We start from the raw sequence: 57,671 nt of genomic DNA on the forward strand, positions 1-57,671 counted from the left end.
TCTGCCAGACCTATTTTTTGACGGATAATGGCCCGATGAATGCGCCTTAAAGCACGTATATTCTGGGTGGTGGTATATGCTGTAGATGAAATTCTCATGATTCTGCCCTCTGTCTCTTCATTGAAATATCCAGTTTATTTTTATGATGTCTGTTTTGGATGTGGGCTAATGTACAACACAGTTTCGACAGGTTGTGTCAAATACATCACATATATTTTAATTTTTAGTAAAACTTGTACAGTTTAAGTAATAAACATCAATGTACTAACTTGAGATAAGCATAAAAAAGACCGGCTATAGCCGGTCTTTTTTAGATGCCGAATTAAATAATTTCTACCACAACCTTGCCAATATGATCACCGGTATCCATAGTCGCATGCGCTTCCTGGATCTGATCAAATTTAAAGGTTTTAAAAATCATCGGCAGACATTCACCTTTGCTCAATAATGGCCACACTGTGTCTTGCAAGCCTTGGGCAATTTCAGCTTTTTCTGCAGTATTACGCGCACGCATGGTCGAACCGGTAATGGTCAGGCGCTTCATCATAATCGGGCCAAGTTTCACATCTTTGGCTTTGGCACCGCCCAAGAACGCGATATAAACCAGACGACCATCACGGCGTAACAGGTTCAGGTTACGTTCCAGATAAGGTGCACCAACGATATCTAAAATAACATCGACGCCGCCATTGTCAGTCTGTTCATTAATCACCTGCTCAAAATCTTGTGTCTTGTAGTTAATGGCGGTGGTCAGGTGTGAAATAGCCGCAACTTTTTCATCTGAACCGACAGTCGCAAAGGTTTTCATGCCCAGCGCATTACATAACATCAGCGCTGTGGTGCCAATACCGCTGCTGCCGCCATGTACCAGTACTGTTTCGCCAGCCTTGGCTTGTCCCATCTGGAACACGTTTGCCCACACGGTAAAGAAAGTTTCAGGAATGGCGGCAGCCTGTACAAAACTCAAGCCTTCAGGAATGGTCAGGGTCTGGCTTTCCGGAACCACACAATATTCTGCATAGCCACCGCCATTGGTCAGGCCACAAACTTTATCGCCGACTTTAAATTTGCTGACCTCTGCGCCTACAGCTACCACTTCACCTGCCACTTCCAGACCCGGCACAGGTGTTACCCCTTTCGGCATTGGATAAAGGCCTTGGCGCTGCAAGATATCCGGGCGGTTTAAACCAAAGGCATGAACCTTAACCAGCACATCATTGGCTGCCGGTGTCGGAATAGCCACACTTTCATAGGCCAGTTTTTCCGGGCCGCCTGGTTCTGTAATAATGACCTGCTGCATCGTCGCTTGTGACATGGATTTTCCTTAATTGTTCAGTGCAAGTTTCTGTGCTCTATTTGAACATAGATAAATGACGGAATGAAGCCAAGCCGGACTTATGTATAATGAGATGTATATTTCGCAGATTGATAACTCAGGTGAGCCATGACCCAAGTCATCGACTATAACGAAAATAATTACAGTGAATTTGAATGGTTTGATGGCTTTGCCGTGATCCGCTTTTATGCAGACTGGTGTGCACCCTGCGTACAGAATTTTCCGGTGTTTGCCGAACTGGCCGGCTATTATGCCTACCATCAGCCAGAGATTAAATTTGGCAAGATCAATGTCGATCAATCTCCTATTCTCACCCTGCGTTATCATGTCTATGGATTACCTTCGACCCTGATTTTCAAGCAGGGACAGATCATCCACAGAATTGCAGGGGTCAAAAGTCTGACAGAGATGAAATCTATTCTAGCGCAGCTTTTGGATGATTCTTCTCAGCCTGTAGATTTAAGAGAATAAATGCTATTTTCTATTTCACTGAAGTTTAGATTGCCCACCTTAAAATTTAGTGGGTTAAAACCACGTCTGATCGCCCTTGAGCATACGCTCACCCCTCTCCTCCGGATAGTAAAGTAGTGAATAGTCATCCGCCCGATGATCAGCACTATGCTTAGCGCAGCGACTGCTATTTTTTGCACTATGATAAGCAGATTGAAAATTCTCCTGATCACTCTCGATGGATTTTTCAATTATTCGTCATTTAATCGTAACCACACTTTGATTGCTCTGCCTGAACTCTACTGGCACAGCCAAACATAAGCGCAATATAAATAAAATCTTGTGTATCTTCCCGCTCTACACCAGATTGTATAGAGTAAGAATATTCGCGTAGATCATTAAGTTTGAAATAGACACAGCAGTCCCACCAAGAATCTAAAAGCCATAAAAAAAACCCACCTTGCGGTAGGTTTTCTTTAACCAGCCCAGTCTTATAGACGAACCAGCTCCACAATTTTCTCAGCCAGTTCTTCAACGGCTTCGGTGCCATAGCTTACGTCAGTGCCTTCAGCAACATCGGTGACCACCACAACACCAGTTTCACGAAGTAATGCCACTTGATCAGCATTCAGACCCGCTTTTGCAATTGCAACTACACCTTGCTGAATCAACAGACTTTCCAGCGCTTGTGCATTTTCCAGTGCTTGTGCTGTTACAGTCACCGCAGCAGGTTTTTGACCTAAACGGGCAGCACGGTCTTCCGCAGTCACAGGTTCATCATGCGCAGTCCATTCTACCGCTGCTTCCACCATGCCCGCACCAACGGTCACGTTGCTTAAACGGTCAATGAAAATAAACGAGCCGGTATAACGGCTGTCCTGATAACGGTCAAATACCACTGGCGCATCAAACTCGATCTGAACATCAGCAATCGCGTTCAGTTCCAGCTGCTCTACCTGAGTTTTTTCCAGCGTATTCACGTTTACACGATAGTTAATTTCAGCAATTTTGGCAGGAACAGTTTGCGTACCGAGCTTAATGTTGTACAGCTTGCCTTTGACCAGTGGCTGATCATTCATCCACACCACAGTTGCGCGTGCAGAACGTGAAATTTCCGGTTGATCGCCCGCTTTGACCAGCAGGTTACCGCGTGAAATATCAATTTCATCATTCAGGGTAAGGGTAACGGCCTGACCGGCAAAAGCACGTTCCAAATTGCCATCAAAAGTTACAATGTCTTTGACGGTAGAACGTTTGCCTGATGGCAACGCGACAATTTCATCACCCACACGGATGTCGCCCGAAGCAATGGTGCCAGCAAAACCACGGAAGTCGAGGTTTGGACGGTTGACATATTGCACCGGGAAGCGGAATTCGTTTTTACCTGAAGTCCGGCTAATTTCCACGTTTTCCAGCGTTTCCATCAAAGTTTCGCCGCTGTACCACGGAGTATTGGCCGACTTGTTCACCACGTTATCGCCATTCAGGGCAGAAATTGGCGTGAAAATGATATTGGCCGGTTTACGGTCACCAAGCTGGTTCACGAACTCGTTATATTGCGCCTGAATTTCATTAAAGCGCGCTTCAGAGAATTCCACCAGGTCCATTTTGTTGATGGCAACAATAATGTTCTTAATACCCAGCAGGCTGGCAATAAAGGTATGACGACGGGTTTGGGTCTGCACGCCATAACGTGCATCAATTAAAATAATCGCCAGATCCGCAGTTGATGCACCAGTGGCCATGTTACGGGTATATTGCTCATGTCCCGGGGTATCGGCAATGATGAACTTACGCTTTTCAGTCGAGAAATAGCGATACGCCACATCAATGGTAATACCCTGCTCACGTTCTGCCTGCAGGCCATCGACCAGTAAAGCCAGGTCAGGTGCATCCCCTGTCGTCCCGACTTTTTTCGAGTCACGGGTTACCGCTTGCAACTGATCTTCATAAATCAGTTTTGAATCATAAAGCAGACGACCAATTAAGGTCGATTTACCATCATCGACGTTACCGCAGGTCAGGAAACGCAATAAGTCTTTATTTTCGTGCTGTTTTAAATAGGCCAAAATATCTTGGCTAATGAGTTCTGATTGATGAGACATTGCTCAAACTCCACAAATTCTTTAGAAACCGGTTTAATCTCCCTCCCCCCTTTTACCTAGGGGAAATTTTCTCTCTTTAGAAAGAGAAGTCGGGAGAAATTAGAAGTAGCCCTCTTGCTTCTTCTTCTCCATCGAGCCGGCTTCATCATGGTCAATCATACGACCCTGACGTTCCGAGCTGGTGGCCAGCAACATTTCCTGAATAATTTCGGGCAAGGTATCTGCGCCTGACTCAACTGCGCCGGTCAGTGGGTAACAGCCAAGTGTACGGAAACGTACCGATTTCATTTGTGGCACTTCGCCTTCATGTAAACGCATACGCTCATCATCAACCATAATGAGTGTGCCGCTACGTTCTACCACTGGACGTTCAGCAGCAAAGTACAATGGAACAATTGGAATCTGCTCGAGATAAATGTATTGCCAGATGTCCAGCTCGGTCCAGTTCGACAATGGGAACACACGAATGCTTTCGCCTTTGTTGACCTTACCGTTGTAAAGATTCCACAGTTCTGGACGCTGGTTTTTCGGGTCCCAACGGTGTTTGGAATCACGGAAAGAATAGACACGTTCTTTGGCACGTGATTTTTCTTCGTCACGGCGCGCACCACCAAATGCAGCATCAAAACCGTATTTATCCAGCGCCTGTTTCAGCCCCTGGGTTTTCATGATGTCGGTGTATTTCGAGCTACCATGATCAAATGGATTGATTCCGGCGTCACGGCCTTCCTGGTTCTGATGCACAATCAGATCAAAACCATGTTTTTTGGCCATGTTGTCGCGGAATTCAATCATATCTTTGAATTTCCAGCCTGTATCAACATGTAACAGAGGGAATGGAAGTTTTGCAGGATAGAAGGCTTTCAAGGCAAGATGCAGCATCACCGCAGAATCTTTACCAATCGAGTACAGCATAACCGGATTTTCAAACTCGGCAGCAACTTCACGGATGATATGAATACTCTCAGCTTCAAGCTGTTTCAGATGAGTAAGTCTTTCCTCATTTAATGACATGGACAACACCAGCTTAAATCAACGTGTACTTATTACACTTTATAAAATTTATATTCATTATAGAGATTTAGTTATCTGTACTATTGCTTGTTTTATTATATTAATATGCAAAAACGTCATATACAGGATTACTGATATTGCTATCAAAGTTTACTCATACCCTGCACAGCATCGCTAATTTTTAGCCTGATCACTATTTTCCAGTCGCCGTTTTTATGCTCACTTCTATCTATTGAGTTATTGTTAAAAGCTCTAATAGATCGCTTCATTTTTCAAGTGAAACACCTAAAATAAAACAAATTTTAATTTTTTCTGATTGCTCCCATGCCTTATAGTCATTACGATTTAGCCACCTTAAAAGCCCAGCTGGAACAGGCGCAGCTTGCCGGCTTTCTGTATCAGCATCAGCAGCACATGCTGGTGTTGCAGGAAGCGTTTGATGAAGATGGTTCTGCACTAAATACCTTTGTCCAGCACGAGTTCAGTGCCGATCAGATCGGGCTGCAATTTGGTCTACGACTTTCGGACCATAATATCGAGTTTTTGATTGGTCTGACCCACAGTAATCAGGATCGTGGTTATGAAATTGGTGCCGGCAATTTAAAAGGTGACCAGAAAGCCTTTAACCTGATGTATGCCTTTTATAATTATCCAAAGGCCTTTTATCTGGTCAGCATGCCACTGGCCTCCACCTCAAGCCAGCTGGAACAGGCCATTGAACAGCAACTGTTCCAGCGCCCGGAACTGGCCTTCCTCGACACCGCAGTCAAAACCAATCCAATGGGTGAACAGGTGCAGTGGATGAAATCGTTTATTGTGCAGCAAAGCCTGAACATGAAAGTGCGTATTCAGACCAGTTTAATCTAAGCGATTCTTCTGATCTGTGCTTTACGTATAGCTTGATGATACTCAAACAAAAAAATAACCCGCGAGATTCGCGGGTTATTTGATGTAGCAGATTTTAGTTCTTGTGACGCATATGCGGGAACAAAATCACATCACGGATACTTGGTGCATTGGCGAACAACATCACCAGACGGTCAATCCCGATCCCTTCACCTGCTGTAGGTGGCAAGCCATATTCCAGTGCTTCAACGAAGTCTGCATCATAGTGCATCGCTTCATCATCACCAGCATCTTTCTCAGCCACCTGTGCCTGGAAACGCTCCGCCTGATCAATTGGATCATTTAACTCTGAGAAGCCGTTTGCCAGCTCACGACCACCAATGAAGAATTCAAAACGGTCAGTGATGTGCGGGTTCTCATCATTACGGCGAGCCAGCGGTGAGGTTTCTGCTGGGTATTCAGTAATGAAGGTTGGCTGACGCAGTTGAGTTTCAACCGTTTCTTCAAACACGATGGTTTGCAGCTTGCCTAAACCAAAGCCCGGTTTTACCTGCTCTTTCAGTTCGTTTTGTACGAAGTTGGCCAGAAATTCACGGTCATTGACGTTTTCAGGCGTGAATTGCGGGTTGTGCTCAAGAATCGCATCAAACATCGAGATTTTCTTGAACGGACCTTTGAAGCTATACACTTCATCGCCATACGGCACATCGGTCGAACCCAAGATGTCGATGGCCAGTTTCTCCAGCATCTGCTCGGTCAGTTCCATCAAATCTTTGTAGTCTGCATAGGCCTGATAGAATTCAATCATGGTGAATTCCGGGTTATGACGGGTCGATACACCTTCGTTACGGAAGTTACGGTTAATTTCGAACACGCGTTCAAATCCGCCCACCACCAGACGTTTTAAATAAAGTTCTGGCGCAATACGCAGGAACAATGGCATATCCAGTGCATTATGATGGGTTTCAAATGGACGCGCCGATGCACCACCTGGAATCACGTGCATCATTGGGGTTTCAACTTCCATGAAACGTTTTTCAGTTAAAAACGCACGGATGCCCGATACCACTTTGGCACGAATTTCAAAAGTCTTACGGGTTTCTTCGTTTACAATCAGGTCCAGATAACGCTTACGATACTTCACTTCAGTATCGGTCAGGCCATGGAACTTGTCTGGTAATGGACGCAGCGATTTGGTCAGCAATTCAAAGTGCTCGATATGCACATATAAATCACCTTTACCTGAACGGCCGATATAACCTTTAACAGCAATAATATCGCCGAGGTCCAAACCTTTAATGGTTTCCAAGGTTTCAGGGCTAAGTTCTTTACGGGCCACATACAGCTGGATACGACCCGTCATGTCCTGAATTACGATAAATGAACCACGGTTGAGCATGACACGGCCAGCCACCGACACATACACCTTGTCGCCGCCTTCAATTTCTTCTTTAGATTTGTCGGCAAACTGTTCTTGTAAATCTTGCGCGTAATGTTCACGCTTGAAGGTGTTTGGCCATGGGCTACTGTTGCTTTCCTGAGCCTTTTCTTGGATTTGCTTTAACTTGGCATGACGCTGTGCAATTAAATCGTTTTCGGAAATAGTGGGTTCAGAAGTCGACTGAGCGTTTGGTTGCGTCATCTCTGCCTCGAAAATTACTAAAAAATGAAGTGCAATAGCATAGCAGATTTATTTGGCTTTTCGTATGCTCTGCTGAATCCTAAGCCATTTTTTTCATTTTCTAAACCTCTGCTAAACAGCACCTCACCTTTTGCTGAACTGTTAGACCAATAGCTAACTTCTTTCTTGCGTCACCACTCTTACAATAAGCAAGAGAAATTAATTGAAAAGGGAACTTTTCAACTATTCAATAGACGCTTGAGTGTGAATGAAAACAATGAATAGATGCACCTCGAAAATCCTATTTCTGCATGGGCTGGATTCCTCACGTGAATCGAGTAAGTTCCATGCCATCTGCGCAGATAAAAAATACTGTATTACCGTGGATTATCGCAATCTGAACTACCAGACGGTGGCCAGTTTCTATAACGATATTATTGTTAAAATCCAGCCTGAAATTATTGTCGGACATAGCCTCGGCGGCTATTGGGCCTTAAAGATGTCGGCGCTGCATGGTATTCCCTGCGTGATTGCCAATCCGAGTTTACAGCCCGACTTTCGACCGGACTATCCGCAGATTTCCGAACAGGAACTGGACCATGATATTCCGCAGCTGGCCTATCTGGAACTCGGCGATGAACAGCTGGACATGCACTGGGTACAAACCCAGCTGGAAAATTACATGCCAATTCATGCTTTTAAAGGTGGTCATCATCGGCTGGTGTGTCCGGAAAATATCAATCCTTTAATCTGGCAACTGGAACAGCAATCACTGCACAAATAAAAAAGCCTTGCACTCGGCAAGGCTTTCTAAGTTTCACAGGGTAGTGCCCAGACTTAAGCCACTGCTTCCACCGGCTTAGAGCGTTCATCCAGTACCGACCAGATGTTCAGACCCAAATCTGCGTGTAAATCTGGTAAATCCAGGAAAATGCTGGCACCCAGAATTTCATGCTGACATTTTTCCGCCAGTTGTTTCACTGCTTTTAAGGTACCGCCAGTCGCTAATACATCATCCACAATAATAACTTTCTTACCGGTGACATCTGCCGCCATTTCCAGACGGTCCAGACCATATTCCAGGCTATACCCCACACCTACTACCGGTGGTGGTAATTTACCGGCTTTACGCACCAGCAATAAGCCCTTGCCAGTACGCTGTGCCAACAGGCTAGCCAGCACAAAACCACGTGCTTCTACCGCAATAAAGCTGTCTACTTCAGCCAGTTTTTCTGCAGGAATACTTTCAATTAAAGCATCTGTCAACGGACCAATATTTTTCATGAATAAAGGGGTCAAGTCATAAAAACAAATACCGGCTTTAGGAAAGTTTTGGACAGTACGAATGTGAGACCACAACGTTGTAGACAGCTTGCTCATAAGGAGATCGGAGAGAGATTAAAAAGAATAGGTGAATTTTACAGCGTCTTGACCACGAAGACCAGCCAAAGTCCACCCTTCAGGTTTAAATAAAACCCGATTAAAATTAGTAAATCATTGTTTTTATTATTGGTATTTTTATACTAAATAACCAATATAGATTATCCTAATTATAGAATAGCCTATTTAAGCAAAAATAGCTGTCCGACTTTAGTCGAAATTTAGGTGATCTCTCATATATTTTGAAAAGATTTGCGCTGGTTTTTAGTGTGCATATTGTCCGACACTATGCAATGTTTGAGATTTTAAAGATAAATTTTGTCCTTCTTAGCCATTCAGCTTTAGAAATGAAGCATTAGACTCCGATATTTACTTTACTTTAACCTCATAACTGCGTAAAAATTTAAGCGAATATGAAGTGTTAAAATCATATCAACTGAGTCATGCTGGTTAGGGAATTTTTTGCCGGTCAGGTTTATTGAAGATCGGCTTTTGGAGAGTCAAATGAAAAAGTATCAATGCATCGTTTGTGGATGGATTTATGACGAGGCAGAAGGCTGGCCGCAAGATGGCATCGTCGCGGGCACCAAATGGGAAGATATTCCAGATGACTGGACCTGCCCGGACTGTGGCGTATCTAAAGTCGATTTTGAAATGGTCGAAATCTAAGTACGCCTCGAAGACCATAACTGCATGGTCTTTTTTTATGTCTTGAAACTTATGCTCAACCTTTTATGGAGAAAATAATGCATCCGATTGTCATCATTGGTTCTGGTATGGCTGGCTATACAGTCGCCCGTGAATTTCGCAAACTGAACCCTGAACAGGAACTGGTCATGATTTGCGCAGATGATGCAATCAACTATGCAAAACCTACCCTCTCCAATGCCCTGGCCGGCAAAAAAGCACCCGAACAGATTGCGCTGGGGGATGCCGCAAAAATGGGGGCACAGCTGAATATGCGTATTGAAGTGCATACCTGGGTCAAAGCCATTGATGCCGAGCAGCATCTGCTGACTTTAGAGAAAGATGGCGTCGAAAGCCAGCAAGCCTATGCCAAACTGGTACTGGCAGTCGGTGCCAACCCACTTCGTCTGGCCATTTCAGGTGATGGCAGTGATGATATTCACGTGGTCAATAATTTAAATGACTATAAAGCCTTCCGCGAACAGCTGGCAGCGCGTCAAGACAAACGTGTGGTGATTTTAGGCGCGGGCCTGATTGGCTGTGAATTTGCCAATGACCTGCAAAATACCGAGCATCAAGTCACGGTGATTGATCTGGCACCTCAACCGCTGGGCCGTTTATTGCCTGAATTTATTGCCACTGCATTTAAACAAAACCTGGAAGAAACCGGGATTCATTTTGTCTTGGGCACCACGGTCGATAAAGTATCAAAACTGGAGAAGGGCGATTATCTGGTGACACTGGCTGATGGCCGCAGCCTGAGTGCCGATGTGGTGCTATCCGCCGTCGGTTTGCAGCCGAATATCACTTTAGCCAAAGAAGCCGGCATTCATACCAGTCGCGGCGTGCTCACCAATGGCTTACTGGAAACCAACCTGGCTGATATTTATGCGGTGGGTGACTGCGCTGAAGTCAACGGGACTTTATTACCTTATGTCATGCCAATCATGCAGCAGGCACGTGCGCTGGCCAAAACCTTAAATGGTGAAACCACGCAGGTACACTACCCAGCTATGCCGGTTGCAGTGAAAACCCCGGCGGCACCATTAACAGTGTTACCTGCTCCGGTAGATGTAGAAGTGACCTGGCAAAATGAAGAACTGGACGATGGCATGATTGCAAAGGCCTTTGACAGCAATGCCACCTTACGCGGCTTTGTGCTGCTCGGGCAAACAGCCGGCAAACAGCGCCTGGCTTTAAGTAAACTTGTTCCTGACTTGATTCCAGCGGCAGTTTAGCGCTTTAATCCATCAGGGGTGCGCGATCACCTTGAAGAAAGGAATATAAGAATGAATAGTTTGCGGTTAAATGTTTCACCTTACAGCAGTTTTATGCACGAAACCAAAGTCGACTTGGGCAATGGCATTGAATTGCATGTCGAAATGGGTGGCGAAATTGGCAATCCGACCATTTTACTGGTCATGGGACTGGGTGCGCAGCTGCTGTATTGGCCGGACTTTTTCTGCAAGTCACTCATTGACCAAGGCTTTCGGGTCATCCGTTTTGATAACCGCGATATTGGCCTGTCCTCCAAAGTACGCCATCAAGGCGAGCGCTTGAATACCCTAAAACTGATGGGCCGTTTTGCCTTGGGTTTAGAAAATCAGGGGGCGCCTTATAACCTGTATGATATGGCCGATGATGTGGCCCTGCTGATTGATAAACTGGAGCTGGAACAGGTTGATGTGATTGGCGCCTCAATGGGCGGCATGATTGCGCAGATTCTGGCGGCCCGCTATCCGGACAAGGTCAGAAAACTGGCGCTGTTATTTACCAGCAACAACCAGCCTTTCCTGCCGCCACCTTTCCCGAAACAGCTGTTCAGCTTAGTGGGCAAGCCGGCATCCAATGATGAAGAAGGTATTATTAACCACAGCCTGAAACTGTTTAAAGTGATTGGTTCGCCGGGTTATCTGAATGAAATGGAAGCGGTACAGACCGCCCGTAAATTATATCAGCGAAGTTACCATCCAGCGGGTGTACTTCAGCAGTTTTTAGCAATATTATGTACAGGCTCATTGCGCAGTCTGGACAAGCAGATCCAACATCCTACGCTGGTTGTTCATGGTTCTCGTGACCGCTTACTTCCACCTGCACATGGTAAGGCTGTTGCGAAAGCAATACCTGACGCTAAATTTGAATTAATTGAAGGAATGGGGCATGATATCCCTCCGCATTTCATTCCATATCTTAGCGAATTATTTGCTCATCACTTTAAATTATAAGCATTAGGACACTATGGCTGCATTACCATCCTTAAGACAGCTGTCATACCTCGTTACACTGTCTGAAACGTTGCATTTTACAGAAGCGGCGCGCCGTTCATTCGTGACTCAATCGACATTGTCGGGCGGAATCATGGAGTTAGAGCGCTTATTGGGTGGCGTATTGGTTGAACGCGATCGCCAGAATGTACGTTTGACTCCTCTCGGTGAACAAGTTGTAGCCCGAGCGCGTGTTCTATTGGCCGATGCACAGGACTTGATGCGTCTAAGCCGTGAAATGAGCGAGCCCTTAACCGGCGACCTGCATTTAGGTGTAATTCCAACCATTGCACCGTTCATTTTGTCGCAGCTGTTAGATGAAGTGCATAAGCAACTGCCAAAAATCCAGTTACACCTGCATGAAGCACAAAGTGAAAAAATTGTAGAAAAACTGGAACACGGTAACCTGGATATGGTGTTACTGGCGCTACCGTTTGATACCCGCAGTCTGAAAGTTGCTGAAATTGCCAAAGAAAATCTGGTACTGGTCCACCATAAATCCGATGCACACTCGGCTCAGGCCAAATCTTTAGAAGATCTGGACCTGTCTCGCCTGATGCTGCTGGAAGAAGGCCACTGCTTGCGTGATCATGCCTTAAGTGCCTGCCCAATTGGCGAGCGTAAAAATGATCATCGTTTAAAAGCCAGCTCGCTACCAACCCTGGTGGAAATGGTATCAGCCAACCTCGGCTTTACCTTACTGCCTGAAATTGCCATTCATACCAATATGATTCAGGCCAATTCAGAGCTGGTGGTGAAACAGATTGACGCGGCGCCTACCCGTACCCTGGCCTTAGTAACGCGTAAGAGTACTCCGCTGCAAAGCGAATTTGATGTGTTATTGCAAATTCTGCAAAAAATCTCGCACAGCTAAGTTCTTCAATACCCATAAAAATAAGGAGCATCAGCTCCTTATTTTTTTAGCGGATAAAAGCCTGACATTCTTTAAATGTCAGGCTTGCTTCGCTTACTGAATCATCTCGATCAGGGTGCGCTGTGCATTGGAAGCCGGCTCACCTTCTGCGGCCTGTGCACGAATCCAGGTACCATCTCCCTGCAGTAGCCACGCCTGCTGGTTATCTTGCAGATAAATTTGCAGACCTTGCTGATAAATACGTTTTTTCAGTGCCGGATCTTCAATCGGGAAGCAGGCTTCCACCCGGTTAAACAGGTTACGGTCCATCCAGTCAGCACTTGAACAGTAAATACGCGCATCACCATTATTGCTGAAGTAATACACGCGGGTATGTTCCAGGAATCGGCCGACAATGGAACGTACCCGGATATTTTCCGACAGCCCCGGCAAGCCCGGACGCAGGCAGCAAATCGAACGGATAATCAGGTCAATCTGCACGCCAGCCTGGGAAGCCTCATACAGTTTATTGATCAGCTGCATTTCGGTTAAGGCATTCACCTTCACAATAATTTGAGCTGGTTTGCCAGCTTTGGCATTGGCAATTTCATCATCAATAAAGTTGATCAGCTGGGTATGTAGGGTAAACGGCGCATGCAGCAGCTTTTTCAGCTTGGCCATTTTGCCCATGCCGGTCAGTTCCTGGAAAATGCGGTGTACATCTTCACAGAGTTCCTTGTCTGTAGTCAGCAAGCCGTAGTCGGTATAAATCCGCGCATTACCGGCATGATAGTTACCGGTGCCCAAATGCACATAACGCACCAGCTTGTTGTTTTCACGGCGCACCACCAGAATCATTTTGGCATGGGTTTTATAACCGACAATGCCATAGACCACCACCGCGCCGGCCTCTTGCAGCACGTTGGCCACGGCAATATTGGATTCTTCATCAAAACGCGCACGCAGCTCAATGACCGCGGTCACTTCTTTACCATTACGCGCCGCTTCCGCTAAGACTTGTACGATTTCAGAATCGGCACCACTACGGTACAAAGTCTGTTTAATTGCCAGTACCTGCGGGTCACGCGCCGCTTCACGCAGCAGGTTAATCACCGGGGCAAAGGATTCAAACGGATGATGCAGCAAGATATCCTGCTTTTGCATGGCCGAAAAAATATTCTCGGACTTTTTCAACACTTTCGGAATCACTGGCGTATGTGAGTCATAACGTAAATGTGGACGTTTAAAGTTAGACAATAAACGCGCCAGATTCACTGGACCATCCACTTTATAGAGCTGGTCTTCATGCAGATCAAACTCATTTAGTAGATATTCATAAATCGGTTGCGGACAGTTCTGGGTCACTTCCAGACGCACCGCGCGGCCAAAACGGCGGGAGTTCAGCTCGCCTTTCAGCGCTTTGGCCAGATCTTCGACATCTTCGTTTAAGGCCAAGTCAGCATTACGGGTGACACGGAACTGATAACAGCCAGTCGCAGTCATGCCCGGGAACAGGTCCGATACATGCTCATGAATAATCGCAGACAGCATCACGTGATGTTCTTTACCACCGGTCAGTTCATCTGGTAAACGCACCACACGTGGTAAAGAGCGCGGCGCTGGCACCACGGCCAAGTCAATCTGACGGCCGAAGGCATCTTTCCCTTCCAGCGTCACAATAAAGTTCAGGCTTTTATTGACCAGACGCGGGAATGGATGAGCCGGGTCCAGGCTGATTGGGGTTAAGACCGGTGCCACCTGTTCCTGAAAATATTTTTTCACCCAGGCCGATTGGGCTGGCGTTAGTTCACCACGGCGCAAGAAACAGATATCTTCTTCACGCAGTTTAGGCAGAATTTCCTGGTTTAAAATACGGTATTGGCGCTCAATGGCAGCGTGGGCAGTTTGTGAAATCTGCTCCAGTACCTGTTTTGGAGTCAAGCCATCCGGGCTACGGCTTTCATTACCCAAATCCAGCTGTTCCATCACCCCTGCAACACGAATTTCAAAAAACTCATCTAAGTTACGTGAAAAGATGAGTAAAAAGTTCATACGTTCCAGCAACGGATGCAAAGGATCGACTGCCTGCTCCAGCACGCGCAAATGGAAATCGAGGATAGAAAGCTCACGATTGATGTATCGATCATTATAGGTATAGTCTATTTGCGCAGGGGTCGCGCTCGCTGCCGTATTCATATGCACCCTATGACTTTTTCTCAAGTATTCACTATTCATAAGTATGCTTCAATTTTGTGACAATTTCATAAAAAAAGCCCACTGCTGTGGGCTTTTTTTCAATTTTACAACTCAAGGAATCTCGCTGTAACGCATGTATTTACGGATCATGCGTTTACGTGGTTCCAGACCACGGCCGGAACGGTTGTCCTGATAATATTTTGGATTCGGCAAAATCGCAGCCAGAAAAATCGCTTCTTCACGACTAAGGCTGCGTGAAGACTTGCCAAAATAATGCTGGGTCGCGGCTTCAATGCCGTAAATGTTGTCGCCAAACTCTACCGAGTTTAAATACACTTCCAGAATCCGCTGCTTGCTCCACATGCGTTCCATCATCCAAGTGGCAATCGCTTCCTGGCCTTTGCGTAAAAATGAACGCTGGTTAAATAAAAACAGGTTTTTCGCCAGTTGCTGTGAAATGGTTGAGCCACCAGCCACCACCTGTCCCTGATCTTTATTGCGTTCCAGCGCATGCTGAATACCTTCCCAGTCAAAGCCATAGTGCTGCATAAACTTGCCATCTTCGGCAGCCACCACGGCTTTTTTCAGATATTCACTGATCTGGTCATAGTCACGCCATTCATGCCGGATGGGCTGGGAAGTATCTGACCAGTAGTCCAGACGCATCATCATGGTACTTTGTACTGGCTGGGTTCGCCACCAAGCCAGACTCGAGAAAATCCACAACTGGATCAATAAAAACAGACTGACAAGAATTAATAAGGTACGGACAATAAAAGCTTTCATGTCAGCTTGGGGCTCCTGAGGCGTGAATTTTTCGTGTTAAGCTTATAACGAAATAAATCATCATTGTATAAAAATAGCATGTCTGAATATTCACCGCCGCTGATTCACCGTAAACCCGAAACGCATTTATGGTGGCTGACGGCCCTGTTGATTGCCCTCAATATTGGTGTATTTGCCTGGCAAATCCTGACCGGTGTCGATGCCAGCCAGCCCAGCACCCGAGATGCGATTCTCTGGGGCGCCGACTATGCTCCCCTGACCTTTCTCGAACAGCCGCAGCGTCTGTTCAGCAGCATGTTTTTCCATTTTGGCATGATTCACCTGATGCTGAATATGTGGGCCCTGTATATTTTTGGCAGCGTGGCCGAACAGCTTTTTGGCCGGCCGTATTTTTTAGGTTTATACATATTGGCCGGACTGATGGGCAGCCTGCTCAGTGGCTATTTACAGATTCAGGATTCCTTACAGATTCTCGCGCATGGCCTGACCAGCCCGGATTTACTGCCAAGTGTGAGCGCCGGTGCATCCGGTGCGGTGATGGGTTTGGGTGCGTCCCTGACGGTTTTATCATTATTGCCACGTCTGCCAAAACAGCGTTTTCTGCTGGATAAAAAAACCTTATTGCTGGTAATGGGCCTAAACCTGTTTATGGGCTTTATGATTAGCGGAATTAACAATGCCGCACATATTGGCGGCATGGTGATGGGTGCAGCCTTGGCAGCACTTTGGTACATCGGCCAGAAGCTGCACAAGTCAGCGCTGTTTTCACTGCTGGCGCTGACCGGCGCCGCCATCATCAGCTGGCTGTTTTATCAGTACTGTCTGCAACAGGTACAGATGCTTGCCCCGCTGTGGCAGGAAATTCTACAGATGATGCGCCAGCAATTGCAGCTGTAACGCATACCCCACCATTTTAATGCAGAGATGAAACTTATTGATTCATCTCTCGCAGACTTTGCAAAGGCGGAATATCAGATAAATAACTAAGCCGATAACGGCCAATTAAAGCACACAATAAAGTCATTACAACCGGCAAGATTAGCCAGATTTCCCAATGTGGCTGAATTGCCAGTTCCATCCGGTAACTGGCAATCGCACTAATCACCTCGGCAAACAGACAGGCCACCACTCCGGCAATTCCGCCAATCAGGCCAATTTCCAGACTCATCATCCGTTTTAATTTCTGCTTGGAACTACCAAAAGAACGCAGCAAGGCCACTTCACGTTTCCGCTCATCCATCAGCAGGTTTAAACAGGCAATCAGCACCAGAATCCCGGACACGGCCACCAACACTGCCAGAATGGTAATAATCTGTACCAACACATTCACAATCCGTTTAATCTCTTCCAGAATCAGACTGACATCAATAAATACGGTATTGGAAAACTGCTGGATCAGCTGCACCAGTGCCGGCCGGTCCTGCTCCGGCACATAGAAACTGCCCAGATAGCTGCCGGCATTTTCATCCATGGTTTGCGGTGAAAAAATAAAGAAGAAATTCGGGCTAAAGCTTTCCCATTCCACGCTGCGCAGATTGATGACTTTGGCCTGCAACAAGCCTTCCGGCAAACTAAAGGTCAGCGTATCGCCAATCTCAATGCCCAGCTCTTGCGCAGTATTGGCTTCAACCGAGACCTGCCCGACCTGACTAAACTGTTCCTGTCCGGCCACAATCAGGTTGTCGGCCGGAAAGCGTTCGGCCTGGGTCAGGTTTAATTCACGTCGGAGCGAATTATTGTGCTGGATTAGCGCTTCAGCAAAGGGCTGATCATTTTTCGCTACCAGCCGCCCGCGCACATTTGGGTACAGCGGCGTACTGTGCCAGCCCAGCTGTTCAAGCTGAGTCTGAAACTCCGGCATATCAAACGGTGGTAAACCATAAACAAACTGGTTCGGCGTGCCTTCCGGCAATTGCTGCTGCCAGCGATCCAGCAGATCGGTACGTAATACTGCCAGCACGGTAATCAGGCTAAGGCCCAGCGCCAGTGCGGTAATCTGAAATGCAGTCTGATACGGCGTGCGCACATAGGCCGAGATGCCGCTTTTTAAATTGCGGATCAGTTTCAGGAAGCTCCAGACTACGGCATAGAGTACGCTGCACAGCAGGATGATGGCGCCCATGACCCATAGCGTTAGTACGATATTTTCAGTCAGCACCACACTAAACAGCATCAGGCTAAGTGTGCCGGTCAGCAGCATCCACAACATCGACTGAACCGATTTTTCCTGCTGGCGAATCACCCGGATTGGTGGGGTATTGAGCAGCTGCCACAGACTTGGCAAAATAAAGCCCAGCAGTACCACGGCACTGGTCAGCATGGCAATCGGGAGTGGCCCCAGCAGCATCTCGACAGCGGAAAACTGCAATTGCAAATGCGGAATCAGCTGTAACATCAATTGCAACAGCCCATAGCCTAGCGTAATGCCGACCGCACTACCGAGCAGCATCGCCAGTAACAGCACCACCGCCAACAAGGTCAGATAAGCGCCCAGAATCTGCTTCTTGGTCGCGCCAATGCAACGCATTAAAGCAATATGATCCTGATTCTGCTGCACATAGCGCTGGCTGGTTAGGGCAATGGCAATGCCACACAGTAAAATGGTGAGAATATTGGCCAGCTGTAAAAAGGTATCCAGATTGGCAATTGGACGCATCAAGCGGGTATTGCCTTCACTGGCATTGCGTAGGCGCAGCCCATCTGGTTCGCTAATATTCTGCCCATCGACTTCCTGAGTCTTAGGCAAGCTCTCCTGATACTGTTTAAAATCCTGCTCGAACTGGCGGGTATGCTGGGGTGTACCAGCCATCAGCAAGCGGTAATTAATCCGGCTGCCGACCTGAATGGCATTGGTACGCGCCACATCTTGCTGGGCAATGATCACCGTCGGTGAAAAACCGCTAAAGCCCAGTTCCTGATTGGAATCATGCTCGATGCTGGCCGTGACCTGAAAGGCGCCATCGGCAATATTTAAGGTATCGCCCACCTGAATTTTCAGCAGCTCCATCGCGCGCTGGCTAACCCAGACCTCGCCCGGTTGAATGGCAGCAGCAGGTTGGGGCGCAACCCGCAGCTCACCGCGTAACGGGAAGGCCTGATCAATGGCTTTGACATTCACCATCACAAATTCATCGCCGGTATGTGCCATCGAGCTAAACACCGTAACATGTGACTGCTTTAGCGCCAATTCATCGGCCGCCGCTTCCCAGCGCGGTGCAATCGGTTTATTGTCGGACAGCACCAGATCACCGGCCAGCATTTCTGCCGCCTGCAAAGCCACCGCATTTTGAATCTGCTCATTGCTGAATTTCAGCGCGGTTGTGGCACTAATTGCCAGAATTAGCGCAATCAGTAACAGATAAACGCCGGTACTTTTAAAACTTTGGGTCAGTAAAGGACGAAATAGCGGGTTCATCTCATCCTCCTGCCGGGTGTTCCAGCAGCTGTCCCTGACTGAGTTCAAAATGGCGCTGACATTGCTGCGCCAGTTTCGGGTCATGCGTCACCAGTACCAGGGTAGTGCCCAGTTCACGGTTCAGTTGAAATAACAGCTGTTCAATTTCTTTGGCGGTTTCACCATCTAAATTCCCGGTCGGTTCATCGGCAAAAATGATTTTAGGCTCACTGATTAAAGCTCGGGCAATCGCCACCCGCTGCTGCTCACCACCCGACAGGACTTTCGGGGTCTGCTCTGCCTGCCGTTCCAGTCCGACTTTTTTCAGTAAATTACGCGCCTTGTGTTCGGCCTCGGCAAATTTAAAATTCGGTTGCAAGCGTAGTGGCAGCATGACATTTTCCAGTGCGGTTAAATGCGGCAATAACTGAAACGACTGGAATACAAAACCAATATATTTCAGCCGCACCAGCGCACGCTGTTCTTCATTCAGCTCCTGAATTGATTCACCACAGACCGTTAACTGCCCGGCACTGGCCTGATCCAAGGTCGCCAGAATCCCCAACAGCGTCGATTTGCCTGAACCAGAACGGCCGGTAATCGCCACCTGTTCCCCGGCCTGAATCTCCAGATTTAAATTTTCAAAAATCGTCAGTGTTTTTTGTGCAAGTTGTATCTTTTGTGTCAATTGTTGGGCAAAAATAATGCTTTGTGGCATGATGGCGGTATCTGTAGTGAATTGAGTCATAGTATCCTTAAATGCACATTCGCAATTTCAAAATGAGTTGTTTTGCTTATTTCGCTGTGGCGGGGCTTGCCTTCATGCCCATGCTGGTGTCTGCCAAAACCATCATGATTCTGGGTGACAGCTTAAGTGCCGGTTACGGTTTGCAACCACAACAAGGCTGGGTCCATCTGTTACAAAAACGTTTAGAGCAACAGTATCCGAAACAGCATAAAGTGGTCAATGCAAGTGTGAGTGGCGAAACCACCAGCGGCGCGCTGGCACGTTTGCCCAAATTACTGCAAACGCATAAGCCGCATGTGGTGGTAATTGAACTGGGCGGTAATGATGGCTTGCGTGGTCAGCCACCGCAGCTGATTCAAAATAATCTGGCGCGGCTGATTCAGCACAGCCAACAGGCCAAAGCCAAGGTGATTGTATTTGGCATGAAAATGCCACCCAATTATGGCAGCGCCTACAGCAAGGCATTTGAAAATAACTACAAAGTGGTGAGTCAGCGTTATCAGGTCAAATTACTGCCCTTCTTCTTAGACGGTGTCGCCGGTAAAAATACCCTGATGCAAAAAGATCTGATCCATCCGACGGCTGCAGCCCAGCCCATTTTGCTAAAAAATGCCTATCCCTTAATTCAGGCAGCGTTAAAATAAAGCCGATTCAATGCTGAGATGGTTTTAATATCCAGATTTCAGCGATAAAAAAAGCGGGACATCAATGCCCGCTTTTTAATTATTTTTAGAATCAATTAAAAATCAAAGAAAGTTACTTCACCGGTTTCTAATGAATATTCTGCACCTACGACTTTCAGCTGACCCTGCTCAATCAGGTTTTCTAACACTGCAGAACCATGACGTAGCTGATTAACTGAGGCAAACACATTGGAACGAACCGCATGTTTCGACAGCTTGGCCAAATCATTTTTCAGCTCAGTCTGCAGCAGCGTTTCTACGGACGGGCGAACACGGTTCACAATTGACATCAGATTGGCGGATGGCGGACAGTCCGGGCACATCAAGGTATCAATGGTGGCCTGAATCGCGCCACAGTGGCTATGGCCCAAGACCACAACCACGGCGCAGTCATAACGCTCTGCCGCAAATTCAACACTGCCGACCTGAGATGGCGCAACAATATTCCCTGCCACACGAATCACAAACAGATCGCCGAGTCCCTGATCAAAAACCATTTCTGCAGGTACACGTGAATCAGAACAACCGAGCACAATCGCAAAAGGATTCTGGTCTTCGGCCATCTCTGCACGTTGATGGTGAGTTAGTTGTTTCGGATGATTGGTATTGCCCGAAACAAAACGTTGGTTTCCTTGTTTAAGACGTTCTAAAGTCTCTTGAGCTGTGAGCATTCTTGTTACCACCAGTTTTTGAATTTTCAGCATTTTAATCCTCTGCCGGGGCAAAGTCACTTGCAAAAAAATAGCTGATCAATTTTTATAAGATAAATTTTTTCAAATTTTCCCAAAGTAATTGCGATTTACATCACACTTCAAAAGCAGCACACCAACCCGATCAAAAAACAGCTAGGTGACATTTTCTGCAAAGCCCTTACAATAACCAGAAACAGCATTTTCAATTCGACTTAAGGCGAAAATTTACACAATTCAAACAAGCCAAGCCGACGCCTATTTAAAAAATATTCTTGGGGATATCGTCAATGAAGCAGGATTCTTCGCGATTTTTGTCTTGGCCACGACTGGCAGTCCTGGCACTGGCACTGTCTGCACCTCTGCTCAGCTCTGCCGCCAAACTCTCGCCTGAACAGCAAGTGGTGCAGCATTATTATCAGACTGAACGCCAGGCGGCGGGTCTGGTCTCGAAAAGCTTGAAAATTAGCAATATTACCTGGCGCTATAATGAAGGCGGCGATATTAATCGGCCAACCATTTTGCTGTTACATGGCTTTGCCGGACACCGCGACAACTGGAACCGGGTGGCCAAATTTCTCACCCCGTCCTATCATGTGATTATCCCCGATTTACCCAATACCGGTGAAACCCAGAGTTCGGGCAATTTCGACCTGTCTGTACCAAGCATGAGCGCACAATTGCGTCAGCTGGTAGAAACCTTGAATATTGCCGACAAGCTGAATATTGCCGGGCACTCATTGGGTGGCTCTGTGGCAACGGTCTATGCAGCCCAATATCCGTTTGATACCCAAAGCCTGTTCCTGCTGAACAGTGCCGGTATTTATAAACACTCCAATACGCCTTATACCAAAGATCCGCTGTTACTGAAAAATCTGGTGGTCACCGCGCCGGGCGATTTAGACCATATTGCGCATCAGCTGATGCAAAACCCGCCGAAAGTACCAGAGCAGTTTAAATCTGCTCAAGAAAAACTGTTAATTTCACGGGCCAGTCAATCCTTAAAATTTATTGATCAGATGGTGACCCTAAACCGGATTTACACCCCGGACAGCTTTGCCCGCCTCACCCGCAATATTGAAGCACCGACCCTGATTCTCTGGGGCAAGCACGATAAAATTATTAATGTTGAAGTCGCCAAAGAATTACAGGGTCTGTTTAAACGCGCGGAAACCCCGGTCATTTTAAATAATGTCGGTCATGTGCCAATGCTGGAAGCCGAACAGCAGGTGGTACAACATTATTTACCCTTCCTGGCCAAAACACAGAACCTAAAAAACCCGCTAGCTGATAAACTGATTCCTTTAAACTAAGTTCCAGAGATTGTATGCAGCAAAACCCGATGCTTGAGCAGTTGATTGAAGCTCATCTTGACTTTTTAGCACATGAGTTTTCTCAGCCTGAAACCGTACAGCAGGAATTTCTGCATTTTTATCACTGGTTCCGCAAGCAGCATCTGAAAGATCTCTGGAGCTGCGAACAGCTGAATGCCCTGCTGCAAAAACAGATTCTAGACACGCCGGCCAGCGCCTTTCTGATTGAACAGATTGCAGAACACATCCGCTTTGCCCTAGTGCATCCGGTGAATGACAGCGCCAAAATTGCCGATGTCATTCCGGTACTGACCATTGATAAAATTGCCCAGTATGTGGCCAGCAAAAGTGGTCATCGTCAGCGTCTGATTAAAACCGTAGTAAGCAATCCGGCCTTTTCTGCAATGATCAGCCAGTTAATCCAGCACTCGATTCAGGATTATCTGGACAATTCACTGATTGCCAAAAGCGTGCCTGGTGTATCGCGTTTTATGAAAATGGGTAAATCGGTACTGGAAACAGTGACCGATTCCAGTTTAGACAGTGCAGTCAGCGCCTATTTGCAAAAGAATATCTTAAAGCTTAGCCAGATGAGTGAATCGGTCCTGAACCAGCATTTTGATGATGACAAGCTCTATCATCTGCAGGCCAATATCTGGCACAAGATTAAAGACCTGCCTTTGTCGGTCTTAAAAAACTATATTGAAGTACAGGATCTGCCACAGACTGTGGCGCTGGGTCATGAAATCTGGGACTTTATGCGCCAGAGTGATTATTTAAAACAGCAGCTACATGATGGGGTACACGCCTGGTATGTCCGTAATCAGGAACGCACTTTTGACCTGTTATTGCGTGATCTGAATATTGATGAAGCCCTGATTCAGCAAGAATTACAGCAGCTGTTAAACCCCGTGATTCAGCAGATGCTGTCGCAGCAGTATTTACGGGAACGTGCGCGGCTCTATCTAGAAAAGTTTTATTATTCCGAGCCGGCACAGAAAATTCTGGACACCCGTACCTAAGCCTCAAAAAAAGCCGCAATTGCGGCTTTTTCTTGCTTGATCATTGAAACGTAATGTTTAGCCGTTGATGATTAGAACTTGGCCATCAGGCTAATGCCATAACGGCGGCCATCTAAAAGCTGATCACCATCACGGTCTTCAGCTTTTTCATCCAGCAGGTTATACACGCCAAATTTACCACTGATATTTGGGGTAAATTTATAGTTCAGACCCACATCTAAAAACTCATAACCCGGATTTGGCTGGGCAACAGAAGTCCGGCTTAAATAGGCAGATGTTTCTGAACGATAATGCAAGCGTGACCAGATATTCAAGGCATCATTAATTTCATGATCGACCGTAATATTCAGCATATGCTCCGGCATCTGGTTTACAGGCTGGCCTTTGAACTCACCTGTCTTAAATTCGGAATCGGTAAAGGTATAGTTGGCCATGAGCGTGGTGTAATCACTCAAGCTGGCTTCCAGAGTCGCTTCCACACCTTTTAACTCGGCTTCATCGACATTAATCCGTTCACTGATGAAATAAAACGGTGTATCGCCTTCAAAACATTTCCACTCCTGCCAGTTATCCCGGTTGGTCGAGCTGCCATCGGTATCGGTTTCGCAGGCACGCACTTCGGTAATCCGGTCTTTATACTGAGTGACATAAGCGGTTAAGGACGCCTTGACCCTGTCATTTTGCCAGTTCACGCCCAGCTCTGAAGACAGACTCGATTCCGGGTCTAGGTCCGGATTGGCGCGAATAATGCCGCGTCCGGTGGCTAACGGTGAACCACCACCGCCGGTGACGCTATAAAAGCCTTCCGTGGCAGCACGAATATCCGGCTGTTTATAACCGGTTGACACCCCACCTTTCACGGTCCATTGGTCATTCAGGCTATACACGCCATATAAGCGCGGCGAAACATGACCACTGTAGTTTTCGTCATGGTCATAGCGCAGCCCGGCGGTTAAATCGAAACGGTCACTCAAATGCCAGGTATCTTCCAGAAAAGCCGCGGCCGACCAGCGGGTTAATTCACTAAACTCCGGCGCATTCGGATTACGGTTGGTGGCCTTATCGGTGAGTTTCTCATCTTTATAATGCGCACCAAAAGACAGTGTATGATTGCCCAGCAACCAGTTCCACTGGTTATTAAAGGTCCAGGTATCCAGTTCAATGCCTTTGGTGCCCAACTGGGTATTACCACGATCGGGGTTTTTAGAATTTTCATACTGCAGATAGGTGGTACTATCAAGCTGATCGCTATAACGGCCATGATGGGTTAAGGCATAAACATGACGATAATTACGTGAACTGGAATCGGCGGCATTGTTGGCCGGTGCAACCGTTTTACCCACCGTGGTTTCCGATTCCTGCTGGACAAAATTGGCTTCCAGTTGCAGATCATGATTGTCATTGAGTATATAACTCAAGCGGCTATTCAGGCTTTCCCGTTCAGTCCCGCGAAAACCGCCAACATAGGCATCTTCTTCACGTTTTTGCTTATTCAGCGATAGCTGCAAGCCGAGTTTGTTCTCTAGTAATGGACCCGCCAGATAGACCGAGCCATTTTGAATATCGCCTGCATTGCCCTGATCTTGAATGACACTGCCCAGCTCGACACTGCCCGACCAGCGGTCACTGACTTTCTTGGTAATAATATTCACCACCCCACCCATGGCATCGCTGCCATACAAGGTAGAGGCTGGCCCACGAATAATTTCAATCCGCTCAATCGCGGAGACCGGCGGCAAAATATTTTTCTCAAAACCGGCATCATCGCCATTCGGGTTAACATCACGGCCGTATTGACGTTTGCCATCGACCAGAAACAAGGTGTAATTCGAGCTCATACCGCGAATGCTGATGGTTTGTGCCGAGCCAGAACCGGACACCACCACGCCGGGAGTATGTCTAAGTACATCTGTAATATCATTATATTCACGCTTTTCCAGCTCTTCCCGATCAATCACGGTAATGGACGCCGGCGCCTTGGACAGGTCCTGTTCATAGCCGGTAGCGGTTACCACAATGGTATTTAACTGGGTCGCATCTGCAGTGCTATTGTCTGGATTTGCTTGAGCAAGGCTGCTCATCACGGCAAGGACCGCAAAAGATAATGCTGACTGGTTCAGAGTTTTATTCATCAGGTTATCCCAATTTAATTAAGGAGAAATTCTGTGTATTTCGTTGCACATTGTAACAATCTTGACTGATAATTCAATTAATACTGATAATTATTATTATTATTATATTATATTATTTAAGACAGTAAAAAGCCTCCACGATGGGAGGCTCATTTGCTGAAGTGAAACTTATTTATTATTTAAAATAAGCACCTTCGGCCTGGCTGTGGTCAGTCTGGTCTACCACACGCATTAATTCAGGCACATGCTGTTTTAATGTGGTTTCCACACCCTGTTTCAGCGTGACATCAATCGCTGAACAGCCCTGACAACCGCCACCGAATTTCAGGATCGCGGTTAAACCATGTTCCGGATCTTCAACCACTTCCACCAAGGCACAGTTACCGCCGTGACCGGCAAGGCCCGGGTTAATTTCAGACTGTAATACGTAAGTAATACGCTCTTCGATTGAGGCATCCGGACCCACGCGTGGCACTTTCGAGTTAGGCGCACGGAAGGTCAGCTGACCACCAAAACGGTCTTTGTTGTAATCAATAACCGCATCCAGTAAATATGGAATAGACGGGGTGTCGATATAGGCCGGAAAATCCGGATAATCCTGCTTATAATCTGTTGGTACGACTTCTTCTGGCGCACTATAAGCCATACAACACTCAGCACGCGGCGTTCCAGGATTCTCAACAAAAACACGCACACCAATCCCCGGTGTATTTTGCTTTGCCAATAAATCTTTTAAATACTCTTGAGCATTTGGGGTGATCAATAAGTTTGGAATCTCTTCTGCAACTGCAGTGCTGTGGTTCTCAGTCGACATAACAATATTTCCTCATGCTGAAGTTGCCATTTTAACTGAAGATGCGGGGGAATTAAAAAAATTCAACTAAAATTGTCGGAATTATCCTATGAAAGTTCTGTTTCATTTGTTTTTTAATGGCATTATGATCAGGAAACCCGAAAAGAAGAACATCTGTTTATGTTAGATTTACCGTTTAATCATACTGTTACGCTGATTGTGATTACAGCGATTATCTCCTTTATTGCTTTTTCCAAAGAAAAAGTCATGAACCGGCTGATTTTCTGGCCACCGGCCTTGGAACGAGGTCAATATGACCGCTTCATTACCCACGGTTTTGTCCATGCCGATGGTACCCACTTGCTGTTTAATATGATTACCCTGTTTTTCTTCGGCAGCATTATTGAAAGTTTTTACCGTCAGTATCTATATGATCTGGGCTTTGTACTGTTTTATTTAGGCGGTCTGATTGCTGCAATTTTACCGAGTTATCTAAAACACAAAAATGATCATCGCTGGGCCAGTCTAGGCGCTTCCGGTGCGGTGTCTGCGGTGCTGTTTGCCTATATCCTGTTTGAACCGTGGAAACTGATTTTTGTGTTCTTTATTCCGGTTCCGGCTATTATTTTTGCAGTGCTGTATGTAGCCTATAGCATCTGGTCGGGTAAACGTGGCAATTCCAATATTAACCATAGTGCGCATTTGTGGGGAGCAGCCTATGGGGTGATTATCACCATCATGATTGAGCCGCGTTTAATTGCGCATTTCCTGAATAAACTTAGCCAACTTCCGTTCTAAATTTAAGCAATTTGAAGCGCCTGCGGTATATTTTGACAATTCATGACTACAAATTAATACAGTATGCCGCAGCGGTTGGTGTCTAAAATAACTCGAATAATAACGAAGATAGAAGATGAGAGATGAAAAAGTTATTTCTGATTGCCGGCTGTTTACTCAGCTTAAGTGCCTGTGCCGTCCATACCCCAGAAGGCCGTTTGGTGATTGATCCTGACTCACGTATTTATGGCCATCCGGGAGATTTCTGCCCACCAGGTCAGGCCAAAAAAGGCCGCTGCTAAGCCCATTTGCCCATTTAGCCTCCAGAATGGAGGCTTTTTACTGCGCCCTCATAAACTGCAATTTCATTGGATAATTCATACAATTTTGGTAGTTAATGCCACCCCATCTCGCAATTTGGCATAGATAATGTATACATCTGTATATTAATTTGCTTTCAAGCTGCGAGTTTTTGCATGTCCACATTAGACGGCCTACAATTTCCACATTTCGAAAACCAGAAACCCAGTACTTCACGCACAGGACGTGCGATTATTGCCGAGGCACTGGCCGGTGTTGCACCGCAACTGTCCCAGCAAACCCTGTCTGAAAAGGACTGGCGCAAACAGTATCCCAAATATTTTAAGGCGCTGGTCGAATACGGCATTCAGACCTGCCAGAACCCGATTCAGATTGCTGAACAGGGCCTGAATAAAGCGCATGGCAGTTTCGAGTTTTATCGACATGGTCAAAAACATTTACTGAAAGATGTGATGAGCCTCGATGCCCAGCCTTTGCACACAGTTAAAATTCAGGGCCAAAGCACGGCGGCGCCGGAATGGTATGTGCCGTATCAGGGACAGAAACTGCAAGGTCAGACACTGCTTGAGCAAATCCAGCGCTGGGAAGATGGCGGGATTATTGAACACAGTCATGCTCAAGCTTTACGTGCAGCAGTCGCTCATCCGGAATGGTTCGATTTATCAGACCGTACCATGGTGCTGTTTGGTGCTGCTTCTGAAGCTGGCCCCCTGACCTGGCTATCGAAATGGAAAGCCAATATTGTCGCGGTCGATTTACCCAATGCCCGGGTCTGGAACAAAATTCTAGAAACCGTGCAACAGGGTAATGCCACCCTGTATGCACCAGCGACTGAAGCGGTAGATGAAAACAGCACGACTGAGCTATTAAAAGAGCAGCTTGGCGCCAATTTACTGACTCAAACTCCTGAAATTGCCCAGTGGCTAACCCAGTTTGAACAGCAGCTGGATTTGGCTGCCATTGCCTATTTAGATGGTGAAAAACACGTGCGTGTGGTCATGGCGATGGATGCGATTATGCAGGCCGTCAGCGCGCAAAAAGCCGAGACCAGCCTGATGTTTATGTGCACCCCAACTGATGTCTATGCAGTGCCTGCCGATGTGATTCAGGCCTCAAAAGACAAGTATCAGCAACGCTCGAAAGCCCAGCAACTGCTGACCCGTGGGGTTTCAACGGTCACGGCGCAACATTTCTTCCAGAAAAACCTGCATGATCTGGTGCATTCAGACAATGGACAGGATTACGGGATTGCCGACTGTCTGGTGGTGGAACAAGGACCGAACTATGCGCTGGCCAAACGGATTCAGCAATGGCGCGCCACCCTCGCCCGTCATCAGGGACAGCGTGTCAGCATTAATATTGCACCATCAACCACGACCTATTCGGTGACTAAAAATCCGTTATTAAAAGCGGCATTTAATGGTGCCAGCCTGTTTGATGTAGAAGCTTTTGCGCCAGAAACCACCAATGCGATTATGGCCGCGCTCTGGATTCATGACCTGCGTAATCCACAGTCGGGGGCCAATCCGGAAGTGACTCTGAACCATCCTTTAGAGTTGATGATGGAAGGGGCCAACCATGGCGGTTTATGGCGTGTCGCATATTTGGCCCGTACTGCCCTGCCTTTTGCAGCCTTATATGGTTTTGCTACCGAGAAGCTGCCTAAAGGCTTACTGGCCAAGTTAAAGAAATAAGAGATTTTAATCTCTCTTCGATCGTTCCCTCTCTCTTGTGTAGCGGTGCTACGTATCCAAAACGGAGAGGGAGATTTTTTTAGAGACCTGCTGTCTACCTGAAAGATAAAAGAGTGGATAGGTTCATTAAAGAAAGAGAAGCTTTGATATTGCTTAGGCTATTTCCTTAACCCCAGCCCTCACCCCTTGAGAGAATGCATTGTAGATTTGCTGTCTATCTAAAAAATAAAGGACGTCACGACTTAGCATTTGGATCATCTGTTTCATCTACAGATATAAAAAAACGCTGCCCAGGCAGCGTTTTTTATTGCGGATGAACCGGCTTAGAATACTTTCAGGAATAACCAGAACAGGCCACCCGATAAACAGATGGTTGCAGGCAAGGTGAAAATCCACGCCGATAGAATGGTTTTAACCATCTGGAAATTCAGGCCAGATTTATTCGCCACCATGGTCCCGGCCACCGCACTGTTCAAGACATGCGTGGTCGATACCGGCATACCAAAGCCATCTGCTGCGGCAATGGTCGACATCGCCACCAGCTCGGCTGACATGCCCTGACCATAAGTCATGTGCTGTTTACCAATCCGTTCACCCACGGTGACCACAATACGCTTCCAGCCGACCATGGTCCCTAAGCCCAGTGCCAGTGCCACCGCAACTTTAACCCAAGTTGGAATATATTGCAGGAAGGAATCGAGATGGTCACGGTAATCATCGACCACTTTTTCCTGTTCCTTGCTCATGGCAGGTAAAGCTTCCGCTTTATCCAGACGCTTGAATGACGTGGTGCTGAGGTACATATCATTACGCAATGCTGCCACTTCTGCTTCCGGAATATTTTTCAAATCGCCGTATTGACCCACACGCTCACCTAAATGATCAGTCAAACTGGCCAAAGCCGGTACCACTTCCGGGGTGATTTCCTTGGTCTGGATGTACTTGGTGATTACTTCACGCGCCTGTGCATCCGGAATATCGGTATAGTTAGCATAAATTGCAGACGCAGTTTGTGTCGACAATTGCTGGAAAGACTGAATATGCTGGTTGTCCAGTTCCTTATTCAAGGAATAGGCCAATGGCACAATCCCAATCAGAATCAGCATGATTAAGCCCATGCCTTTTTGACCGTCATTAGAACCGTGGGCAAAGCTCACCCCAGTACAGGTAAAGATCAGGATGGCACGGATTAATGGCGGTGGTGGTTTGTTGCCTTCAGGCGGCTGGAACAGTTCCAGCTGACGTTTGAAAATCTTTTTCACCAGCAGGAACAGTACGGCAGCAAAGGCAAAACCAATTAATGGCGAGAACAGTAAAGCCTTACCGACTTTCATCACCTGTTCCATATCCACGCCGGATGCACCAGCGCCCGCATTGAGGATGTAGTTCATAATCCCCACACCCAGAATGGAACCAATTAAGGTATGCGAACTTGAAGCCGGAATACCGAGGAACCAGGTGCCTAAATTCCAGAGAATGGCCGCAATCAGCATGGCAAAAACCATGGCAAAACCTGCGCCTGAGCCGACATTCATGATCAGCTCGACCGGTAGTAAGGCAATAATACCGTAGGCTACGGCACCACTGGCGACCATCACCCCAAGGAAGTTACAGAAACCGGCCCACATTACCGCAACCGGTGCAGACAAGGCATTGGTATAAATGACTGTAGCGACCGCGTTGGCGGTGTCATGGAAACCGTTAACAAATTCAAAGCCCAGCGCAATAAATAATGCGGTGGCCAGCAGAATCACCGAATACAGGCTAAGCGCCGGAACATGCGATAAATCTGCCGATAACTGAAAGCCAATATAAATAAGCGTTGAAATAATAAGCGTTAGAAACACCGGCATAAAAAATTTCGGTGTTGGCACATGAACATTGGTCGACTTTTTCGGAGTCGACTGGTGTGCTGAATCTAGGGGAATTTGATTAGAATTCATGCAAGCAGGAAAAGAGGATACAAAATCCCCTTATTGTTCAGTTAAATTGTGACAATTATATGACAAAAGCAGGTTAAATAAAGTAATTTTTCTACTTTATTTGCCACAATTTCCTGATAATTTTATAGACAAAAAATCAAACTATTTAAAATAAATCAAAAACTTATAAACCACCATCTCATCTTCATCCGGTTTTCTGTCGCTGCTGTCATCTTTCATGAGCCTGAAATATTACAAGTACAGCAAAACCCGGCCCATTTTTAGACTCTCTCATACTGCCATAGCTATATGACAATTTTATGAATCCTTACAATGATTTATTTATAACGATGTGTATATTTTCAAAATAAGCCCATGAAAACGTATACTTTTTCAGCAAAGATGCCAAAAAGTTCCGTTCCATCCCATCAATTACGGAAAAAAGCAGTCGAACTCTGCTAAAATATTGCGCATTTCTGATTCATCAAAACAAGGGTTTTTTATGTCCACGCTTGCTACCCTGAAAGAACTTCTTGCCAAAAGAATTTTAATTATTGATGGTGCTATGGGTACCATGATCCAACGCCATAAATTGGAAGAAGCCGATTATCGTGGTGAGCGTTTTGCTGACTGGGCCTATGACCTGAAAGGCAACAATGACCTGCTGGTACTGACCCAGCCACAGATTATTCAAGGCATTCATGAAGCCTACCTAGATGCCGGCGCCGATATTATTGAAACCAACAGCTTTAACGGCACACGTGTTTCCATGGCGGATTACCACATGGAAACGCTGGTTCCGGAAATTAACCGTGAAGCTGCGCGTCTGGCCAAAGCTGCCTGTGAAAAATATTCAACACCGGAAAAACCACGTTTTGTGGCGGGTGTCTTGGGGCCAACCTCACGCACCTGTTCAATTTCACCAAACGTGAATGATCCGGCATTTCGTAATATCACTTTTGATGAACTCAAAGAAAACTATATTGAAGCTGCGCACGCCCTGATTGAAGGCGGTGCCGATATTCTGCTGATTGAAACCGTTTTCGATACCCTGAACTGTAAAGCGGCAATTTTTGCGGTAAAAGAAGTCTTTAAACAGCTGGGCCGCGAATTACCGCTGATGATTTCCGGCACCATCACCGATGCCTCAGGCCGTACCTTAACCGGCCAGACTGCCGAAGCGTTCTGGAACTCGGTGCGTCATGGTGATTTACTCTCTATTGGCTTTAACTGTGCCTTAGGTGCAGATGCCATGCGTCCACACGTAAAAACCGTATCCGATGTGGCCGATGTCTTTGTTTCTGCACACCCGAATGCCGGCTTGCCAAATGCCTTTGGCGGTTATGATGAAACCCCGGAACAAACTGCTGCCTTCTTAAAAGAATTTGCCGAAAGCGGTCTAATTAATATTACCGGTGGTTGCTGTGGCACCACGCCGGATCATATCCGTGCCATTGCACAAGCCGTTGAAGGTATTGCACCGCGTCAACTGCCAGAAATTGAGCCTGCCTGCCGTTTAAGTGGTTTAGAACCATTTAACATCACCAAAGATTCCTTGTTCGTGAACGTCGGTGAGCGGACCAACGTGACCGGTTCGAAAAAATTCCTGCGTCTGATTCGTGAAGAAAACTTTGCCGAAGCGCTGGATGTGGCCCGTCAACAGGTTGAAAGCGGTGCACAGGTCATCGACATCAACATGGATGAAGGCATGCTCGATTCACAGGGCGCGATGGTGCACTTCCTGAATCTGGTGGCCTCTGAGCCGGACATTTCCCGTGTGCCAATCATGATTGACTCATCTAAATGGGAAATTATTGAAGCCGGTCTGAAATGTGTACAAGGTAAAGCTGTCGTCAACTCGATTTCCCTGAAAGAAGGTTATGACGAGTTTGTCGAAAAAGCGCGTCTATGCCGTCAGTATGGTGCTGCCGTGATCGTGATGGCCTTTGATGAAAATGGTCAGGCCGATACCGCCGCACGTAAAAAAGAAATCTGTAAGCGTTCTTATGATGTACTGGTCAATGACGTGGGCTTCCCGGCTGAAGATATTATCTTTGACCCGAACGTGTTTGCAGTTGCAACCGGTATTGAAGAACACAACAACTACGCGGTAGATTTCATTGAAGCGACGGGCTGGATTAAACAGAACCTGCCACATGCCATGATTTCTGGCGGTATTTCTAACGTGTCGTTCTCTTTCCGTGGTAATGAGCCAGTGCGTGAAGCAATTCATGCCGTGTTCCTGTACTATGCGATTAAACAGGGCCTGACCATGGGTATTGTAAACGCTGGTCAGCTAGCCATTTATGATGATATTGACCCGGAACTGAAAGATGCGGTTGAGAACGTGATTCTGAACCAGAATCAGGGTACCAGCGGTCAGGATGCTACGGAAAAACTGCTGGAAGTCGCGGAAAAATATCGCGGTCAGTCGGGCGTTAAAAAAGAAGAAGAAAACCTGGAATGGCGTAACCAGCCGGTGGAAAAACGTCTGGAATATGCGCTGGTCAAAGGAATTACCACCTTTATTAATGAAGACACCGAAGAAGCCCGCTTAAAAGCCAAACGTCCGCTAGATGTGATTGAAGGTCCACTCATGGACGGTATGAACGTGGTCGGCGATCTGTTTGGTGCCGGTAAAATGTTCCTGCCGCAAGTGGTGAAATCGGCCCGTGTGATGAAACAGGCGGTGGCCTGGTTAAACCCGTACATCGAAGCAGAAAAAACTGTGGGCGAGTCCAAAGGTAGAGTGCTGATGGCCACAGTAAAAGGCGATGTCCACGATATTGGTAAAAATATTGTCGGTGTGGTCTTGGGCTGTAACGGCTATGACATTATTGACCTGGGCGTAATGGTCCCGGCAGAGAAAATCCTGCAAACTGCGATTGATGAAAAAGTCGATATTATTGGCCTGTCGGGTCTGATCACCCCATCTTTAGATGAAATGGTCTTTGTGGCCAAAGAAATGCAGCGTAAAGGCTTCAATATTCCATTGATGATTGGCGGTGCGACCACCTCGAAAGCGCATACGGCTGTGAAAATTGATCCACAATATTCCAATGATGCGGTGATTTATGTGGCTGATGCTTCACGTGCTGTTGGTGTGGCAACCACCCTGCTGTCACAAGACATGAAACCAGCATTTGTAGCAGACACCCGCGCTGAATATGCCAAAGTACGTGAGCGGATTGCCAACAAACAGCCAAAAGCGGCGAAACTGTCTTATGCAGAATCAATTGAAAACGGCCTGAAAATTGACTTTAAAGCCAATACACCGGTAAAACCAAACTTTATTGGTACCCAGACCCTGACCAACTATCCGCTGGAAACGCTGGTTGAATATTTTGACTGGACCCCGTTCTTTATTTCATGGAGTCTGGCCGGTAAATTCCCAGCCATCCTGACCGATGAAGTGGTGGGTGAAGCAGCGACCGATTTATACAATCAGGCGCAGGCGATGCTGAAAGATATTATCGACAATAAACGCTTTGATGCGCGCGCGGTATTTAGTCTGTATCCGGCCAACCGTTCCGGTGCAGATTCAGTCGAAGTGTATGATGCAACAGGTACGCATGTCACACATACCTTCCAGCACGTTCGTCAGCAGTCAGACAAAGTCACTGGCAAACCGAACCTGTCACTGGCCGATTTTGTCGCGCCAAAAGGTGAAGCGGAAGACTATTTAGGTGGCTTTACCGTGTCGATCTTTGGTGCAGAAGAAATGGCCAATGAGTACAAAGCCAAAGGCGATGACTACAATGCCATTTTGGTGCAGTCTTTAGGTGACCGTTTTGCCGAAGCCTTTGCCGAGCATTTGCATGAACGTATCCGTAAAGAGTTCTGGGGCTATCAGGCCAATGAACAACTGTCAAATGAAGAACTGATTAAAGAGAAATATGTGGGTATTCGTCCTGCACCAGGCTACCCTGCTTGCCCAGAGCACTCTGAAAAAGCACCTTTATTTGACTGGTTAGGCTCAACTGACAAGATTGGTACGCAACTGACCAGCAGCTTTGCGATGTGGCCACCTTCATCAGTCAGTGGTTTCTACTATGCCAACCCTGAAAGCCAGTACTTTAACGTGGGTAAAATCGCAGGCGACCAGCTTGAAGATTATGCGAAACGTAAAGGTTGGACGTTGGATGAGGCGAAACGTTGGTTAGCGCCAAATCTGGATGATTCAGTGGTTTAAAAATCTACTAATTTAGATTAGAAAAAATCCCCTCAAGTGAGGGGATTTTTTTACTTAAAATTTAATTGGTATTCTCTTAAGTATTGCACTCTCAATATCATTTTTAATACCGGCATACTCATCTAAGTTGACAAAAATAACTAATCATGCGAAAAAGTTTTTTTAGTTAACAGATGTTCACACATGCCTCGAATTGTTTCTGTACCACTTAGTTTAGAACAGCGAGAACGACTCATTTTTCTGGCCAAGCATGCAAAACATTGGCGTGAAAGACAACGTGCCCAAACTATTCTCTGGCTTTCTGAAGGTAAAAGTGTTGCGGAAGTTGCCACTCTACAAGAACGTATCCCAGAAACCATAAGGCTACAACGCCGACGTTGGGAATTGTATGAGTTTGAATCGATTAAAGAAGGTCATCGCTCAGGTCGGCCCAATACATTGATCTCAGACTATCAGGCGAAAATCCTAGATTGGGTCAATACAAGTCCACTCAATGCAGAACAAATCCGAGTCAAACTACATGAAGAATACGAAGTGTCCGTGTCTGTTGAAACCATTCGTAAGTTTTTACGTGATTCAGGTATGGTCTTCAAGCGTACCCGTCATAGCTTGAAAAAAAAGAGATCCGATTGCATTTGAACAAGCAACACAGCAGATTGAAAAATTACGAGAGCAAGCGGCACGTGGTGAAATTATATTAGGTTATGTTGATGAAACAGGGTTTTCATCTACACCTGATAACCGCTATGCATGGACAAAGATAGGTGATGTTCATGCGGTTGATGCAATAAGATTAAAACGAGTTAATGTCATGGGGTGTTTGCTTTCAACGGGGAAACTGGTGACAAGTTGTTTACAAGAGTCAGTTACAAGCACTTGGTTTTATGCCTATTTAACTGGAATAGCTCAACAAGTAAAACAGACTTATAACCTTCCATTGGTTCTTATTGTTGATAATGCCTCGATTCATAGAAGTAAAAAGATGGCTGATTACAGAGAGCTACTTAAAAGTAACTTTTCGACGAATTTGTATTTTATTCCAGCTTATAGCCCTGAGTTAAATCGAATCGAGATGGTATGGAAGCAGATGAAATATTATTGGCGAGATTTTCAAGTCATGACAGCTGATAAAATAGAGCAATGGGTGGAGAGAGTATCAAACCAATTCGGAAAAGAATACATGTTTACTTTTTAATGACAGCTTAGTGACCCAACCTCTATTTCCTTGAGCTTAAAAAATTCAATTGTATATTCCCGTTTAGGATGCCAATTTTTTAATTCATACCTTAAATATTTTCTTCTTCCTTTCTGAAGAAGATTTAATTCATAAAATTGAGTTACGTCCTCAAGATTAGGATGAATAAATTTATAGTTCTGAGCAGAAAAATCATTTATTGAATACTGAGACCCTAAATGATTATTAACTATAAAATCTTTCCTTCTCCCCTTTCGAGGAGCCGTATTACACCGTCTACAACTAATTGTTAAGTTTGTTAAATTAAAAATATATTTTTTATATTCAGCTTTTGGTAACACATGTTCTAGATCAATAATAATATTTTCATCATGAGCTAAAGCTCTTTGACAATAGGCACAAGAATTCTGAAATTTAACCTTCAGTAATTCTTTGTATTTAATTTTAAGCGATTTAAATCTTTCACATTTCCATATTTGGTTTGAGCAACGACAACCTGAATAATTACAAATGTATTGATCAAAATTCATTAATTCTTCCTTGTTAAAAATCTAATTTTAATATCTTCAAGCACTTCCCTTTGATGGATATTATCTGCACTTTCAATTAGTCTAATAAATTCTTGCTCAACAAATTCATATGACAATTTATTCTCTTGTAATTGATCCAATAATTTAACGCAATATCTCGATAGAAAAGAATTATCTGGAGTCAAAATTCCAAACACCTCCCAATATAAAGACTCAACACTATAATCTTCATCCTCCTGTATAGTATTTAGCATCTGATCTTTAACCTTAAATATTTTATACTCAATTCGCCCTATATAGTCTCTATATAAATCCTGTTTATTTACCTGAAGCCTTGAAATCATTAGTGGAGAATGTGTTGCTATAAAAAATTTTAAATCATACATATAAAAGTAATCGTATAATTTAAATACGTATTCTCTTTGCCAGTTCGGATGTAAACTTATTTCTGGCTCATCTATTAAAACTATATTCTTTGTATCTTTGGACACGTTACTACTTAAAAACAACATCTGTGCTAAAAAATGTGATTCACCAAACTCGCACCATCTAGATTAAATTTTTCTTCACCTTTGAATAAAATAAAATCAATTTTAAATATTTTTTTATGACTAAATAACTTATAAAATTTTTTAAAAATTGATAAAGAAGAAATATTTTCTCGAGCTCCTCCCCAATCACCAAAGTCAAAAAAATATTCATACTCACTATAAGGATGTAAATTTTTCTTTAGCTGCTTACAAAAACTATCAAGTTCATTTAAACTATAGTCGATGTAATCTTTGTCACTCGCAACATCAAACTTAGGCGAATTCAAACATGAGGTGCGACAGTTTCAAAAGCCTTATGATAATCAACAAGCTGAGCAAACTTCTCTAATGGTGTAAGCCAATCTAACGCTTTTCTAGGACGAGTATTCAGTGACATGGCAACTTGATTTAAATAATGCTGATCTGCCTGATTTAAATCAATCCCTTTAGGTAAATATTGCCTAATTAAACCATTCATATTTTCGCATGTGCCTTTTTGCCATGGTGAATGTGGGTCACAGAAATATACATCTATGCCTAAATCTTCTTCGAGTATTTTATGTTCTGACATCTCACGTCCACGGTCATAGGTCAACGTTTTACGCAGTTCTGCAGGTAAATATTTCAGAGCTTCAGTTAAAGCCTTGCGCACTGATTCTGCCTTTGCATCAGGTAATGTTGCCAAGATACAGAGCCGTGTATTTCGTTCAATAAGTGTTGCTATCGAACTTTTATTGTCTTTACCTTTAATTAAATCGGCCTCCCAATGACCCGGTATTTTTCTTTCTTGAACTTCAGGTGGGCGCTCATGAATAGTTTTAATATCCTGTAATATAGAATCTTTTTTAGGTTCACCGTTAGCTTTTCGCTTTTTATTTTCATGACGCAGACAGGATAATAAGTCTTTTTTCAACTCACCCTTTGGTAATGCTCGTATAGTTGAGTAAATCGTTGTATGGCTTACATTCATTGTTTGATCCAAATCAGAAAATGTCTTTAAACGCTTCGATATTTGCTGAGGAGACCATAAACAACGGATCGCTTCAACAATAAATCTCCAGAGGATTGAGTCGATTTTGAGTTTTCTGTGACCACGTCTACGTCTAGCGAAGGTGTTATCAGAAGCATATTGAGCTTGATAAACGTCATTGATGCTATTTCTTTTAAGTTCACGATAGATCGTACTAGGATGTCTTTTAATAAGTTCAGCAAATTTTCTGGGTGAAAAGCCTTCTTTTCTTGACTCAAGCATTAATGCAGTACGATCTTCAAAGCTAAGATGATGGTATGACAATTTTATATACTCCATAAACCCTTTAAATTAATTAGGTGGTTTATGTCGCACTTCAAGTTTTACTCTGCCTTATTATATTTATCTATTCTTCGTAAAAAATAGCTAAGAAAATCACCCTCAAAATCAGAGTAAAATGATATCAAGGTAGTAACTTCTTTCTCATATCCCAAGTATTCTAAGATGTTGTAAATGTTATTATCCCCATTTAAAAAAGAGTTAACAATCGTCTTTTTTAAAAACTCCTTTCCGCCTCTCGCACTTAATTTTTTATAGCCTCTTGAATTAAACTTATCAAAAACAGTATTTGAAATTGCTATAACATTTTTATTTCTTTTTACATATCTCTGACCAATAGTATTCAATAAACGGCTTTTACCACTGCCATTAACCCCTACCAAAAAATTTACTTCTGAAAAATCTTCCATAATTTAAAGTTATTCAAAAAAATTAAATTTTAATTCAGGTAATTGAAAAACAACACTCTTACTGAATAAAAATTTACCCACTATCGAATCATGATTAAAAAGAAATTTTGAATGTAGCTTGTACCTTCACCACTCCTCTTCCTTATTAGTGAAGTAAAAAATGCAACCGCCTCTTTTCTAACCCCTAAATCCCAAATCACTCGTTTTTACATTTTTAAGTCAGCAAATTTCAAACATTTCCATAATAATAATAAGACTTTAGACATCTCCCAGAATACGTGAAGGCCTTTCTCCATGAAAAAACTCATCAACAACCCTGAAAATCTGGTTGTCGAAATGTGCAAAGGTTTTGTCCTTGCCCATCCTGAACTGACATTTACCGAATCGCATAAAATCATTTCACGTAAACAAAAACACAATAACGTGGCACTGATCAGTGGCGGTGGTAGTGGTCACGAACCTGCACATGCGGGCTTTGTCGGTACAGGCATGTTAGACGCTGCCGTATGCGGTGACGTTTTTGCATCGCCATCTCAAATTCAGGTCTATAAAGCATTGCAGCATGTCGCAACTGACAAAGGCGTGCTGATGATCATCAAGAACTATTCTGGCGATATGATGAATTTCCAGAATGGTGCTGCATTGGCTGCGGAAGATGGCATTAAAGTCGATTACGTCAAAGTGGCGGATGATATCGCGGTAAAAGACAGCCTTTATACCGTCGGTCGTCGTGGTGTTGCTGGTACCATCTTCGTGCATAAAATTGCCGGTGCAGCAGCGTCAAAAGGTTTAGAGCTTGCGGAAGTCAAAGCTGTGGCTCAAAAAGCAGCGGATAACGTGATTAGTCTTGGTTTCGCCTATACCTCATGTACTGTTCCTGCCAAAGGTACACCCACCTTTACCCTAGCCGATGATGAAATGGAATACGGCGTCGGCATCCACGGTGAACCGGGCATTCGTCGTGAAAAAATCTTACCATCGAAAGAAATGGCACAACGTATGGTCGATGACCTGTTTTTAGATCGCCCAGAGATGAAAGAAGTCGCCGTGTTGGTCAACGGTTTTGGCTCTACCCCAATACAAGAACTGTATGTGTTTAACCATGATGTTTGCGAACACCTTGCGCGTAAAGGCATCAAAATTTACCGTACATTTGTCGGCAACTACATGACCAGCATCGACATGAACGGTGCTTCTGTTTCACTACTTGCGGTAGATGATGAACTGAAAGGCTATTTAGATGCTGAAGCCAATACTCCTGCCTTAAAACTGGATGGTTCACCTGCCTTACCATTTGAGTTTGCAACCAAAGATGCAACAGCAGAATATAGTGCCAACACCGAAGTCGAAACAGCTGCAGAACATGCTGAAATTCAAAATGAACAGTTCACCATTGAAAATATGCGTTATGTGGTCGATGTTATGGCGGCATGTATCATCAAGAATGAAGTGCCGTTTTGTGAATTAGATGCACATGCAGGTGACGGCGATTTTGGTATGAGTGTGGCAAAAGGTTTTAAACAACTTAAAAAAGTATGGCAAAGCCTGATCCAGGCACAGTACATGGATGAATTCTTACTGAACAGTTCGATGATCATCATGGAGCATTGTGGTGGAGCATCAGGTCCAATCTGGGGTTCTGCATTCCGTGCCGCGAGTAAAACCATTCAAGGTAAAACCACTTTAAGCGTGGCAGATTTTGCCGATATGCTGCAAGCTGCGGTGAAAGGCATTCAAGTGACAGGTGAACGCTCATTTGGTCGTGGTGCTGTGGTGGGTGATAAAACTCTCATTGATATGCACTTGTGCCATGTGCAGACTCATGGTCTGCCAACACCGACAAAAGCTTTAAAGAAAACTTTATTTTAGGTGCGCAAGCTGCTGTCCAAGGTGCTGAATCGACTAAAGAGATTGTTGCACGTATGGGACGCGCAGGCACTGTCGGTGACCGTAGCTTAGGCTATCCTGATGCAGGTGCTTATGGTTTAGGCGTAATCTTTAGCGATATTGCTGAGCATATTAAATAAGATTTTCAAGATTTGAAAAAAAGCCTCGCATCATCGGGGCTTTTTTATTTACCAGTATGTCCCGTCCCGTTCTGAAATAAGCTGGCAGAAAAAACGTCTATTGAAATTTTTCCAGATACTTGGTCAGCTTTTCTTTGACCACAACCCTTTTATTGCCCTTCATCTGGGCTTCACTCAGAATTCCTTCCGAATCAACCACCACCACACGATGTCCATCTTGCTGCAAACGCTCTACCCCTTCAAACAGCATCCGTGCACCCACATCATGAATTAAGGTGAGGTTGGTCAGATCGAGTACAATCGTCGTATCACCCGGTGGCTCTTCCTGTAAATTGCGCAGCAACATTTCTGACTCGGTAAACTGCAACACTCCGCGCAGTTCATAGACGCGAACATCATCATTTTTGCCAGCCCAATAACAGCTTTGAATAATGGTTTGTGCGGAAGGCGTCCCTTCCATCAGATGCAGGCCCATATCGGCAGATAAGCGCTCGAAAATATCAATCCCGCGGACACTGTTGCCATGTTCATCTACACGCGGTGAAAATACCGCAATACCGACCTGCCCCGGCAGCACACCAATAATCCCACCTGAAACGCCACTTTTGGCCGGAATCCCCACTGTGGTGAGCCAGTCTCCGGCAGCATCATACATACCACAACTGAGCATCACGCTTAACACCTGCCGCACCACTGCCCGATCCAGTAAACATTCACCCGTTTTCGGATGCAGGCCGCCATTGGCCAAGACACGGGCGATGTTCGCCAAATCCTTAACCGTGACCTTAATTGCGCACTGCTGGATATATCCATTTACAATCTCGACCGGGTCGGTATCCAGTGCACCGACAGTACGCAACATATAGCCAATCGACAGGTTCCGGAATGCGGTCTTCATTTCGGAGGTATAGACCTGCTCATCAAAACTTAATTCCCGTCCGGCCAGTTCACTTAAAAAACGGCGCAGCTGCTCGGCCCGTGAAATGCCAGCCGTAGTTTGAATTAATGAATGGGTGGTAATCGCCCCCGAGTTGATCATCGGGTTTTTCGGAATATTCAGTTCTTTGTCTAAGGAAATCTGGTTAAAGGCTTCTCCGGAGGGTTCAACACCTACTTTTTGCAAAACTTCTTCAATGCCCAACTGCTCCAGCACCAGTGCATAGGCAAAGGGTTTGGACATGGACTGGATGGTAAATTCATGACCATCATCACCGCTGGAATAGATCATGCCATCTGCGGTGGACAGGGCCAGCGCCAGCTTGTTAGGATCAGCCTGTGCCAGTTCCGGAATATAATCGGCCAGCTGCCCGCCCACATTGCGCTGACATTGTGACAAAACATGCTTTAAATAATCTGGAACAGGCGTTTGCATAGGGTGGGTCCTTCTTTGGGCATTATCATTGTTGTAGATGGCAACTTTATTTTATACCGCAAGCCGGTGCATTTTGGCCCGGCAGTTACAGCATCGCTACACGCATCGCTTTTCTAAATCTTCTTGATTCAATTATGCGCTCAAGATTGTGCACTTTTTTAGATCACTGTCTGGGAGAAGCTGCTATGATGGCGCGATTTTTTGACTTACCTGCAATTTGTTCATGTTAGCCGAAAATTTCTCCCTCTACAGCACGCTAATCCCGCTGTTTATGATGGCCTTTGGCAGCGTCATTCTGCTGCTGTGGCTGTTCCAGCCAATTCCCACCTATTTTCTGTGGTATGCCGCATCGACTCTGTGTACGGGTCTGGCCGTACTGATCATTACTGTGGTCTCCGCCCAAGTGTTGCCGACCTTTAGCTTTATTCCGTCCACGCTGCTGTTTATCAGCTGTGCGATGTTCACCCATGCCATTCATTTACGGCTGAATGTGACCACGCGCTGGGCGTTTCTATTGGTACTGATTACCATTGCCGAATCAATTTATGTGTATTTTTCGGTGTTTGATGAGCAATATGCACAGCGGATGCTGGTGCTGACCATCACCATTACCCTGATTTTTTCGCATAATTTAAAGGCTTTATATCAGGTCAAGCTCAAGCAGAAACTGGATCGCCTGTTACGCCTGTCGCTGTTGCTGTTAAGTGCGGTGATTGCGCTGCGCACCCTGTATCTGTTTGTGGTATTACAGCCGACCAACCAGATTTTAAGTAACAACTTGGTCGCTGCCGGCACCCAGCTGATTATTCTCTGCCTGAGCCTGCTGATGGCCGGGCTGCTGTTTCATAGTGCCTATCAGGATATTTTCCAGCAGCTGCAAAAAGAACGGAATCTTGATCCATTAACCGGCTTGCTGAATCGCCGGGCGCTGGAGGAACGGCTGAAACGCTTAAAACAGCACAGCCGTTCCAGACAGAATGCGATTATTCTGTGTGATCTGGACTTTTTTAAGCAGATTAATGATCAGTATGGCCATAAGGTTGGCGATGTCGCGCTACAGCATGTCACCGAAATTATCAGCAAAGCGGTACGCAAATACGATGAAATCTGCCGGATGGGCGGTGAAGAATTTCTGATTTTACTGCAAGATACCCCGCTGGATATCGCAATTCAGGTGGCAGAACGGATTCGCAGCGGCATCGAAACCACACCACTGATTCAGAGTGGTCAGGTCATTTCAATGACCGGCAGTTTCGGCATCAGCTTTTTCCAGCACTTTGATGAGTTTTCTCAGGCCGCGCAGCAGGCCGATTTATTGTTATATCAGGCCAAAAATCTGGGCCGCAACCAGCTGCACTGGCAACAATAACAATCATCCACACGTGCAGACTTTTATAACTATTAGTTTATTTTTCCCAAATAAAGTTTGATTATTCATAGCTATAGCTCTTCTTTAAAATTACGGTTCCTGTTTTTAATCCTGTCAGAAGATACGCATGGATGCTACTCCCCGTTTAAGCCGCGAAGACAAACGCACACTTGGCCTGTCCTCACTCGGTGGTGCACTCGAATTTTATGACTTTGTCATTTATGTCTTTTACGCCAAAATTATTTCCGATCTGTTTTTCCCAAGCACCCTCAGTCCATTTTGGGCCATGCTGAATACCTATGGGATTTTTGCAGCCGGTTATTTCTTCCGTCCGCTCGGCGGTGTGGTGATGGCGCATTTTGGCGATTTAATTGGCCGTAAACGCCTGTTTAGCCTGTCCATTTTATTAATGGCTCTACCCACGCTATTTATTGGCATCATGCCGACCTTTGAAAGCATTGGTTATGCCGCGCCATTATTGTTACTGCTGATGCGCGTGGTACAAGGCATTGCCATTGGTGGTGAAATTCCTGCGGCCTGGACCTTTGTTTCCGAGCATGTGCCAGAAAAAAGAATTGGTTTTGCCAATGGACTGCTGACCGCCGGCTTATCCTTGGGGATTTTACTCGGTGCGTTAATGTCGCTGTTTATTTCACTGCAATTTACTGCAGCCGAAATTCAGGACTGGGCATGGCGTATTCCGTTTATTGTTGGTGGGATTTTTGGTCTGGTAGCGCTGTATTTACGCAGTTATTTACATGAAACCCCGGTATTTAAAGCCATGCAGGCACGCAAGGAACTGGCCAAGGAATTACCGGTGAAACAGGTGCTGGTGCAGCATCGTAGCGGTGTGGTGATGGGCATGTTCTTTACCTGGTTCCTGACCGCCTGTGTGGTGGTGCTGATTTTGGCCATGCCAAACCTACTGGTCGGTGCATTTGGTTTTGACCGCGCCGATGCCTTTAAAATGCAAAGTGCCGCCATTGTCATGCAGATGATTGGCTGTATTGTGGCCGGGCTGCTGGCCGACCGTTTTGGTGCTGGCCGCGTTCTTTTATTCGGCTCCCTGCTGGTCGCTGCCATTGCCTCACTGTTCTATAACAGCCTGGGCCATGTTGAAGCATCAACAATCTTTATGCTGTATATGCTCTTGGGTCTGGCCTCTGGAACAGTCGGGATGGTCTCGTATAGCATGGTGAAAATGTTCCCGGCACAAATCCGTTTTTCCGGTATTTCATTTTCTTATAACGTGGCTTATGCCATTGCTGGTGGCATCACCTTACCGCTGGTGCAGTGGCTAAGCCTGTATAGCAATATTGGCGCGCTGTATTATATCTGGGGGGTGTGTCTGGTGGCGTTTATGACCGCCTGGTTTTATCAGCAGCGCTTTGAGCGTTCCCGTTCTCCGACTTAATCTATCTCAAAACAAAAGAGCCCGGCTTCATCCGGGCTTTTTATGCAAAAATGTTCAGATTTTAGCTTTTTAAATTCTTCTTGAGTTCATCTTCCACAATATTAATTTCCACTTCGCTAAAGCGGCGAATTTCACCTTCTGCATGTTTTTCCAGCATCCCGCCAATTAATGGCACTTTTACTTTTACCGTCCAGTTCAGCTGGATCTGAACCTGCTGATCATTACCCGTCACCGAACGTGCGCAGCGGGCCTCTAAGGGTAAGTTCGCACCTAAATCAATGGTCGAGGTCAATGCACTCAGATTGGTGACATCGGTGCGCTTTAAACGAAAAGCATCTTTTAGCAGTTTTTTGGCGATGTCTGGAATATTCACATCCAGGTTATAGGCACGGCGCAAGGTGTAAATATCACCTTGGATCTGCGATTCCAGAATCTCCAGATTTTCCCCCGGAATGCGTTTGCATACATTTTCATGTAATGCAGTATTTGCAGCCAGCTGTTTGAATTCGCTCAATGAAACACCCTGAATGGTGGCATTGACAGTAAATTGATGCGCCATAGTTGATCCCTGATTTTGTCTTTTTCTTCGGTCTTGTTCTTGGTGGGGAACCTGCTGTTGCAGCCGGTTCATCGCCTGTTTATTTAAAAGAATTCTGCACGCGCTGTCATTGGCTGAATGTGGTCGGATTGTTCTGGTGTCTGCCATATTCAATCCGCAGCATCTCACCGGCATCAATCCTGACAAAACAGTCCAGATAATCAATCCGGGCATAAAACTGTTCAGCGCCATCATCCAGTCCGGCCACCGACCAGCGAATGCCGGCCGGAAACTGCTCAAGCCAGCCCGACTGATAAAAATCGGCGACTGAATCAAAATGCAGGCCCTCGGCAGCGGCCTGTTGCAGACGCCGTGCCACCTGTTCAAACCTGGCCTGTTGCTGCTGGCGAAAATCAATCAGCATGGCTTATCTCATCCTGCTTTTATTGCTGTTTATTTCTATCGTCTTTTATTTTAAACCGTCTGGCCGATGAACGCGCCAGTTTTGACTCTGCCCCTCCGCAACATTCAAACTAGAACCAGTCTAAAAATATACGAGTTCAGGATGAACACCACCACCTCTGCTATCCACACATCGCCGCTTGAAATCAGCAGCGTTACTTTCCCGGCCAGCGATGGTTATTTACTGACCGGTACCTGTTATACCCCGCCACAAGTTAAGGCGCAGCTGCTGGTGGCCTGTGCAACCGGCGTGCCGCAAGCCTTTTATCGCCGCTTTGCCGAGTACATGATTCAATATCAGTATCAGGTGCTGTGTTTTGATTATCGGGGTGTGGCCAAATCGGCACCGAAACGGCTGAAAGGCTTTCAGATGTCCTATCTGGATTGGGGCAAACTGGATCTGGCCGGTGCGATTGCTTATTTTAAACGTGAGCAGATGCCGCTATTTATGGTCGGTCATTCCTATGGCGGACAAGCACTCGGATTAGCACCAAATCATGCACAGGTCACGGCACTGTACTGTTTTGGTACCGGCGCCGGCTGGCATGGCTATATGCCACTGAAAGAAAAAATTAAAGTGCAATTTGTCTGGAACCTGATTTTCCCACCGATGGTGGCCCTGGCCGGTTATTTGCCATGGAGCAAGCTGAATATGGGCGCGGACCTGCCGCTGGGCGTGTATCAGGAATGGCGTAAATGGTGTAAAAATCCGACCTACTTTTTTGGTGATCCGGCACAACAGGCGCTGTTTGAATGTTATGCACAGGTCAAAACCCCAATTTATGCCGCTTCTTCACTGGATGATGACTGGGCCTTACCCAATTCCCGGTATGCCTTTATGCAGCATTATTGCAATGCCTCAGTGAAAATGATCAACCTGAGTCCGCAGCAGTTTGGCTTAAGCCAGATTGGGCATATGGGCTATTTCCGCCAAGGTGCAGAAAAAATCTGGGATCAGGTGGCAGCCACGTTTGCCTCATATCTGCCATCCGATACAAACACCGAAGCGAGCATTTCACCGTAATCAGGACGATAAAGACAGGCGCTGCTGGGTTTCACGGCCCTCCCGATCCACATGGGTGATAAAAATACCGTACTGGCTCACATAGTATTCCAGCGACTGCTCATAGAAGGTCCAGTAAATGGCCCATTCGCCCAGATCGGTATCTGCAATCCGGGTCTGGGTTTTGGCCGGCATTTTACGCAATACCTGTTCCTGCAGCATTGAGCCATCCTCTTTATGCTGTACAACTAATGCGTCCTGCATAAAGATGTCCGCTACATCATCAAACAGTTGCTGTTCATAGGCAGCGACTTCTTCAATCACTTCTTCAACCGGTCGCGGGCACTTCTGGCTAATCGGGCCTTGCACCATATTGCAATAGGCGGCCTGATGTTTCTGAAAGGCACGATTAATTCTAATTTTGATCATGACTTTCCATAGCGCATAAAAGGCCAGAAAAATCAGGAGGATTGCCAGTAATTTTGCCATAAGCCCGCTTACCTCAATGGTTCGGTTCTCATTTCCCAGCGTTTGTTCTCGTGTCTCTTATCTCAGCGCTGGATCATGCCTGATGATGATGGTAATTCCATGCGCTCCTAAAGATGACCTAATCGCATCTGCGCTGCCAAACTGCTGTCTTTTTATTCATTTTGACACAAAACAGTATCAATCCCCCAATAAAAAATTCTCACAACGCCTAAAAAACTGCGTAAATCACAACAAGATTGTCATTTTGTTGAAGGTTTATTTACATTCAAATAGGTGCTTGTTTATGCCTTTACCAACACAATGATTAGATCCGCTCGAATTCAAGATGTCCCGAGCCTTATTCGCGTTTTGCACGACAGTATCCGATCCTGTAGCCTCGATCATCAACATCGTGAAATCAAGATTCAACGCCTGCTCGAAAATAAAAATCAGGAAAATCTGCTGTTACTGATGCACTATAACAACTGCTGGGTGTATGAGCTGCAGCATCAGGTGGTCGGTTTTATTCTGGCCAGCGATCAGGGTGAAGTTTTAATGAATTATGTCGCGCCCGATGTCCAGCAGCGTGGTATTGGCAAACTGCTGCTCAATGAAGTGTTGCATTATTATCAGCAACGCCAAATGAAACGGATTGTGCTAGCCAGCACCCGTACTGCGCTACCCTTTTATCAAAAATATGGCTTTCAGATTCAGCCGCAGGCATTTGAGCCTGTTTTACATATTCCTTTAGTCAAATATCTGGACTAAAGATTTTTCACTGGCTTAATGCCCGGCAATCCTGTACTGATCCCGGCCGGCTTCTTTGGCCAGATACAGCTGCTGATCGGCCGCTTTCATAAATTCCAGTACACTGGCATAGGGCTGCTTGCCAGTCATCCAGGCCACGCCCATACTGACCGTGACATAGTTTTTCGCATCCTGACGGGCAATGTGCTGTATCTGCTCGGCACGAACCGCCTGTAATACCTGCACCATCATCGGCTCTAATAAGGCAATCGGGACATTGTGCAGTATCAAGGCAAATTCTTCACCACCATAACGCGCTACATAGGCATTTTTAGGCAAGGCACGATTCAAGATCAGCACCAGCTGCTGCAAAACCTGATCTCCTTTTAAGTGGCCATAATGATCGTTATATTTTTTAAAATAATCGACATCCACCATCACAAACGCCAGGGTATATTCAGGCTGCTGACAGGTCTGCTCAAAACGTAGCAAAATTTCATCATTCAAGGCACGGCGATTATAGGCACCGGTCAGCGCATCAATTTTTACCTGCAATTCCAGCTTGGCATTTAACTGACTTAACTGGGCGGTACGTTCCTTGACTTTAACATCCAGCGAATTATTCAGGCTCAGCAAACGGTTATTCAGTTTTTCAATATAGGCCGTATCACGCGCATAGTTACGTGCCTGCTGCAGCATAATCAGCAAGGCATACAGACTGGTAGAAATAAACGATAAAGGAATTGATTCAATCAGGTTTAAGGCCAGCAGCAGATCATGAATAAAGCTGCCAAATAGCAGCAATACCGCACATACGGTTAATTTGGAATAGCTCAGTTTCTGCCGCAAAGTTTTGGCAAAACCGTAGATAAAATTGATCAGCACCAGCAGGCTGAATAAAGAACTCCATAACGCCAGCTGTTCCAGCACCATCGGTGGTGCCCACAATGCAGCGACCAGATTAATGGCAATAAGCAGCAGCGCAGCACAATATACCCACCGATGCAAATAACGCTGGTTAAACAGGAACATATAGCTCAAGAAAAATAAAATGGCCAGAAAACTGAACAGATATTGCAGCCGCAATCCCCAAATCCAGTTGATATCGGTAAAAGCGGTATAGGCATACGGGGGAGCAAACAGGTTGTGCAGCGCCAGAAACACAATAAAAATGCCAAATACAAACACTCTTTGTGCATTCGGCAGCATCACCCCACTGAAAAAGGAAAAGACCAGGGTAAACAGTCCAATCCCGAGCACCCCGCCGCTGATCATGGCCACGCTCATCATCAGGCGCTGGTATTGATAGTTTATGGTGCTGCTGAGTCCGATTTTTATTGAATGTTCCAGCCCGCCCCTGGAGTTCTGGAAACTGGAGGCCTGAATCGCCAGGGTAAAAGATTCACTGTCAGCAATAAAATGAGCAAGACGATGACCATTGCCGTTTTCATGGCGGGCAGCATCAGGACCGGCTTCCCCCACACGTGCCAGCGGCTCACCATTTAAATACACCCGGTAGGCACCTTGCTGGCTGGGCATCCAGATCGCAATGCGGCGACCGACAAATTCTTTTGGCAGCTGAAAATGCCCAATAAATGTGCCATAGCCTTCCATTTGGCCGGTCAGTTGCTGAAAAGAAGCCGGTAGATGTACCCGTTCTGCAGTCAGTACTGCACTGGGCTGTTGAATAAACTGCTGATTGTAAAACAGCCATGGGCCATCCAAATTGGTACTGGAACGTTCACCAAACTGCAGGGTCGTAATCAGCTGCTGCTGATAATAGGAGTCTGGTGAGGAATCATAATGTGCTCGTGCCGAAGCAAGGCTGAGTGCACACAGACACAGCCAGGCCATGAACAGGAGAGAAATCCGAAAGTACGCGCGCTGTTCCAATAAAATGATAATCCCTGCAGACATTGGAAAGGAATAATTTTAATGTACTGTGTATTGAAGGGCTTTCAAATTACTTTTTGCACTATTTTTGCACAAGCCGACCAGAGACATCCTGTTCTCCGGTCAGGGGATGTGGAAGGCTTATTCGTCGCGGGTTTTCACGTCAAATAATTCAATTTCAAAAATCAGGTTGGAATTGGCCGGAATAATATTGCCAATTTTACGCTCGCCATATGCCAGATGAGATGGCACGATCAGCTTGCGCTTACCGCCAACTTTCATCCCGAGAATGCCCTGATCCCAACCTTTAATCACACGGCCGGTACCGATCACGGTTTCAAAATAGTTACCGCGGTCAATGGAAGAATCGAACTTGGTACCATCTTCCAGCCAGCCGGTATAGTGAGTGGTAATTAAAGCGCCTTTGACTGCTTCTTTACCCTCACCCACTTTTAAATCAATAATTTCTAATTCTTTTGACATGCGTCTGCTCTCTTCAACCAAATCAATTGTGCATGAGTATAAAAGGAATTGATGACAGCTGCATAATTTAGGCCGCTAAATTGCAGCCGTTTATTGACCTGACACCACAGCAGCAACCGGATGGGTTACTGCAACTGTTCCCATTCAATCACAGCCTGGGCCTGATCGCCAATTAAGGTCCATTCGCCATCCATCACATTTAACTGTAGCTGCATGGTACGTTCACACAGTTGCTGAATTGCTTCGGTAGTGGCGGTAGACAGTTTCCAGACCTGAACATTTTTCAGGGTTTTCAGCTTGCTGGAGCGTTTATACCAGTCATCGACATTGCTGCCATAGGCCACCACCGCCACCTGTTGGCAACGGGCGCTGGCTTTTTTAACCTTGTCTTCATCCGGGCAGCCGACTTCAATCCAGTTTATTAGCTGACCTGTGAGATCTTTTTGCCACAGCGCCGGCTCATCGGTTTCAAACAGGTCTTTGGTGAATTCCAGTGCCTCATCGGCATAGCGGGCAAATGCCAGAATACGCACCATCAGGCGCTCGATGGTTTCAGACGGATGCAAGGCCATGGTGAGCTGATAGTCACCATATTGATGCACATCCATATTGGCAATATTTAAATCTGCTTTATAAATTGTTGCTTTAAGCGCCATACACGTGATCCTCAAATTTGGCGCCTAGCATATCGGATTTTGCTGCCCCGTGCTGAACAGATTCTAGGCAGCATTGTCAATGCGACAGGCCAGCAGCTGTTCCTCAAACGCGCTCCAGTCCCGGGCATTACGATAAATCAGCTCAATCCGGTTATCGGTATTTTCTGGTGATGACTGATAGTTAAATTGCTGCGGATTGAAATTAAAGGTTTTCCAGCCCCGATTGGTGTGAAAAATTGCTTTAATCCGCAACCAGTCCTGCTGCTCACAGAGCAGATCCAGCAATGTATAAAAGTCAAATTGCCAGCGTCGGGAAAATTTCCAGCCCGCCACCGAATACCCCTGCGCCGTTTCCACATAATGATAGGGCAACTGTTTAATTTCCGGCAGCTCTGCCTGTGCCGGCAGTGTGCGTTGCAGCTGCAATAAAGGCTGGATTTTACGCTGGATGCCGACATGGGCCAGATCAATTTCAGCCAATGGCAGCTGACCGTTTTCAGCAGCTAGCCAGCGCGGTGCATAGGCCTGATATTCCTGTTTTAATTTTTCCAGGCCCTGTTCATCTGCCGGCTGCATCTGATCCGGATGTGAAATCACAATAATCTGGGCGGCTTTTAACTGGTCGGTATACAGGTTTTGCTGGGTCCAGTCGGCATCGTGCAAACGTGAACCATCCACCACCGTGACCAAGGCGCGCATGTCCAGATGGCTGTGCCAGTGCGGTTCGGTCAGCTGTTCCAGTAATTGCAGCGGGTGCCCCAATCCGGTGGGTTCAATAAACAGCCGGTCGGGCTTGGCTTCATCTAGCAAGCGTGACAAGGCAATCTGCATTGGTAACTGGCTGCTGCAACATAAACAGCCACCGAGCAGTTCCTTAATTTCAAAACCTTCACTCTGCGGCAAAATCTGCTGGTCGATGCCGATCTGGCCAAATTCGTTCATCAACACCGCCCAGACTTCCTGCTCCGGTTTTTGACGCAGCAACTGCTGTAACAGCGTGGTTTTCCCGGCTCCCAGAAAACCGGAAATAATATGGGTTGGAACGGCGCGTGTCGGTGCAATCAGTTTCACAGGTCTACTCTTTGGCTGGGCAACGTTTGCATGCTATGCAAGATTGCCATGTGGTTCAAGCCAGCACTGCGGCTTTCTGGCTGAGATTTTTTCAGCTTGAGCCAGAAAATGCGCCTACCTTTGCTATCTTTTAGAAAAATTTAATTACATTTATCTGCCCGTAGTTTTTTCCCGTAACACTGAAATATCGGTAGCAATGTAATTTTATTTATCCCGGCATGGGGATAGTTCGAGCTATCTCCTCTGTAAGTTCGCCGATTTTAGATGCAAAAAACGGTAAATTCTTACCCAATTGCTACATTTTCTTCATTCATGTAGAGCCAATGTTAAGCAGATTTTTTGCTTTGTTGCTTCGATTGCTCAATCTACCACTGCGGCATAGCATGAAGCCTGTCCTCGATGCAGGTGATGTGCATACGAGGTCAACTCTAAAATGAATATTAAAGGATGCCCAAAATGAAATTAACTCAAATTTTACTTGCGACCACGTTTGCGGCTGCTACCGCAACCACTTTTGCTGCACCGGCAGCACCAGCGAATACTCAAACTGAAGACAAAGTGATTGTCAGCACCCAGGAACAACCAGCAGCAGCGGCCAATGCCGGTGCAGCAGATCAGCCTGCGTCTGAAGCTGCATCAAGCGATGACAAAGAAAAAACTGCACGTTAATAGTTACCATACTGTGCTTTGCTATTTTTGATGGCAGCACCGTATTAAATACCATTGTGTGAAGGTGAAACCGCTTTGATGCGGTTTCACTTTTTTATGGAAATGGTCTTTTTACTATAGAAATAAATGATCGTAACATCATCCTGAATGATTGTATTTTTATTATAAATATTCATCTAATCAACAAATTATAAAAATCATCTTATTTACTATCCTCTACAGTCCCCCTCTGTTTCCACTATGGCATAACTTGTTGAATCCCTATCTTTCACCGTTAATGGGCGTTAATCTGACGTGATTGATGGACCTCGCGATGAACACAACAAACTATACAACTGAAGTGGCAATTCTGGGTGCCGGTCCGGTCGGCTTAACCATCGCCAACTATTTAAGCAAACAAGGTATTCAGGTGATGGTGGTGGAACAGCTGGATCGCCTGATTGATTACCCACGCGCCATCGGGATTGATGATGAATCGTTGCGGACTATTCAGTCTTTAGGTCTGGTCGATCAGGTCTTGCCGCATACCACGCCCAATCATGCCATGCGCTTTCTTACCCCAAAAGGCCGCTGCTTCGCCGATATTCAACCGCTGACCCGCGAATTTGGTTTCTCGCGCCGCAATGCCTTTATCCAGCCGCAGGTCGATCAGGTGCTGTTAAACGGCTTGACCCAATATGAACAGACCCAAGTGCTTTTTTCCCGGGAACTGACCGAGTTTCGTCAAGATGCAAGTGGCGTGACGCTCAAACTGCATACCCGTGAGGGTCAGCAGGAAGTGATTCAGGCGCAGTATCTGATTGCCTGCGATGGCGGCAACTCTCTGGTACGCCGTCGTCTGAATATTGCCTTTGATGGTAAAACAGCTCCGAACCAGTGGATTGTGATTGATATTGATAATGATCCACTGGCCACGCCGCATATTTATCTGTGCTGTGACCCGGTGCGTCCTTATGTGTCCGCCGCCCTGCCGCATGGCATCCGCCGTTTCGAATTTATGGTGATGCCGGGCGAAACCCAGGAAGAACTGAGCAAACCGGAAAATATCGCCAAGTTACTGTCTAAAGTCTTGCCAACCACCGATGGTATCGAGGTCATTCGCCAGCGTGTCTATACCCACAATGCGCGTATTGCCGAAAAATTCCGTGTCGGCCGGATTTTACTGGCCGGTGATGCAGCACATATTATGCCGGTGTGGCAGGGTCAGGGCTATAACAGCGGCATGCGTGATGCCTTTAACCTGGCCTGGAAAATGGCGCTGGTGATTCAGGGCAAAGCCGCTGCCGAGCTGCTCGATTCATACCAGATTGAACGTAAAGACCATGCCAAAGCCATGATTGATTTATCGGTGATGGCCGGGCATGTGCTGGCACCGCCAAAACAATGGCAAGGTATTATCCGTGATGGTATTTCCTATGTGCTGAATTACATCAAGCCAATCAAACAGTATTTGCTGGAAATGCGCTTTAAGCCGATGCCGAAATATCAGGATGGCGCCCTGTTGCCACAAACCGATAAACACTCGCCGGTCGGTAAAATGTTTATTCAGCCGCAGGTACAACTGGCCTCAGGTGAAACGGTGCTGCTGGATGACGTACTGGGCAATGATTTTGCGATTATCGCCTGGGGGGTTGATCCAAAATGGGGACTGTCTGACAGCAGCATGCAGCAATGGCAGAAACTGGGGGTGAAATTTATTCAGGTAATTCCTGCGGTGCAGCTCAAACATCCACAGCCGAAACACTCTGCAGATGTGATTACCATTGGTGATCTGGGCACAGAAATTCGCAGCTGGTTTGGCAAAACCACAGGCTCGGTGGTAATTTTACGCCCTGACCGTTTCGTTGCGGCGCTGGCAATTCCGCAAACCCTGGAAAGTACCAGTCAGCAACTGTTCCAGAAACTGCATGCCCAATAAGATGAACCCTTCAAAAAACCACGCTCAGGCGTGGTTTTTTGCTATTCGCGCTCATGTTCATGCCGCTGTTTCAATGCTGATCCAGCTGCTGAAACCAGATCACCTGACTTAAGGATGGCCGCTGCGCCGTCCATTGCAGATACGGCCGGAATTCTTCCAGATAAGGAATGGCTTTCAGAGCAATGGCATAGGCCAGCCAGTACGCCAGATACAAATCTGCGGCACTCATACGCTCACCGAGCAAATAGGGGTTGGCCTGCTGCAGTCCCTGTTTTAAAAACGCCATCAGATCTTCCGGCAATCCCATCCCTAAACCGCGTTTATGCTGTTCGAGCTGGGCCTGACTGATCTGGAAATTGCTCAAGTCAATCCATTCGGTTAATGGGCCATGACAGAAAAATAGCCATTTGAAATAGGCGCCGCGCTGCGGATCATCCAGGGCCGGGGCCAAACCTTGTTCAAAGAAATGATCAGCCAGATAGGCAAAAATTGCCGGGGTTTCACTAATAAAAACCGGACCATCGACCAGTAGCGGCACTTTACCCAAAGGATTCATGGCCCGATACTCTGGCTGTTGCAGATCTTCCCAACTGACCTGAATAATCTCGATCTGATCCTGAATCTGCAGCTCCTGTAATAGCGGCATCAGGGTCTGACCACGTGATTGAGGATGCGTATACAGTTGCATGTGGAGTTCCTCGACAGCATCAATGCTTATATTTTAAGCTTGCTGTCCGGCGAGAAACGCTGTTGATTTGTGTCCATCTTTAACGGCTTCACCAGTTTTAAAAAACCGGCTGCGCCGAAATGCAGTTAGGCGTAGCACACGCTTTAGCCAAAATCCATATAAAACTGCGCTTTTAACACTTTTAAAATCAGCTCAATCGCTTCGCTGCGAGGTTGTTTGCGATAGCTGGCATAGAGGCCAATCATCGGCAGTGGTTCCAATGTGTTTTTCACCACAATTTTATCGCCAAGTAGCGGAATCACATAAGCGGGCACCAGACTCCAGCCGACGCCCATCCCGACCAGATTAACGTTCATCAGAATATTGGTGGAATGCTGCACCACATGAATCTCCAGCCTAGACTGCTTTAAAAAGTCCTGAATAATTTTGTACAGCTGCGGTGAGGCGTGCTCATCACTAATCACAAAATCCTGCTGCTGAAAACTTTTGATGCTGATATGTTTTAAGCTGGCCGCCGGAGAATCTTTCGGCACAATCAGGGTCAGTGGTTCATCAAAAATCTGGATTGACTCAAACGCTCCCGATTCATCTGGATAGCGGGTAAAAGCAATATCAATTTCCGCCCGACTTAAGGCCTTAAACTGCTCGGCATCCGGCAGGCTATGAAAATGGATTTTTAAATCGGGAAACTGGGCACGAATATTCGGCATGATATAAGGAAACACTTTCATTTCGGCCACCGGCACAAAGCCGATATTCAACTGTGCTTTTTGCGCCTGTGCCACTTGCCGCGCTTCCTGAATGGCTTTGTCGGCATAGTCCAGACACAAACGCGCCTGCTTTAAAAAGGCCTCGCCTTCTGGAGTCAGTTCCACTTTACGGTTGGAACGCAGCAATAACTGTACCCCGACCTCCTGTTCCAGATCTTTAATTTGCTGGCTTAAAGATGGCTGCACGGTATACATTCTGGCTGCGGCCCGGGTAAAGTTCAGCTCTTCTGCCACCGCAACAAAATAACGTAAATGTCTTAATTCCATGTTGAAGCCTCTTAGGGAGCCTGACGCAAGGTTGGTGTGACCATGGCTTTGTAAAGCAGCAAGGTCAACAGCACCAGCACGGCGCAGAGTAAATAGGTCAGCTGGAAGCCCATCCAGGCAATCAGGATGCCCATCAGCATGGAACCGAGTGCCAGCCCCAGATCAAACAGGGTAAAGAACGTTGAAATCGCATGACCCATGCGCTGTTTATTGACCGTTTGAATGGCCACGGTTTGCAGACACGGAAACAAGGTGCCGTAGCCAATACCAATAAACACCGCCGACAGCCATAAAATCCACGGATTAGATAAAAAGCTGACAATCACCAGTCCCATGGCAAAACATACAAAAGACGGATACATCACCGCACTTGGACCTTTACGATCATAACGCTTGCCGACCCACGGCCGCACCACAATCATGGACACAGCAAAGACCACAAAGAACAGACTGGTATAGGCCAGTAACTGCTTGGCTTCACTATAGGCAGTAATAAAACTGATCACGCTGGAATAGGCCAAGGCAGTCAGCATGGCCACCAGCCCCACCGGAATGACCCGGGTTTCGACAATATCATGCAGGCTCAGCCGGGGTTTCGTGGCAGATGGATCAGACAGATTAGCTGGTTTGACCCGATCATCCTGCAGTTTCAGGCTAAGGCAGA

The 57,671-nt window shown here is 46.1% G+C and carries 53 protein-coding genes and 1 pseudogene (2 of these 54 running past the window's edge); 24 read left to right on the forward strand and 30 right to left on the reverse strand.

The window, feature by feature from the left end:
• Positions 1-98, reverse strand: partial view of a hypothetical protein gene (locus tag P253_RS15870; RefSeq protein ID WP_005179332.1) — the 5' portion only. Its footprint begins 73 nt before the window's first position; the window shows 98 of its 171 coding nt (coding positions 1-98); the start codon lies at positions 96-98; the stop codon falls past the left edge of the window.
• Positions 99-322: 224 nt separating this feature from the next.
• The gene (locus P253_RS06955; RefSeq protein WP_016659281.1) at positions 323-1,315 is read right to left on the reverse strand and encodes an NAD(P)H-quinone oxidoreductase; all 993 of its coding nucleotides are present in this window, start codon (positions 1,313-1,315) and stop codon (positions 323-325) included.
• Positions 1,316-1,444: 129 nt separating this feature from the next.
• On the opposite strand from P253_RS06955, the gene P253_RS06960 reads away from it, so the two are divergent.
• Entirely contained in the window at positions 1,445-1,807 is a 363-nt protein-coding gene (locus P253_RS06960; protein ID WP_016659282.1) for a thioredoxin family protein, read from the forward strand.
• A 470-nt stretch (positions 1,808-2,277) separates the two neighbouring features.
• Here the strand turns inward: P253_RS06960 and cysN are convergent, their stop codons facing one another.
• Both cysN and cysD read right to left on the reverse strand, forming a co-directional pair.
• Positions 2,278-3,891: a sulfate adenylyltransferase subunit CysN gene (gene cysN / locus P253_RS06965; RefSeq protein WP_016659283.1), complete on the reverse strand. Its 1,614-nt coding sequence runs from the start codon at positions 3,889-3,891 to the stop codon at positions 2,278-2,280.
• A gap of 99 nt (positions 3,892-3,990) precedes the next feature.
• Complete coding sequence (gene cysD / locus P253_RS06970; protein ID WP_005179347.1) at positions 3,991-4,905, reverse strand: sulfate adenylyltransferase subunit CysD; 915 nt, start codon at positions 4,903-4,905, stop codon at positions 3,991-3,993.
• A gap of 324 nt (positions 4,906-5,229) precedes the next feature.
• On the opposite strand from cysD, the gene P253_RS06975 reads away from it, so the two are divergent.
• Positions 5,230-5,772: a hypothetical protein gene (locus P253_RS06975; RefSeq protein ID WP_016659284.1), complete on the forward strand. Its 543-nt coding sequence runs from the start codon at positions 5,230-5,232 to the stop codon at positions 5,770-5,772.
• A 94-nt stretch (positions 5,773-5,866) separates the two neighbouring features.
• Here the strand turns inward: P253_RS06975 and lysS are convergent, their stop codons facing one another.
• The gene (gene lysS / locus P253_RS06980) at positions 5,867-7,393 is read right to left on the reverse strand and encodes a lysine--tRNA ligase (RefSeq protein ID WP_005179355.1); all 1,527 of its coding nucleotides are present in this window, start codon (positions 7,391-7,393) and stop codon (positions 5,867-5,869) included.
• Between the two features lie 256 nt (positions 7,394-7,649).
• On the opposite strand from lysS, the gene P253_RS06985 reads away from it, so the two are divergent.
• Entirely contained in the window at positions 7,650-8,156 is a 507-nt protein-coding gene (locus P253_RS06985) for a YqiA/YcfP family alpha/beta fold hydrolase (RefSeq protein WP_034598188.1), read from the forward strand.
• Positions 8,157-8,209: 53 nt separating this feature from the next.
• Here the strand turns inward: P253_RS06985 and P253_RS06990 are convergent, their stop codons facing one another.
• Positions 8,210-8,752 carry an adenine phosphoribosyltransferase gene (locus P253_RS06990; protein WP_016659285.1) on the reverse strand — a complete coding sequence of 181 codons (543 nt, stop codon included), beginning with the start codon at positions 8,750-8,752 and terminating at the stop codon, positions 8,210-8,212.
• A 504-nt stretch (positions 8,753-9,256) separates the two neighbouring features.
• Between P253_RS06990 and rubA the strand changes: the two genes are divergently transcribed.
• The 4 genes from rubA to oxyR all read left to right on the forward strand — a co-directional run bounded on the left by rubA (position 9,257) and on the right by oxyR (position 12,577).
• On the forward strand, positions 9,257-9,421 hold the full coding sequence (rubA, locus tag P253_RS06995; protein ID WP_005179369.1) for a rubredoxin RubA: 165 nt from the start codon (positions 9,257-9,259) through the stop codon (positions 9,419-9,421).
• Between the two features lie 77 nt (positions 9,422-9,498).
• On the forward strand, positions 9,499-10,677 hold the full coding sequence (locus P253_RS07000) for an NAD(P)/FAD-dependent oxidoreductase (RefSeq protein ID WP_016659286.1): 1,179 nt from the start codon (positions 9,499-9,501) through the stop codon (positions 10,675-10,677).
• A gap of 51 nt (positions 10,678-10,728) precedes the next feature.
• Positions 10,729-11,664, forward strand: coding sequence for an alpha/beta fold hydrolase (locus tag P253_RS07005; RefSeq protein ID WP_016659287.1), 936 nt, complete (start codon positions 10,729-10,731; stop codon positions 11,662-11,664).
• 13 nt (positions 11,665-11,677) lie between these two features.
• On the forward strand, positions 11,678-12,577 hold the full coding sequence (gene oxyR, locus P253_RS07010) for a LysR family transcriptional regulator OxyR (protein WP_005179377.1): 900 nt from the start codon (positions 11,678-11,680) through the stop codon (positions 12,575-12,577).
• Between the two features lie 93 nt (positions 12,578-12,670).
• On the opposite strand, the gene ppk1 is transcribed toward oxyR, so the two are convergent.
• Both ppk1 and mtgA read right to left on the reverse strand, forming a co-directional pair.
• Positions 12,671-14,752 carry a polyphosphate kinase 1 gene (gene ppk1 / locus P253_RS07015; RefSeq protein WP_005179379.1) on the reverse strand — a complete coding sequence of 694 codons (2,082 nt, stop codon included), beginning with the start codon at positions 14,750-14,752 and terminating at the stop codon, positions 12,671-12,673.
• A gap of 111 nt (positions 14,753-14,863) precedes the next feature.
• Entirely contained in the window at positions 14,864-15,538 is a 675-nt protein-coding gene (gene mtgA, locus P253_RS07020) for a monofunctional biosynthetic peptidoglycan transglycosylase (RefSeq protein WP_016659288.1), read from the reverse strand.
• 78 nt (positions 15,539-15,616) lie between these two features.
• Between mtgA and P253_RS07025 the strand changes: the two genes are divergently transcribed.
• Positions 15,617-16,435 carry a rhomboid family intramembrane serine protease gene (locus P253_RS07025; protein ID WP_016659289.1) on the forward strand — a complete coding sequence of 273 codons (819 nt, stop codon included), beginning with the start codon at positions 15,617-15,619 and terminating at the stop codon, positions 16,433-16,435.
• 34 nt (positions 16,436-16,469) lie between these two features.
• Here the strand turns inward: P253_RS07025 and P253_RS07030 are convergent, their stop codons facing one another.
• On the reverse strand, positions 16,470-18,953 hold the full coding sequence (locus tag P253_RS07030) for an ABC transporter permease (protein ID WP_016659290.1): 2,484 nt from the start codon (positions 18,951-18,953) through the stop codon (positions 16,470-16,472).
• Position 18,954: 1 nt separating this feature from the next.
• Complete coding sequence (locus P253_RS07035; protein ID WP_016659291.1) at positions 18,955-19,680, reverse strand: ABC transporter ATP-binding protein; 726 nt, start codon at positions 19,678-19,680, stop codon at positions 18,955-18,957.
• 32 nt (positions 19,681-19,712) lie between these two features.
• Here P253_RS07035 and P253_RS07040 point away from each other — a divergent pair, with 32 nt between their 5' ends.
• Positions 19,713-20,324: an arylesterase gene (locus P253_RS07040; protein ID WP_016659292.1), complete on the forward strand. Its 612-nt coding sequence runs from the start codon at positions 19,713-19,715 to the stop codon at positions 20,322-20,324.
• Positions 20,325-20,419: 95 nt separating this feature from the next.
• Here P253_RS07040 and P253_RS07045 read toward each other — a convergent pair whose 3' ends face one another.
• Positions 20,420-21,034 (reverse strand): carbonic anhydrase, encoded by a 615-nt coding sequence (locus P253_RS07045; RefSeq protein WP_035363289.1) that lies wholly within the window; start codon positions 21,032-21,034, stop codon positions 20,420-20,422.
• Positions 21,035-21,342: 308 nt separating this feature from the next.
• On the opposite strand from P253_RS07045, the gene P253_RS07050 reads away from it, so the two are divergent.
• Together P253_RS07050 and P253_RS07055 are read left to right on the forward strand one after the other, a co-directional pair.
• Positions 21,343-22,365, forward strand: coding sequence for an alpha/beta fold hydrolase (locus tag P253_RS07050; protein ID WP_016659294.1), 1,023 nt, complete (start codon positions 21,343-21,345; stop codon positions 22,363-22,365).
• Between the two features lie 14 nt (positions 22,366-22,379).
• Positions 22,380-23,387 (forward strand): hypothetical protein, encoded by a 1,008-nt coding sequence (locus P253_RS07055; RefSeq protein ID WP_016659295.1) that lies wholly within the window; start codon positions 22,380-22,382, stop codon positions 23,385-23,387.
• 71 nt (positions 23,388-23,458) lie between these two features.
• Here the strand turns inward: P253_RS07055 and P253_RS07060 are convergent, their stop codons facing one another.
• Complete coding sequence (locus P253_RS07060; protein WP_016659296.1) at positions 23,459-25,519, reverse strand: TonB-dependent receptor domain-containing protein; 2,061 nt, start codon at positions 25,517-25,519, stop codon at positions 23,459-23,461.
• A gap of 175 nt (positions 25,520-25,694) precedes the next feature.
• Positions 25,695-26,333: a Fe-S biogenesis protein NfuA gene (gene nfuA, locus P253_RS07065; RefSeq protein WP_005179419.1), complete on the reverse strand. Its 639-nt coding sequence runs from the start codon at positions 26,331-26,333 to the stop codon at positions 25,695-25,697.
• A 159-nt stretch (positions 26,334-26,492) separates the two neighbouring features.
• Between nfuA and P253_RS07070 the strand changes: the two genes are divergently transcribed.
• The 3 genes from P253_RS07070 to P253_RS07080 all read left to right on the forward strand — a co-directional run bounded on the left by P253_RS07070 (position 26,493) and on the right by P253_RS07080 (position 29,104).
• Entirely contained in the window at positions 26,493-27,110 is a 618-nt protein-coding gene (locus P253_RS07070; protein WP_016659297.1) for a rhomboid family intramembrane serine protease, read from the forward strand.
• Positions 27,111-27,232: 122 nt separating this feature from the next.
• Complete coding sequence (locus P253_RS15760) at positions 27,233-27,391, forward strand: putative periplasmic lipoprotein (RefSeq protein WP_005179424.1); 159 nt, start codon at positions 27,233-27,235, stop codon at positions 27,389-27,391.
• Between the two features lie 174 nt (positions 27,392-27,565).
• Positions 27,566-29,104: a hypothetical protein gene (locus P253_RS07080; protein WP_016659298.1), complete on the forward strand. Its 1,539-nt coding sequence runs from the start codon at positions 27,566-27,568 to the stop codon at positions 29,102-29,104.
• Positions 29,105-29,427: 323 nt separating this feature from the next.
• Here P253_RS07080 and P253_RS07085 read toward each other — a convergent pair whose 3' ends face one another.
• Entirely contained in the window at positions 29,428-31,047 is a 1,620-nt protein-coding gene (locus tag P253_RS07085) for an inorganic phosphate transporter (protein WP_016659299.1), read from the reverse strand.
• A gap of 481 nt (positions 31,048-31,528) precedes the next feature.
• Here P253_RS07085 and metH point away from each other — a divergent pair, with 481 nt between their 5' ends.
• The 3 genes from metH to P253_RS07100 all read left to right on the forward strand — a co-directional run bounded on the left by metH (position 31,529) and on the right by P253_RS07100 (position 36,413).
• Positions 31,529-35,218, forward strand: a complete 3,690-nt coding sequence (metH, locus tag P253_RS07090; protein ID WP_016659300.1) for a methionine synthase — start codon at positions 31,529-31,531, stop codon at positions 35,216-35,218.
• 183 nt (positions 35,219-35,401) lie between these two features.
• Positions 35,402-35,857 (forward strand): helix-turn-helix domain-containing protein, encoded by a 456-nt coding sequence (locus P253_RS07095; protein ID WP_004973749.1) that lies wholly within the window; start codon positions 35,402-35,404, stop codon positions 35,855-35,857.
• 16 nt (positions 35,858-35,873) lie between these two features.
• A complete protein-coding gene (locus tag P253_RS07100; RefSeq protein ID WP_141730351.1) occupies positions 35,874-36,413 on the forward strand; it encodes an IS630 family transposase in 540 nt (179 codons plus the stop codon).
• Here P253_RS07100 and P253_RS07105 read toward each other — a convergent pair.
• Genes P253_RS07105 through P253_RS07125 form a run of 5 tightly spaced genes read right to left on the reverse strand, consistent with a single transcriptional unit; the run spans position 36,410 to position 39,192 of the window.
• On the reverse strand, positions 36,410-36,943 hold the full coding sequence (locus tag P253_RS07105) for an HNH endonuclease (protein ID WP_016659301.1): 534 nt from the start codon (positions 36,941-36,943) through the stop codon (positions 36,410-36,412). The two genes, P253_RS07100 and P253_RS07105, sit on opposite strands and share 4 nt — an antisense overlap.
• Complete coding sequence (locus P253_RS07110; RefSeq protein ID WP_155757653.1) at positions 36,943-37,434, reverse strand: AAA family ATPase; 492 nt, start codon at positions 37,432-37,434, stop codon at positions 36,943-36,945. The genes P253_RS07105 and P253_RS07110 overlap by 1 nt, the downstream gene beginning before the upstream one ends.
• A gap of 26 nt (positions 37,435-37,460) precedes the next feature.
• Complete coding sequence (locus P253_RS07115) at positions 37,461-37,760, reverse strand: hypothetical protein (protein ID WP_016659303.1); 300 nt, start codon at positions 37,758-37,760, stop codon at positions 37,461-37,463.
• Positions 37,757-38,782 (reverse strand): IS30 family transposase, encoded by a 1,026-nt coding sequence (locus P253_RS07120; protein WP_016658868.1) that lies wholly within the window; start codon positions 38,780-38,782, stop codon positions 37,757-37,759. The genes P253_RS07115 and P253_RS07120 overlap by 4 nt, the downstream gene beginning before the upstream one ends.
• A gap of 44 nt (positions 38,783-38,826) precedes the next feature.
• Positions 38,827-39,192: an ATP-binding protein gene (locus tag P253_RS07125; protein WP_016659304.1), complete on the reverse strand. Its 366-nt coding sequence runs from the start codon at positions 39,190-39,192 to the stop codon at positions 38,827-38,829.
• 294 nt (positions 39,193-39,486) lie between these two features.
• Here P253_RS07125 and dhaK point away from each other — a divergent pair.
• Positions 39,487-41,219 (forward strand): annotated as a pseudogene (gene dhaK / locus P253_RS15465) (dihydroxyacetone kinase subunit DhaK).
• A 97-nt stretch (positions 41,220-41,316) separates the two neighbouring features.
• On the opposite strand, the gene P253_RS07140 reads toward dhaK, so the two are convergent.
• Complete coding sequence (locus P253_RS07140; protein ID WP_016659306.1) at positions 41,317-42,591, reverse strand: glutaminase; 1,275 nt, start codon at positions 42,589-42,591, stop codon at positions 41,317-41,319.
• Between the two features lie 223 nt (positions 42,592-42,814).
• Between P253_RS07140 and P253_RS07145 the strand changes: the two genes are divergently transcribed.
• On the forward strand, positions 42,815-43,960 hold the full coding sequence (locus tag P253_RS07145) for a GGDEF domain-containing protein (RefSeq protein WP_016659307.1): 1,146 nt from the start codon (positions 42,815-42,817) through the stop codon (positions 43,958-43,960).
• 127 nt (positions 43,961-44,087) lie between these two features.
• A complete protein-coding gene (locus P253_RS07150) occupies positions 44,088-45,374 on the forward strand; it encodes an MFS transporter (RefSeq protein WP_016659308.1) in 1,287 nt (428 codons plus the stop codon).
• 61 nt (positions 45,375-45,435) lie between these two features.
• Here P253_RS07150 and P253_RS07155 read toward each other — a convergent pair whose 3' ends face one another.
• Positions 45,436-45,933, reverse strand: coding sequence for a DUF2505 family protein (locus P253_RS07155; RefSeq protein WP_016659309.1), 498 nt, complete (start codon positions 45,931-45,933; stop codon positions 45,436-45,438).
• 106 nt (positions 45,934-46,039) lie between these two features.
• A complete protein-coding gene (locus P253_RS07160) occupies positions 46,040-46,336 on the reverse strand; it encodes a hypothetical protein (protein WP_016659310.1) in 297 nt (98 codons plus the stop codon).
• 141 nt (positions 46,337-46,477) lie between these two features.
• Between P253_RS07160 and P253_RS07165 the strand changes: the two genes are divergently transcribed.
• Positions 46,478-47,398 (forward strand): alpha/beta hydrolase family protein, encoded by a 921-nt coding sequence (locus tag P253_RS07165; protein ID WP_016659311.1) that lies wholly within the window; start codon positions 46,478-46,480, stop codon positions 47,396-47,398.
• Here P253_RS07165 and P253_RS07170 read toward each other — a convergent pair whose 3' ends face one another.
• The gene (locus P253_RS07170; RefSeq protein WP_016659312.1) at positions 47,399-47,866 is read right to left on the reverse strand and encodes a hypothetical protein; all 468 of its coding nucleotides are present in this window, start codon (positions 47,864-47,866) and stop codon (positions 47,399-47,401) included. It abuts the gene before it with no gap.
• A 300-nt stretch (positions 47,867-48,166) separates the two neighbouring features.
• On the opposite strand from P253_RS07170, the gene P253_RS07175 reads away from it, so the two are divergent.
• On the forward strand, positions 48,167-48,613 hold the full coding sequence (locus P253_RS07175) for a GNAT family N-acetyltransferase (RefSeq protein WP_016659313.1): 447 nt from the start codon (positions 48,167-48,169) through the stop codon (positions 48,611-48,613).
• A gap of 15 nt (positions 48,614-48,628) precedes the next feature.
• On the opposite strand, the gene P253_RS07180 is transcribed toward P253_RS07175, so the two are convergent.
• The 4 genes from P253_RS07180 to P253_RS07195 all read right to left on the reverse strand — a co-directional run bounded on the left by P253_RS07180 (position 48,629) and on the right by P253_RS07195 (position 52,695).
• A complete protein-coding gene (locus P253_RS07180) occupies positions 48,629-50,509 on the reverse strand; it encodes a sensor domain-containing diguanylate cyclase (RefSeq protein ID WP_016659314.1) in 1,881 nt (626 codons plus the stop codon).
• Between the two features lie 117 nt (positions 50,510-50,626).
• Positions 50,627-50,968 carry an FKBP-type peptidyl-prolyl cis-trans isomerase gene (locus P253_RS07185; protein ID WP_005179461.1) on the reverse strand — a complete coding sequence of 114 codons (342 nt, stop codon included), beginning with the start codon at positions 50,966-50,968 and terminating at the stop codon, positions 50,627-50,629.
• 125 nt (positions 50,969-51,093) lie between these two features.
• Complete coding sequence (locus P253_RS07190) at positions 51,094-51,624, reverse strand: YaeQ family protein (protein ID WP_016659315.1); 531 nt, start codon at positions 51,622-51,624, stop codon at positions 51,094-51,096.
• Positions 51,625-51,687: 63 nt separating this feature from the next.
• The gene (locus P253_RS07195) at positions 51,688-52,695 is read right to left on the reverse strand and encodes a CobW family GTP-binding protein (protein WP_016659316.1); all 1,008 of its coding nucleotides are present in this window, start codon (positions 52,693-52,695) and stop codon (positions 51,688-51,690) included.
• A 456-nt stretch (positions 52,696-53,151) separates the two neighbouring features.
• Between P253_RS07195 and P253_RS07200 the strand changes: the two genes are divergently transcribed.
• Positions 53,152-53,364, forward strand: a complete 213-nt coding sequence (locus P253_RS07200; protein WP_005179468.1) for a hypothetical protein — start codon at positions 53,152-53,154, stop codon at positions 53,362-53,364.
• A 313-nt stretch (positions 53,365-53,677) separates the two neighbouring features.
• Entirely contained in the window at positions 53,678-55,282 is a 1,605-nt protein-coding gene (locus P253_RS07205) for a bifunctional 3-(3-hydroxy-phenyl)propionate/3-hydroxycinnamic acid hydroxylase (RefSeq protein ID WP_016659317.1), read from the forward strand.
• 70 nt (positions 55,283-55,352) lie between these two features.
• Here P253_RS07205 and P253_RS07210 read toward each other — a convergent pair whose 3' ends face one another.
• The 3 genes from P253_RS07210 to P253_RS07220 all read right to left on the reverse strand — a co-directional run.
• Positions 55,353-55,970, reverse strand: coding sequence for a glutathione S-transferase family protein (locus P253_RS07210; RefSeq protein ID WP_016659318.1), 618 nt, complete (start codon positions 55,968-55,970; stop codon positions 55,353-55,355).
• A 143-nt stretch (positions 55,971-56,113) separates the two neighbouring features.
• Positions 56,114-57,007 carry a LysR substrate-binding domain-containing protein gene (locus P253_RS07215; protein ID WP_016659319.1) on the reverse strand — a complete coding sequence of 298 codons (894 nt, stop codon included), beginning with the start codon at positions 57,005-57,007 and terminating at the stop codon, positions 56,114-56,116.
• An 11-nt stretch (positions 57,008-57,018) separates the two neighbouring features.
• Positions 57,019-57,671 carry the 3' portion of an MFS transporter gene (locus tag P253_RS07220; RefSeq protein WP_016659320.1) on the reverse strand. 547 nt of this gene lie beyond the right edge of the window, so the window shows 653 of its 1,200 coding nt (coding positions 548-1,200); its start codon lies off the right edge, out of view — the gene reads right to left on this strand; it ends in the stop codon at positions 57,019-57,021.

This window comes from Acinetobacter indicus CIP 110367 (genome assembly GCF_000488255.1).
GTDB classification, from domain to species: domain Bacteria; phylum Pseudomonadota; class Gammaproteobacteria; order Pseudomonadales; family Moraxellaceae; genus Acinetobacter; species Acinetobacter indicus.

Bases quoted from the DNA above. Each gene is read 5' to 3' on its own strand.
- P253_RS06955 (WP_016659281.1), bottom strand. From the start codon at position 1,315: ATGTCACAAGCGACGATGCAGCAGGTCATTATTACAGAACCAGGCGGC.
- P253_RS06960 (WP_016659282.1), top strand. From the start codon at position 1,445: ATGACCCAAGTCATCGACTATAACGAAAATAATTACAGTGAATTTGAA.
- cysN (WP_016659283.1), bottom strand. From the start codon at position 3,891: ATGTCTCATCAATCAGAACTCATTAGCCAAGATATTTTGGCCTATTTA.
- cysD (WP_005179347.1), bottom strand. From the start codon at position 4,905: ATGTCATTAAATGAGGAAAGACTTACTCATCTGAAACAGCTTGAAGCT.
- P253_RS06975 (WP_016659284.1), top strand. From the start codon at position 5,230: ATGCCTTATAGTCATTACGATTTAGCCACCTTAAAAGCCCAGCTGGAA.
- lysS (WP_005179355.1), bottom strand. From the start codon at position 7,393: ATGACGCAACCAAACGCTCAGTCGACTTCTGAACCCACTATTTCCGAA.
- P253_RS06985 (WP_034598188.1), top strand. From the start codon at position 7,650: ATGAATAGATGCACCTCGAAAATCCTATTTCTGCATGGGCTGGATTCC.
- P253_RS06990 (WP_016659285.1), bottom strand. From the start codon at position 8,752: ATGAGCAAGCTGTCTACAACGTTGTGGTCTCACATTCGTACTGTCCAA.
- rubA (WP_005179369.1), top strand. From the start codon at position 9,257: ATGAAAAAGTATCAATGCATCGTTTGTGGATGGATTTATGACGAGGCA.
- P253_RS07000 (WP_016659286.1), top strand. From the start codon at position 9,499: ATGCATCCGATTGTCATCATTGGTTCTGGTATGGCTGGCTATACAGTC.
- P253_RS07005 (WP_016659287.1), top strand. From the start codon at position 10,729: ATGAATAGTTTGCGGTTAAATGTTTCACCTTACAGCAGTTTTATGCAC.
- oxyR (WP_005179377.1), top strand. From the start codon at position 11,678: ATGGCTGCATTACCATCCTTAAGACAGCTGTCATACCTCGTTACACTG.
- ppk1 (WP_005179379.1), bottom strand. From the start codon at position 14,752: ATGAATACGGCAGCGAGCGCGACCCCTGCGCAAATAGACTATACCTAT.
- mtgA (WP_016659288.1), bottom strand. From the start codon at position 15,538: ATGAAAGCTTTTATTGTCCGTACCTTATTAATTCTTGTCAGTCTGTTT.
- P253_RS07025 (WP_016659289.1), top strand. From the start codon at position 15,617: ATGTCTGAATATTCACCGCCGCTGATTCACCGTAAACCCGAAACGCAT.
- P253_RS07030 (WP_016659290.1), bottom strand. From the start codon at position 18,953: ATGAACCCGCTATTTCGTCCTTTACTGACCCAAAGTTTTAAAAGTACC.
- P253_RS07035 (WP_016659291.1), bottom strand. From the start codon at position 19,680: ATGACTCAATTCACTACAGATACCGCCATCATGCCACAAAGCATTATT.
- P253_RS07040 (WP_016659292.1), top strand. From the start codon at position 19,713: ATGAGTTGTTTTGCTTATTTCGCTGTGGCGGGGCTTGCCTTCATGCCC.
- P253_RS07045 (WP_035363289.1), bottom strand. From the start codon at position 21,034: ATGCTCACAGCTCAAGAGACTTTAGAACGTCTTAAACAAGGAAACCAA.
- P253_RS07050 (WP_016659294.1), top strand. From the start codon at position 21,343: ATGAAGCAGGATTCTTCGCGATTTTTGTCTTGGCCACGACTGGCAGTC.
- P253_RS07055 (WP_016659295.1), top strand. From the start codon at position 22,380: ATGCAGCAAAACCCGATGCTTGAGCAGTTGATTGAAGCTCATCTTGAC.
- P253_RS07060 (WP_016659296.1), bottom strand. From the start codon at position 25,519: ATGAATAAAACTCTGAACCAGTCAGCATTATCTTTTGCGGTCCTTGCC.
- nfuA (WP_005179419.1), bottom strand. From the start codon at position 26,333: ATGTCGACTGAGAACCACAGCACTGCAGTTGCAGAAGAGATTCCAAAC.
- P253_RS07070 (WP_016659297.1), top strand. From the start codon at position 26,493: ATGTTAGATTTACCGTTTAATCATACTGTTACGCTGATTGTGATTACA.
- P253_RS15760 (WP_005179424.1), top strand. From the start codon at position 27,233: ATGAAAAAGTTATTTCTGATTGCCGGCTGTTTACTCAGCTTAAGTGCC.
- P253_RS07080 (WP_016659298.1), top strand. From the start codon at position 27,566: ATGTCCACATTAGACGGCCTACAATTTCCACATTTCGAAAACCAGAAA.
- P253_RS07085 (WP_016659299.1), bottom strand. From the start codon at position 31,047: ATGAATTCTAATCAAATTCCCCTAGATTCAGCACACCAGTCGACTCCG.
- metH (WP_016659300.1), top strand. From the start codon at position 31,529: ATGTCCACGCTTGCTACCCTGAAAGAACTTCTTGCCAAAAGAATTTTA.
- P253_RS07095 (WP_004973749.1), top strand. From the start codon at position 35,402: ATGCCTCGAATTGTTTCTGTACCACTTAGTTTAGAACAGCGAGAACGA.
- P253_RS07105 (WP_016659301.1), bottom strand. From the start codon at position 36,943: ATGAATTTTGATCAATACATTTGTAATTATTCAGGTTGTCGTTGCTCA.
- P253_RS07120 (WP_016658868.1), bottom strand. From the start codon at position 38,782: ATGGAGTATATAAAATTGTCATACCATCATCTTAGCTTTGAAGATCGT.
- P253_RS07125 (WP_016659304.1), bottom strand. From the start codon at position 39,192: ATGGAAGATTTTTCAGAAGTAAATTTTTTGGTAGGGGTTAATGGCAGT.
- P253_RS07140 (WP_016659306.1), bottom strand. From the start codon at position 42,591: ATGCAAACGCCTGTTCCAGATTATTTAAAGCATGTTTTGTCACAATGT.
- P253_RS07145 (WP_016659307.1), top strand. From the start codon at position 42,815: ATGTTAGCCGAAAATTTCTCCCTCTACAGCACGCTAATCCCGCTGTTT.
- P253_RS07150 (WP_016659308.1), top strand. From the start codon at position 44,088: ATGGATGCTACTCCCCGTTTAAGCCGCGAAGACAAACGCACACTTGGC.
- P253_RS07155 (WP_016659309.1), bottom strand. From the start codon at position 45,933: ATGGCGCATCAATTTACTGTCAATGCCACCATTCAGGGTGTTTCATTG.
- P253_RS07160 (WP_016659310.1), bottom strand. From the start codon at position 46,336: ATGCTGATTGATTTTCGCCAGCAGCAACAGGCCAGGTTTGAACAGGTG.
- P253_RS07165 (WP_016659311.1), top strand. From the start codon at position 46,478: ATGAACACCACCACCTCTGCTATCCACACATCGCCGCTTGAAATCAGC.
- P253_RS07170 (WP_016659312.1), bottom strand. From the start codon at position 47,866: ATGGCAAAATTACTGGCAATCCTCCTGATTTTTCTGGCCTTTTATGCG.
- P253_RS07175 (WP_016659313.1), top strand. From the start codon at position 48,167: ATGATTAGATCCGCTCGAATTCAAGATGTCCCGAGCCTTATTCGCGTT.
- P253_RS07180 (WP_016659314.1), bottom strand. From the start codon at position 50,509: ATGTCTGCAGGGATTATCATTTTATTGGAACAGCGCGCGTACTTTCGG.
- P253_RS07185 (WP_005179461.1), bottom strand. From the start codon at position 50,968: ATGTCAAAAGAATTAGAAATTATTGATTTAAAAGTGGGTGAGGGTAAA.
- P253_RS07190 (WP_016659315.1), bottom strand. From the start codon at position 51,624: ATGGCGCTTAAAGCAACAATTTATAAAGCAGATTTAAATATTGCCAAT.
- P253_RS07200 (WP_005179468.1), top strand. From the start codon at position 53,152: ATGAAATTAACTCAAATTTTACTTGCGACCACGTTTGCGGCTGCTACC.
- P253_RS07205 (WP_016659317.1), top strand. From the start codon at position 53,678: ATGAACACAACAAACTATACAACTGAAGTGGCAATTCTGGGTGCCGGT.
- P253_RS07210 (WP_016659318.1), bottom strand. From the start codon at position 55,970: ATGCAACTGTATACGCATCCTCAATCACGTGGTCAGACCCTGATGCCG.
- P253_RS07215 (WP_016659319.1), bottom strand. From the start codon at position 57,007: ATGGAATTAAGACATTTACGTTATTTTGTTGCGGTGGCAGAAGAGCTG.